Source organism: Sphingobium sp. SJ10-10 (assembly GCF_036038995.2).
Taxonomy (GTDB): Bacteria; Pseudomonadota; Alphaproteobacteria; order Sphingomonadales; family Sphingomonadaceae; genus Sphingobium.
This window is the reverse complement of record NZ_CP158132.1, coordinates 2,424,738-2,481,351: the sequence shown is the minus strand read 5'-3', so window position 1 is coordinate 2,481,351 and position 56,614 is coordinate 2,424,738. Positions and strand designations below refer to the sequence as shown.

Here is a 56,614-nt window from a genome sequence, read left to right as displayed (position 1 = left end):
ACATCCTGGTTGATATGATCGACATGGCTGCAATGCGGCACGATGGCGGAGATCGCGCCGCCCTTGGCGGTCGACGGCGTCGTGAAGATCGACAGGAACGCGTTGCGCGCAAAGTCCCCAGACCCGCCAATGCCGTTCTGAATCCGCGACCCCATCAGATGCGTCGAATTGACGTTGCCGTAAATGTCCGCCTCGATCAGTCCGTTCATCGCGATGCAGCCCAGCCGCCGCACCAGCTCGGGATGGTTGCTGATCTCCTGCGGCCGCAGGATCATCCGGTCCAGATAGCGCCCCATATCCGCATTCAGCCGGGCCGCTGCCTCCGGGCTCAGCGACAGGGACGTCGCGCTCGCCATGCGCAGCTTGCCCGTATCGAGCAGGTCCAGCATGCCGTCCTGGATTACTTCGGTAAAGGCGACCATATCCTCGAACGGCGCGTCGATCAGGCCGGTCAGCACCGCATTGGCGATATTGCCGACGCCCGATTGCAGAGGCAGCAGCGAGGCGGGCAGGCGGTCCTTCTTCACCTCATGGCTCAGGAATTCGAGCAAATGGCCGGCGATCGCCCGCGCCTTGTCGTCGGGTGGGGTAAAGGGGGCGTTGCGGTCCGGCGCGTCCGTCTCGACCACCGCGATCACCTTGTCCGGATCGCAGCGGAAGGTGGGCTGGCCGATGCGCTGGTCGGCGCGCACCAGCGGGATGGGCTGGCGATGCGGCGGCAGCGCCGTGCCGTAATAAATGTCGTGCATCCCTTCCAGCGCGGGGTTCTGCCAGCGATTGACCTCCAGGATCACGCCCTTGGCCCGGTCGATCCACGTCTTGTTGTTGCCGACCGAGGCGGAGGGGATCAGCTCGCCCTCGGCCGTGATTCCCGTCACCTCGATCACGGCGACGTCCAGATCGCCCAGAAAGCCCTGCCACGCCATCGGCGCCACCTGGCTCAGATGCATGTCGAAATATTGCATATGCCCGCTGTTGATCCGCTCACGGGCAATAGGATCGCTGTTGTAGGGCAGGCGGAACTCGATGCCGTCGGCCTGCGCCAGCGCGCCGTCCAGCTCCGGCCCGGTGGACGCGCCGGTCCATACCTTCACCCGGAAAGGCTCGCCCGCAGCATGGGCGGCGGTCATCCGCGCGGCGAGCGCCAGCGGCACCGCCTTGGGATAGCCCGAGCCGGTAAAGCCGCTCATCCCGACGGTCATGCCGTTATGGATCAGTGCGGCGGCTTCCTCGGCCGTCCGGCATTTGGCGGCCAGCCCCGCATGGGCGATGCGATCGGTCATGGGCATCCTCTTCCTGCTTTCCTGCGCGATGGCTTCTGGCTTTTCGGCTCTGCTGACAATAAGGATAAGCCGCACAATATCTGTGCGAGTAGCGTTCAAATGTCCGATCTGTTGATCGCCATGCGGACATTCGTCCGACTATGCGAAAAACCCAATTTCTCCCGCGTAGCCGAAGAAATGCATGCGAGCCACACCACCATCGCGCGACGGCTCGATCAGGTGGAGGCGCATTTCGGCACGATCCTGTTCCATCGCACCACGCGCAGGCTGATCGCTACTCCGGAGGCGGACCGCCTGCTGGTTCACGCCCGCGCGATGCTGGATGCGCTGGACGTGGCGGAGCAGGATTTCGGCCCGGTCCGCAACCAGCCGAGCGGCCTCGTGCGCATCGGCTTCACCACCGCGCTCGGCCTTTATTATGTCGAGCGGCTGGGCGAGCTGACCGCCTGCTATCCCGCGCTTCAGCTCGATTGCGCGATGACCGACTGGCAGCGCGATGTGGTGGAGGATCGCCTCGATCTTGCGTTGCGCGTGGGTCCGGTGGGCGATGAAAGCCTGGTCGTCCATCCGCTGGGCATGCTGCCGCGCCTGTTGGTCGCGCATCCCGCTTATCTGGCCGATCATGGCGCCCCGGCCACCGCCGAGGATCTTTCCGGCCATATCTGCATCGCCTATGCCTATGGCGATGTGCCCGCCCGCTGGACGATCGACGGGCGGGAGAGGGTGGTCGGCGGCACCTTCCGCAGCGACAGCAGCGAAGCCGTCCACCGCGCGGCCTTGAGTGGCCTTGGCATCGCGCTGCTCCCCGCGATCCGGGTAAAGGGCGACATCGAAGCGGGGCGGCTGGTTCCCGTCCTTCCCGACAGCAACATCGCCCCGCTCGACATATGGGCCGTCCACCCCTCGCACAAACGCCTGCCGCCAAGAGCCCGCGTGGTGCTGGACTTCCTCAAGGCCAATTTCCCGGGCGAACGACCCTGACTTTCATTCGTTTCGGGGGAAATCGGGAAATATTCGGCGCTACCGCTCCACCCCCTTGGCCTTCCCCCAGGCCCGCGCCGCCGTATATCCGAGATAGCCTGTGCCGAAGAGCGCATAGAGCGGCTCCGGCAATGCGTTGAAGTAAGCCCGCATCGCCCGGATGATCCCCGCCGCCATATCTGGCCGCACGCCGCCGATCAGCCCCAGCGGCACCGACCAGAGCAGCAAGCCGTACATCACATAGAGAAAGGCCGGCCGCGCCCGCAGCGTCCACCGGTCTTCCGCAATTCGCCTCGTCATGGGAGTTTCCCCTACCCGATCCGGTTTGCCAGCCAGCCATAGAGAAAGGCTTCATTGGCCGGCCGCTTTTCCGCCAGCGCCATATAGCGCTCCCCCTGCAGGGCTTCGAGCGCCACGATCAGCACCCGCTCCCCGGCCTTGCCGCGAAGCTTCAGAAACGCTCCCAGCGCCGCGAGGGTCTTGGCGCCGACCGACTGATCGACCTTCAGGTCGGGATAGTCCGCTTCATTGCGGTTGAGCGCGTTCAACGCGCGCTGGAGGAAGCCGCCGGCCGTCCCCGGCCCCATGTTCACCGCCGTATCGAACAGTTCCGCGGCGACTTTGGGCGCCAGTTCCGCGACAAAGGCGAAACCCGGCTTCTCCCAATAAAGCCGCCGATAGATCGCCTCCGCCACGCCGCGGGGGAAGGTGCGCATATCGCCCATAAACCCATTGGCCCGCGCCACCGCCTGGGTGATCCCGAATTTGGTAGGCCCGCCGCGATCAGCCGGATGGTTGCCATACCCCCCCTCCCGCGCGATCACCTCATCGATCAGAGTCGAAATATCCATGAAACCCGCCCTCCTGTTGCAGAAAGGCGGATTATTTATCCCATTTGGTTCGTTGTAGGACAGCAAAAAAGCGCCGGCCGGCGCAAACGGGAATTTAAGATGGAGGAGGTTGGCAAGGCGCCTGACGCCTTAATCGTCTATTTGGTCGGGACGAGAGGATTCGAACCTCCGACCCCCACACCCCCAGCCGCTTTTTTTGGGGGTTCATGGTGCAACGCAATTGCTCCGATAATTCTTGATTTTCCCTAAGAAATCAGCCACTTTTTGATAACTTAGGGCGTTGCGCGCGGTGCCATTTTGATGCGCCTTGTTTCACCAAGTTGCACCACCAGCGCACCACCAGAATGATTCGCGGACCAAGCAAAGGCGGTAGACGATGCGTGTGGCACTTACCCAAATGGCAATCGACAAGTTGCCCGTTCCGGCTTCCAAAGTCGAGCATCGCGACACGAGGCTAAAGGGGTTGGTGCTGCGAGTGATGCCATCGGGCGTAAAATCTTGGTATTGCGAATACGGGCGTGGGAAGCGGGTCTTCCTCGGACGGGCAGATGTGCTCGGCGTTGCCGATGCGCGTGAGAGCGCCCGCACGATCCTTGCTGATGTTTATCGCGGGATTGACCCTATAGAAGCACGCAAGCCAAAGCCGGGCGTCCCGACCTTTCAAGACTTCCTTGATGGCGACTATAAAATCTGGGCGAAGGCCAATCAGCGGGCGCACGCGCAGAACCTCAAGCGGCTGGCGACGGCTTTCAAGTCCTTGCTGAATAAGCGGCTGGATGAAATCACAGGGCTGGATGTCGAGAAGTGGCGCGCCAGTGAGATTGAGCGAGGCCTCAGTTTGGAAACCATCAACCGCGATATTTCGTCGATCAAGGCAGCGCTCAATCGCGCTGTCGATTGGGAACTGATTTCGGCCAATCCTCTCGCCAAGGTCAAGAAGTCGAAAACGGACGACTGCCTCAAGGTCCGGTTCCTCAACGACAATGAAGAGAAGAGGCTTCGCGCTGCGATGGATGCGCGTGAGGAGCGCCGTCGCGCCGAACGCGATTCTGCCAATCATTGGCGGCGTGAACGCGGCTATGTTCTGCTCCCCAGCCTGCGAACGGTAATGTTCACCGATCATGTGAAGCCGCTCATCCTGCTGTCAATCAACACTGGCTGCCGTCGCGGTGAATTGTTCGATCTCACATGGTCCAACGTCGATCTCGACCGGCGCATTCTGACCGTGACAGGAGCTACCGCCAAATCCAAGCGGACGCGCCATATTCCGCTAAACCGGGAGGCAACTCTGGTCCTGCAGGGTTGGCGTGCACAGGCAGAAGAAGCGGACGGGTTGGTGTTCCTCAATGAAGCGGGGGAGCGGTTTGATCGCGTGAACTTCTCTTGGCGTCGTTTGCTCAAGGATGCCGACATTGCCGCATTCCGTTGGCATGACATGCGCCATCACTTTGCATCGCGGTTGGTGATGGGGGGTGTCGATCTGAATACCGTTCGCGAGCTGCTCGGCCATAGCGACTATGCCATGACGTTGCGCTATGCCCATCTCGCTCCCGAACATAAGCTGAAGGCGGTTGAGGTGCTTGATCGCCGAACGTCCCTTGCAGCGGCGGCATGACGGTTATCGTAGATTGACTTTGTTGGCAGATATGACTACATATGACGAAATCGCGTAACACCCTTCGCACAATCTCTTGGATTAAGGCGGCGCGGAAGGATTTTGAGGCGTTTCCCGACCGGGCCATGAATCGGGCGTTTGATGCCCTGACTGTCGTGGCAGATGGTGGGACACCGGAAATCGCCAAGCCGCTCGCCGGACTTGGGGCAGGTGTGTGGGAACTGGCGATCAAGGAGCGCGGCGACGCCTATCGCGTCGTTTACGCGCTGCAAGTGGGCGACGACATCTGGGTGGTTCATGCCTTCCAGAAGAAATCGACCAAGGGAATTTCGACGCCGCGCCACGAAATCGACCTCGTGCGCGAGCGTATCAAGCGGTTGAAGGAGATGCTCGATGGCTGACCATGATGACGATTTCGAGCTGGTCCGTGGTTCCGGCAACGTCTTTGCCGATTTCGATGTGCCCGACGCGAACCTTCGTCAGTTTCGCGCTATCCTTGCCGCTGAAATCGTCAAAACGCTCGATAGCGAGGGACTGACGGTGCGCGATGCCGAGGCGCGCACCGGCATCGCGGCTGCGGATTTCTCGCGCATCCGCCAGGTCAAACTCGACCGTTTCACCATTGACCGGCTGATGCGTATTCTCGACCGGCTCAACCGGGATGTCCGCGTGAGGATTTCGGTCGCACCTCGTGCGCGTCCGGCGAAGGGGCAGATGGCATCGCCGCTTGCTGCGTGAAGTCCGAGGCCCGACATTGGCGAAGGGCGTGAATGCTGCGGGTGTTGTAGGCGATTTGAACGGTTACGCTGCTTCGCGGAGTTGCACGATCCGCTGGAACTCGGCCAACAGTTCGGGGTGACAGCGGGCAAGGTGGTGAACCACGCGCACGTTTTCCGTCATGCGGGCCAGATAGCCGGTCGCCAAAACCAAATCGAGATGGTCGGTTCCGTAACTTTGCTCGATCATGCGGAACTCGCGGTCGATGTTTGTCGCTTCCCGTTCCATGTGCTCGATCTGCTCATCGCTGAGACCCCGCACGGTCTTGCGTTTTTCGCTGGTCAACAGATGCTGCGGCGTGGCGGCAACAAGCGACTTGGCATAGGGCCATGAAAACCTGTTCATCGCGATCATGGTTTCGGCGACTTCGATCTGCCGCATGGGGCGCAGCTTTTTCATCTCGCGAAATGTGTTGAGAGGCACCATCCGGTCTTGCAACAGCTTTGCTACCTCGTCGCAAATTCCGTCCAGCAAGCGTCGTTTGCTGCGAATACTCGAAATGTTGACGTTGAGCGCCCGCGCAAGGCGCTCCTCTGAAACGCCCTTCTCAAGAGCCTTCAGGATCATTTTATGTTCCTGAACGATAGCCATGCGGCTGATGCGCTTATTGTAGGTGATGGCCTCGTCGTCGGTCGCCACTAGGCATACAACATCCTTGTCCCCGCGCGCCTTCAGAATGTCGATGCGGATATGCCCGTCTAGCAGCCGGTATCGCTCGTCCTTCCCCGGCACGCGAACGACGACGGGCGGCTCGATAATGCCGACTTCGGTGATTGATGCCGCGATCTGGCCGTATTTGGGCGATTTCCGGGTCGATTCTGGCATCGCGCGTAGAAGCTCGATCTCGCCAAGCTGAATCCGCAAACTGGTCTGTTCAAAGGCCAGCTTGATTTTTCGCTGCCGATTGCTCCGGGTCACTGGACGCTGATCCTGACTTTGTGAATCCGATCCGCAAGCCGGGCCGGAATCGTTGCAAGCCCTTCATCTTCAAGGATCGCAACGAAAGTTTCGTCGTTCGATAGCTGGCTCAGCGCTTCGACGATGAAGACGAGGCGATTGCGGGTCGCCTCTGTCTTGCGGATCATCATGCGCTTTCGTTCGGTGTCCTCCTGAAAGGCCTTCACCAGCCCCTCGGGTGTTGTCGCTGCATCTTTGCCTACCAGCTTGGTGAGTTTGGCGGCCTTGCCAGACCGCTTTCGCACGTCCACCAAACGGCGTGCGGCGATCAGCGCGCGGCCGCGCAGGAGATTGTCTTCATAGGCCTTGTGCAACGCGGCCTGCACACCCTGATCGTCGGCTTCGCAGATTTCGAGGGCGACGGATATGGGGAGATAGCCCGCCTCCACGGCAGCGACTAGACGCCGCTCGCCGCGTTCCAAAAGCCTTCCCACGATATAGACATAATTGGCGGAAAGCCCGGTCATGGCGGCGATTTCGTTGTCGGAATAGCCGCGCCCGCGCATCCCGAGGATGTCTTGCAACAAGTCCACGGCCTGATGCTGACGGCGGGCGCAATTCTCGACGAGGCTGGCGACGAAACAATCTTCCTGATCGGCGGTCACGATCAAGGCAGGCACTTCTAGCTGGCCAAGTTGCCGGAAGGCCTCAAGGCGGCCCTGACCGCAGACAAGATCATAGAGCGGTCCATCCTCGCCATGGCGACTAGTGACGGTGATCGGGCGTTTGAGGCCAACTTCGGCGATGTTCTCGACGATGCCCTTGAATACCTTCTTGTTGCGCAGGCGCGGATTGACGACGGTGATCCGGTCAATCGGGATCATCTCGACGCGCTGGGCGGGCAGCGCCACGGCTTATGCTGCCTGCCGAAATGGCACGCGCTTCGCCAAGGTGAACAATCCATCCAGCGCGTCGAAGCGGAATGCGTCAAACGACAGGCCGTTGTGGTCGGCCAACCGCAGCACGCTTTCCTCAAGGGTCATGCGCGGCAAGATATAGAAGTCGTGCGCGGTCATATTGTCCTCGTCCATTCTGACGCAGATTGTGAGGTCAGGGCGCAAGGTCTCGTCGAGCCTGATTTTCCAGCGGCGGAGGCCGCCGCGTGTCAGCTTGCACCGGGCGATAACGATGGAGGCGGTGATCTCGTCGTTGATTGTCAGCGTGTCATCTTCGAGATTCTGGATCGCGGTGCCGCCTGCGGCACGCACGCCCTCGATCACGTCCCTGACAATCGACGGGTGCATCCGGCGCAATTCGCGGTTGATCTCGATGTAGCGATAATCGTGGTCGGGGCTGAAGCCGATAAGTGAATAGGCGCGCAACAGGCTGCCAAAGCGGGACTGGTAGGCACTGCTGGACGGCCCATCCTCGAATTCGTCGATTATAAGGCCGGACAGGTAGCCGTTCTTTTTCAAGGCTTCTGACAGCAGCGCGAGCATGTCATCGTCGGTCAGACGCTTTGACCGCTCCTCGATGATGCGGCGGGCTTGCTCGAACAACTCCTGCGACACAATGGCCGGAAATGCTTGGTCGTGCCTGATCCAGTCCGATGGATCATTGCGAACGTGCCGGGTTTTCAGCTTGAAGGATGTGCGGCCCCAAACGTTGTGACCGGCGTATTTGTCGTTGATGAGAATTTGGTGGACCGCACCGCGCGTCCATGCACGCCCTAAGTCGGAGCGGATGCCTTGGGCATTCAGCCAATCGGCGATTTGCCGTTCCGATCTGCCGTCCTCGACGAACTGGCGGTAGATGTCGCGGACAGTCGCGATTTCTTCATCCGGCCCCCGCACCAGCACGATCCGATCCGTAGCGATGCTCTTGTGCTCGCCACGGGCCAAAATGCCCTTGTGCTGGCCACGTTCATCGACAAGCATCCGGCGCAGCCCGAAGCCAGGTGCGCCACCTTGGCGATAGCCAAGGCCGATAAGGCGGCATTGCCCCGCAAACACCTTAACCGACAATTCGCGGCTGTATTCACCGGCCATCGCCCGCTTGACGGTTTTGATGATCGACGAACCAATGGTGCCGTCGTTCTCGAACTGTTCGGCGATATAGTGAACGGTGATCCCGGCGCGTTTGCAGCGCAGCTCATAATAGGCCGCTTCATCCGGGTCTTGGAAACGCCCCCACCGGCTAACGTCATAAACGAGAACGGCCTCGAAATCGACGTTGCCGCCGTCGATGTCCGCGAGAAGCTGTTGCAGGGAATCGCGCCCGCCAATTTGAAGGCCACTTTTGCCTTCATCGGCATAGGTGCGGACAATCTCGAATCCCCGCCTCTCGGCATATGCGCGTATTGCTGTCGCCTGATTGTCAGTCGAATATTGCTGATGATCGGTGGACATACGGACATATTCAGCGGCCCGCTTTGGTGGCGAGCCGTCTGATCGGAATTCATCGTCTGTTTTCCATTCAATGACCATCGTGGTCGCGCCTTGATGTTGCCCGGATGCTTCTCCGCTGCCTGCTCTCTCCTCTCTAACAGCAAAGGGAGGGCAACATGTTTCCGAAGAAGGGAAGTTCATTTCCGGTCGGTCGCGACAGACTGACGGATGCCGAATTCGCGCAGGTGATCGCCTCGGCCTTGAAGGTCGAGTTTGGATCGACGCGCAACGGCACGAAGATGATCATGAAATGGACAGGCGTCAGTGATCGCACCGCGAAAAACTGGCTGAATGGCACCAATGCCCCAAGTGGCGTGCATTTGATTCTGTTGGCGCGGGAATCCAACGCGGTGCTGAAGGCCATGATGTTGATGGCCGAAAGGCCGGAAATGTCGCTGGGCGCAAGCCTCCTTTCGCTGAGGCGCGTGCTTGGCGAAACGATCGCCGCGCTCGATCAAATGATGTGATCTCGCAATGCTTCTCTATCGCAGGCTGCGACCGAAGGGAGCGGCCCGCTTATGGGATCGGGTGGGCGGGTCAAACGAAGTGGCCGCCCCAGACCGGGGCGGCCTCAATCATTGGCGGGCTATGCCGCCTCTTTGATCGCTTCGGGGTTCGCTAGTTGATGCAGGAAGGCGACGGCGCGTTCGGCATGAGCTGCGGCCTGCACAATGGCGCGGGTGTCGTTTTGCAAGACCTTGATCCAACTCGCGATATAGCTGGCATGATCAGGGCGCGGCTCCAGGGCAATGCCAAGGTCGGCGGCAAGGAATGCCGCGCCAAGCTCCGCGCAATATCCTGACAGTCCAGCGAAAAATGGCGGTTGAAAGGTGAAAACCATCGGTGCCTCCTGCACTGCCTAAAAACCCCATGGCTCCCCCGAGGCGGGGGTGGGCGGCGAGAACGACCGGAGAGGCCCGCGCAAGCGGGGGGCCGCACCCGGAGGGGCGAAATGCAATGGAGCAGCGCGGCGAAGCCGGGCTTGCGGCGCGCCGTGGCGGGCCTAGCAGGGAGCGCCGACCAGACCCGCATCGAGGGAGGCCCAGAAATCAGCGCCGCCGCGCCAGCGGCGTCCGCTGGTGAGCGGGCGAAGCCCGCGCATCGCCGTGCGCGACGAAGCGGCCGAGCCCGCGAGGGATCGGCCGCTCGGCTTTGGTCGCTGCTGGATCATGGCTGACGGGCGTGCATCCAGTCGGCCGCTGCCTGCGCCTTGCTCGCCGCGGTGAAGATCGCGCGGGGCTCGTCCTTGAGCAGTTGCAGCCAGGAGGCGATATAGGCCGCGTGATCGGGTCGCGGTTCGTGCGCGATCCCAAGATCGGCGAGCAGGAACGATGCGGTCAGTTCGGCGGTCGCTTCCTCCATGGCGAGCGCGTGCCTGGTCCACTTGGCGCTGAAATCCCGGTCGAGCCGGTGAGCTGCGCCACTGGCATGAGCCGCCTCGTGAATATGGGTGGCGTAGAAGCCGTGGGCATCGTGGAAGGCGCTGAAATCCGGCATGTGGATGCGGTCTTCGGCGATGTGATAATAGGCGCTGGCCGAGCCGTAGACGGTATCGATGCCGAGGGCGGCGATGAAGGCTTCGGCGGCGGCGAGGCGTTCGCTCTCGGGCAGGTCCGGCCCCGGTTCGGGCGCATAGCCATCGACCTGATCGGCGTTGAACAGGCTGAACGCCTTGGCGAAAAGCCGGCGGTGGTCGTCATCGTCGCCGGCGTCGTCATCCTTCGCGCGAAACTCCTTCCAGAGGACGCCGAGGCTGGCCTGCTCGCCCTTGCGGACCTGCGCGCCGAGCGTCTGCCACTGGCGATAGGTGCCCCAGACGCCGCTCGCATAGCCGCTGCCATAGGCGGCTGCCCAGAGCGAGACCGTATTTATGCCGCGATAGGGCTTGCCGCTGGCGACGTTCGTCGGGCGGGTGACGTCGGCGCCAGAATGATGCCATGGCATGCGCCAGGTGCCGGTGCCGGCTTCGATGGCGTCGACGATCGCTTGCGTGACGCGAGCATAGACGTCGACACGTGGTGAGGCTGACATGATCTGTTCTCCGTTCTCGCGCCGGGGACCATCCCCGGCGGCGGAGGCCCGTTCGCGCCGGGCACAGGGGGGCTCGCGCACCCGTCAGGGCCGCAGCGAAGCGAAGGACGGCGAAGCCGTTGCGCGGGCGCGCCGACCGGCGCAGGACTCCGCCAACAGCCGGGGTGGTCTACGGCGTGGGAGGATCGATCCCGGCAATCACCGCGGTCAGGCGATCAAGCTCGCGCTGGAGAGCCTGACGCTGAAGATCGGAGATGCGCCGTTCGCGTAGATGCGCCCTGGCATCGGCCGCCGCGCGTTCCCAGGCCGGCCTGTGGCGGGCGGTGATGCAGGCGTTGGGACAGCGGGTCGGCTCGCACAGGGCGGTGAGCGGCTGCGCGGGATCAGGGGTCGTCACGCGCTTGAGGCAGAGCGCGGTCGCGGGATCAAAGAAGCAATCCGCGAGCGGGCCGACATGGAAGGTGCGCGCGACGCTGGCGAGCATGACGCGCAGGCGGGCGCGATCGGCGATCATGGCGGGCAAAGGCCCTTGTCTGACGGCGGCATCGTCGAGCGTCCGCGCGATGCGCGGTCCCGCTGGGCCGCCGAGCGATGCGCCGCCCTGACGGCGGTCGAAATAGTCCAGCAGATCGTCAATCTGACCGAGCCGGCGCTGCGCTTCGACCTCGGCGCGAAACCCCGATGCGCTGGTCCCGGCATAGCCCTCGAAAGCGGCGACCGAGGCGTGCTTGTACTGGATCATGCCGGCGATGGTGCCGAACGGGCGGTTGGCGATGTGCCACGCGATCGTGCGCCGGAACTGCCGTGTCGTGATGCGCCACGGCTTGCCGTCGGGACCGCGCGGGATGACCGGCATATCGGGGTTGCCGAAGGCGGTGTTGAGGTGGTCGCGGAAGGCGTTGAGCTGGCGGACCACCTCGCTCGACAGATGCGTCTTGGAGACGGCGCTCGCGCGCAGTACCGGCCAGAGCGTATCGCTGCCGCTGGCGCGCGCCGGTCCTGCCGACAGGCGTTCGAGCACCGTGATCGCATCGGCGACCGGCTCGATCGTCACCCAGCTCGCCACTTCGCCCACCGCCGCCCGGCGCTTGTAGATGGTCGATCGGATGCGATGCCGTTCGATCAGGCCGTCCTCGCTGCGCGCGATAGAGACACACCCGCGCCGCATCGCCTGCACCTCGCAGTCGCGCATGCCGGTCAGATAGGCGCACACGATATAAGCGGCGGCCTGGAGCATCCGTTCCTCGTGTGCGAGAGTCTTCGCGTCGAAGCGCTCGCGCCATGGCCGACCGCTATCGGGATCGATCGAGATCGGCGTGTCCATGCCGCCGACCTCCACCCCCAGCTCGGCCGCCACTGCATCGATCAGCCTCGCTTCGCCGCCGGTCAGCATGAGATGTGCGTGCGGTTCCGCCTGCACGTCGATCCCGACATGGAGATGTAAGAGATGGGCGTTGATCGGTGGGGTCACGCTGCCGGTGTTGGGGTCGACGCGCAGCTTGCCGTTATGAGCGGTGGCCCAGATCGGTGCGCCGCGCCCCTCGCGGCGTCGGCGATCGAAATAGGCCTTCAGGCGGGTGCGGCGACGTTGCCGGCGATCAGGGTCCGAGAGGCCGGCGTCGGCGGTGACAAGGCGATCCCGGCGCGCTTCGAGCCGATCAAGCTCGCGGCGGGCGGCGAGAATATCGTCAGCGAAGACGGTGACGTAGCGCAACGACCAGGCGAGCAGCGCGGCGATGACCTCTTCCGGGAACCGTGGGGTGCGGTTCTCCCGGACATGGCGGTAGCCCGCAACGCGGGCGGGCGCCTGTCCGGCCCAGGGCTCGAATACAAGGCCTCCGTCAGCGAGGTGGTCACGATAGTAATAGAGATCGGAGACCACTTCGAGGAGGTGACCGACGATGACGGGTCGTCGGGCAGGATCGTCACGGAGATGACGGGCATAGGCATCGACCAATGGCTGATCGATACGGGAAACGTCGAGCCGTCCGAGCCGCTCACGGGCGAAGGCGAAGAACCGGCGGGCACGGTTGAATGCCTGGCGGATGCAGGCGGGCGGTAACTTCGTCCGATAGCCGGGGAGATCGGCGTTGAGGCGGGCGTAGAGATAGGCGCGCATCGCCGCCTGGACATCGGCATGTTCGAGCACGTCGAAATGCACGGTGACGTGGCAGCGCCGGGCGTTCTCGCGGAATACGGCGGGACCGAGATCCCAGCTCGCGTCGCCGACGCGCGACAGATCTTCGCGGGCGTGACCGGCCTTGAGCGGCGCGCTCGCCAGCACGGCGCGATCGTCGAAGGCGGGCGCCTGGACATGGGCTGGCATGGTCATGTGCGTGCCTCCGGCGGCAGATAAAGCCGTTCGCCTTCCATCTGCCGGCGCGCATCGGCGATGACGGCATCGGAGAATGCCGGCAGGACCTGGGCGGTGATGCGGGCATGGACGCGGCCGAACTTGGCCGCCCAATCGTTCGCGGGCAGGCTCAGCCTCTGCTCTTCGACGAATGCGAGGAAAGCGAGGATCGCGGGGAGCTTGCGCGCGGTGATGACGGCGTTGGGACAATCGAGGCAACCCCAGAAGGGCTGCGCGCAGGGTGATCCGGCATCGGCGAAGGGACTGCTATGGAAGCCCGCGCAGGCGGCGAGCCAGACATCCTGTTCGCCGTCGAGCAACGGACCGACGGTATCGGGCGGCATCAGCGGCGCGGCCTGATCGGGCGATTGGCGCAACGCCTTCTCGGCGGTGGGCGGCAGCACGGTCGGCGTCGCGGTGGCGACCGCTTCGCGAAAGGCGTCAGCGAGGGTCTTCTCGTGCAGGGACCGAAGCGACGGCAGATCGGCATAGTGGCGCCCCGCAACCTCGCGCGAATGACCGACTGCGAAGCGGGCCATGTGCCCCTCAGTCTTCGTGTACCACAGCGCCTTGTGGGTCTTGCGGAGCCGGGAGAGCAGCAGGTGGAGCGGCTTGCCGTCGTCATCGACAATAGCATGCTGTGCTATCCAGGCAGCGATCCGCTCCTTCGGATGAGCGATACCCGCCCGCAGGCCGCCAACGTTGTGATAAACCCAAAGACGATCATCGGTCAGATGCTCGCGGGCTGGCGCGGTGACGTCGATCAGGCGACGGATGAGGCCGCCAGGCGTGCCACCACCGCCGTCGCGGACGCGCATGCTCTTGTGCTCGGCGCCGCGGGCGCGGCGCTTGAGATAGCGCAGTTCCACCGTGCCGGCATGGGGGTTGGTGAGACAATCCACGGTCAGCGCCTTCAGGCACTCGGGCTCGAGCCCGGTATCGAGCGTGAGCAGCACGAGCAGCGCCGGCAGATCGCGCGCAAGCAGGTGATGGCGGCCATGCAGATCGTCGATGAGCGTGCTGATCGGCAATCCGCGTCGCATGCGCATGAAATAGAGGCTCTTCAGCGCGGGCTGGTCTGCGACGATAAAGCCCTGCCGCGCGATGATCGCTTCGACCTCGGCGCGCACGCTGGCGATGACCGGGTCGCCCTCATCGGTGCGGTCGTCGGCACCGAGACGGCGGAACATCGCTTCGACGTCGGTCCTCGCGGCGTCGCGCAACGCGCGGGCAACGAAGGGGCTATAAGCATCGCGCGGGGTCGAGCGGCCCGCCGACGTGGCCAGTGTGTAGCGCAGCCGCTCATGCAGGTCAGGCGCGATCCGATCGGGCCGGTCTGCCTCGATCGCGCGCAATGTGTTGACGATCTTGCCGACCGTTATGTGCCGGTGGATCGCGCCCATCCCGCGGCGGTCGAGCGCGGAGGCGAACCCATCGATATGGGCTGCGCGCAGGTCGCCGACGCCAGCCACGTTCAGCGCTTCGTCGCCAAGCCAGGCGAAGAACAGGCGGTAGGCATTTACATACTGCTTGATGACGCTCGCCGCACCGATCGGTCCTCCGAGCGCGGCCGACCGTCGCAATGCGCCAGCAAAGGCGATGGCGAGCGGACGAGGATCGAGTGCGGCCATATCGATCAGGACCGTCCCGCCATGCCGCGCCTCGATGGTGAACTTGAGGCCGAGCACGGGATCAGGCTGCACGGGCTCCGGCGTGATCGGCACGAAGGCGACGGGCCGGCCCTTGCGGGGACGACCGCTCATGCGCCCTGCGGTCCCGGCAGCAGCGCAAGCAGCTCCTCGACCGCCGCATCCACCGTATCGGCGCGGGTCGCAATATGGTCGAGGTAGATATAGGTGGTGGTGAGGCTCGCGTGGCCGAGCAGGCGTTGCACCTGTTGCAGCGGGTCCCCGAGGATCAGCCGGTAGCTCTCCATCGGCCCCGCCGGCAATGCCGCTTCGCGCAGTCGCTGCTGGATCAGCAAGGCAAGCATATGGACTGCGAACGTGTGGCGAAGCTGGTGCGGGTTGATCGACAGCGGGAAGCCGTTCTCCGCGCACCGGTTGCCAGCACGGGTGAAGATCACCTCCCACGAGTTGGGCCGAACAGGCTGCCCGACCTCGGTCAGCCACAGCGCCGCCGGCTCGCGGGGCGGTCCATCCTCGTCGCAGAGGATCAGGCGGCATCGTTCCTCCGGGGTGCAGATATCGCGCATGCGGTCGAGACCGGCGCGGGTGACAGGGATCGGTCGTTCGAGCTTGGTCGCGCCGTCTCGCGCGGCGAACTTGGCGACGCCCGCGGCGCGCTCGACGGCGACGTAGGCGGCAATCTGACGAAGCAGCCGACGCGGGAGCAGGACGCTGCGTCCCCGGTCGCCCTTGGTCAGCGGTGGCGGGAGAGGCAGCCAAAGTTGTTGTGCATCGCTGTCCTCGCGGTCGATCGCCGCGAGCTCGGCGGCGAGTAGACCCGACGCCTCTTCGAGGCGCAGGCCGGTGGTGACGAGAAGATCGGCGAACAGCGCGTTGCGCAGCCCGTTCCGGTCGCGCGCGCCGGGGCGCTCGGTGCCGTCAGGGGTAAGGCCGCGCAGGCCGACCTCGCGGAAAATGCGGTAGTCGTCCATCGTGACGAACCGCACATCCGATCGCCTGGCAACACGTTCATAAGCGTCATTGCGCGCCGCGATCATGCCGCGACGGCCACCATGCGCCGGTCGCCACACGGCGCGGCGGCTGAACGGCGCGTCAGTGATCAGCCCGTGCTGCTCACCCCATCGGTAAAGGCGATCGAGACTGGCGACGGCACGGTTCCAGCTTGCGGCCGTTATCCGGTGATCGGCCTCGTCGCGGCGTCGCTCACGATGATAGGCGTCGACATCGTCGCGGGTCGCAGCCCACACGGTCTTGCCGCAGGCATCGAGAAAGCGAAGCCAGACTACGACATCATAGGCATAGGCGCGCAGCGAATGGCGCGAGCGGACGCCCGACAACGGCAGGTCGAGAAAGAAGCGATCCAGATCGGGATCATAGAGCGCGTCGCCGCGCAGGATCAGCGGCACATGCGCATCGAGGCCCCTGGCCTCGCGGCGCTCGCAAACAGTAATGATCGACACCGGCGCGAAGCCCTCCCCCCGGACCCCCCACCCGGAAGCTGACCTTCACACCGTTGCGCACTATGGCCTGGCAGCAATCAGGCTGGCCTCCGCCAGCTCTTGGGTCAGCGCTACGGCCAGCCTGATTACTGCCTACCGTGGGCGTCCATCGCCGACCTTACTGCAAAGTTGCGAGCGGCGCAGACTGTCCAGATAATGCACACAATTCTTCTCGGGCGTATCCTTCATCACCCCATTTCTCGCGGCCAAAGCTGCGATCAAGACGGCTTTCATGGCGGGTCCAATGCACGGTTTCATGGCCCCTTGTGGCGTAATATCCATGGGCATCATGGAAAGCCGCGAAGGGCGGAAGCTGGATGCGGTCGGCTGACGGCATGTAATATGCCTTGTCGCCGCCGTGGTTTACGGTCGCGGGGATGCTGGCAAAGAACGCCTCGGCGGCTGCGATGCGCTCAGTCTCCGGTGCGGGTTCTGGCACGATTTGGAACCGTTCCGGTAAACCGTCTATCTGGGCCACGTTGAACACGGTGTAGGTTTTGAGGAAGCGGAAGCCCTGTTCCCGATCCTCGCCGGTGGTATCGTCATGCACAGTCTTGGCGCTGTCGCCGTAGTAGACCACGGTTGCACCGCGCTCGCCTTTACGCACCTGCGCACCCAAGGCTTGCGCCTGCCGGTAGGTCATCCATGACGGGCAGACAAAGCCGGACGTCTGCGCCTCGATCCACAACAGAAGGACATTGATCCCGCGATAGGGCTGGCCGGTGGCGCGCAAGGGGCGGGGCTGGCCTGATGCGGCCATATCGCCGCCGCTCCACGGCTTCAGCCATGGGCGGGTGCCTTGTTCCAGCTCGGCCAGAATGCGGTCGGTGATACGGCTATGGGGGTCTTGCTTGTTCATGGTGTTTGCTCCCTTCCAATCCGCGCAGCGGGTCATGCCGCGCATGACCCCTGCCGACCCGGCGAGGGGCGGAGAGAGTGGGGGCAAGGTCCGGTGCCGGGGGTGGTGCGGGCGCAACGCAGTGAGCCACGGCCCCAAAGCGGCACCTTGCAGGGAGAGAGAGGCAGAGCCTCTTTCTTCCTCCGGTCAGGGAAGGGGGCGCGCCGCTACGGCGCTCAATGCAAGGTGGGCTTGCCAGCACTATCTCGCGACAGGGATGGCAACCCGCATGGGCGGAGACGGCGGAGCCGGTTCCGTTGCGCTAGCGATACAGCCCGGCCTGAAAGGGGCGCCCTGAAATCTGTCAGGCAGGAGAGTCAGGCAGAAAAGGAAGCCGTGGTTGAACCCGGTCCAACCGTCGCAAGAGTCTGTGTCAGACCACAGCTACAGCATCGGGCACGTCGTATATGGCCTCCGAGAACGCGGAGGACAGCCGGTGGTCCAAGAGTGCGGTCATAATGTCGGCGCATGTCTCTGGCGTGGGTACAATTTTTCCGTTTGCATCGAAAATAATATTCAAACGGAGTTGCAGGAAGCGTTGCCGCAGCCGCAACATAAAGTCATTATCGCGGTAGTGCCCTTTCAGTTCGATTGCGCACGCTCTGCGAAGCTGGATTTTGTTCGTGCCTATGTGGGCTACAAGCGGTGCCATATCGGTGAAAATGGCGTTGAAAGCCGGCTCGGCTTGTAGCGCGATGAACTGATTTGCGTGCGCCTGTCGATAGCTGAGAACGGATTCAAAATGCCCTTTGTCCAGCATGTAGATCGTGCCATCGAAGATGAAGAAATCAACGTATGTCGACAATGAAAATGCAGGCGCAGGTTCAAGCGTCAAAGTTTCATCACGGAAGAGAGCGTCAATTGCTTTTGCTCTTTTTTTGGTATGCCATGATGAATCCGCTTTCCGAACCGCATAGAGCGTGACCCCACCACTAACCAATTTAATCACATAGAAGTCTGTGTTTTGAATATGGCGAAGAGTTGTTGCTCGCCGCTGTGGTAAGGGATCGGCTGTGGCGGCAACTATCCTATCGGCGTAGGTCTCATTCGCACCAATTGATAACGCGCTCGCTTCATTGTTTTGAGCCAACAGGCCGTAGGGATTGACCTCTTCGATTGCGACGCGCCGTTGCTGCACCGCTGCTTTGACAGCCGCCTCCAAAGCGGGGTCCGTCGCAACCCAGTGCCCCGAAAAGGTTGGTGCGGCTCCTCCCGCCCCACCGGACTTTTTGAACGCCCACACGGTCATCGCCGCGCCTGCAATATCGAATGCTGCAAAGTCGGCGGGTATGGGCATTTAGTTCCTCACGGCTTAATGATCTGAATGGCTTGCACCAGAGACTGCTTAAATGGACCAGCGGTCAAATGTCCATGTGCAAGAGCTTTACCGGAATGCTTGGCGTCGCTTCCGGGGAACTTGTATTCAACCTCATACATCCTCCATGACAGCGCGATGAGAACGGGATTGAGGATAATTTGCCCGGAACGATGACTGATCCAAAATATCCAAAGCAAAAACACCACAAACCCTACAAATTTCCCGGTATCTGAGTATTCTATGCTCATAAAAGAAACAATGTAAGGAAGGGTGTAGTTCATCAAATCTGTCGGAATATACTTAGCCGAAAACACCTCAATATCTTGCGCTGGCTTTATGATTTTGAGAGAAAATATTGTAACTATCAGGCATAAAAGGGTCAAAGCGACCATACTAATCGAGAATATCGGCGCACCCAGAGGGATTTCGCACGCCCCCTGTCGCAATGGCCAGCAAAATTGCCGACTGAGCATGGGATACTGAAAATTCTGCGCGAATAGGATGAGGCTCAGAGGGAAATATGATCCCAGAAATACTATCGCAGCCGTGCCTAACCTGAATTCCATAGCAGCCTCTTTCAGCCTTCTTTCGCCACGACCGTGTCGTAAAGGCCGTAGTGGGTAAGCCCCTGATGGCTATCGATCCCCGTATATCGCAGCGAGGCTTCTTCATATCGGCGGAACGCAAACACCGCCGCGTTCATACGCTCGGTGTTGAACACATTAAGTCGGACGAGAAGATGAAAATCCTCGATGGTCAGACCGGTCACGGTCATAAACAGCTCCGGTTCAAGCTTCCGGATAATGTCTTGCAGATTGTTTTCGCGATAATCAGTGAGATACATGAATGCCGGTATGCGGGTGGCAAATTTTATGAGTTTTTTCTGTACCTCCTTGCGGAGCGATTTGTATTCGCGCTCCTCGTCGCTCAATTCCTTCTTTTCCTTTTCGGTCTGCCCGCCATCCTTGGCCTTGTTTTTGAGGTCTTTGACCTTCTCGGCCTTGTTGATGATCGTCTCGATCACGTTGTCGCCCAGTTCGCGCCAACCTTCGATCCGCCCCACTGCCGCCATCGCTTCTTCGTTTGAAAGCACCCGGCGCAGCGTGTCGTTGTCCACGTTCACCAGCATGGCAGATTCCCACTTGCGCGCGAGCAGCGTGCCAGTGGTCCCCGACATTGCGTAATCCAAGATTTCGCCTGCATCCAACTGCTTCAAGATCGCGCCGTCATGTGCGAGCACTGGAAGGAAGGACACCAGATCGCGCACCGCGTTTTCAGGGTTCGGCTCGCCGGGCGACAGGCCGATGCCATAATCTGAAAGCTGACGCAGCGCGCGTGTGGGTGCGAAATCGAAGACGAAACAGACGGGTTTCAGCACATCTTCCCGGCTTGGATCGTCGCCATCGGGATTCTTGATCGACCAAGGGGACTGCACTCGGAAAGCTGCCTGAAAATAGGTTTCAGGCGATTTCAGGTTCCGCAGCATCAGGATGGAAGACCATTGCGGAACAGTCACCCCGGTGGCGAGTTTGCCACACGAAAGCGTGATCGACTTGCTCTCAAAGCCGCTGCCGATAGCATCCTTGACCGGCTTTAGCGCAGCCAATCCCATCCCGGCTCCACCACCAGCGGCCATGATGACTTTGTATTCATGCCAAAAAACGTTCTGCTTCTCTTCAAGCAGGTTTGCCATGGCCTGACATGACGCGACATTGGGAAGAAACCAGAAGGCATGTTGGAGATAGGGCAGCAGCCGCGCATTTTCGTATGGAAATGGCGCTTTTGTGCCTGTTTTCAGGTTCTCGACTGTTTGCGGGTTATATGACCCGCGAATGATGTTCAGCCATTTTTGCACGTCATCCTTGTGCTTGAAGGTCGCGAGGACACCGCTCCCACTGGCTGAAAAAAATTCGTTCAGGTCGAATTCGTCAAACTCACCCGCGCTTGCGATTGCGGTCAGCTCTTCGGGCATCTGGTAGGTGAACAAGCTGAGCATCGGCAGCGCGCCATACGGATTGCGCTCTCCGGGATGCGCGGCGGCAAAATTGGCCTTGGCGCGCTGTTCGTCGGTATAGGTCCAGTTAAAAATCTGCTCTTCGATAAACTCGCCTGTAGCCAGCGCCTTGAATGGTGTGCCGGACAGATAGAGATAGGCCCGCGCCCTGATCGGCAAGAATTCCGATTCCGCCTCCAACGGCTGCTGCAAATCAGCGGCCTTGGCATTGAGCCGCTCGATTTCCTTTTCGGTTCTGGCCGAAAGCAGGGCCTCTTCGCGAGCAATGGCGTCCTCTTCGCCCTCAAACAGTTCCTTGGCACTATCCCGCCACGCGCCAAAATGATATTCGTCGAAAACCACCAAGTCCCAGTTTACCGAGTGAATCCACTCGTTCTTGAGCTTGATGTTGCCCAAGGCATCGCGGCCTAGAAGGTCTTGGAAGGAGCCGAAATATACCAGCGGTTGGTCGGCATCATATTCGACCGATCCGTTTCTAGCGTTCTGCGAACGATACTGCCATCCATCAAAATCGACATGGCTCTCCAGGTCAGATTGCCATGCATCTTCGACGGCTGGCTTGAAGGTGACGACCAACACCCGCTTTGCCGCCATTTGCTTGGCAAGCTGATAGCTGGTGAAGGTTTTGCCAAAGCGCATCTTGGCGTTCCACAGAAAGCGCGGCGCGGCCTTGGGGTTCTCGGTCCAGATTGAATTGAAATAGGCCATGGTTTTTTCCACGGCATCGGCTTGCTCGGCGCGCAGCGGAAAGTCTTCGTGATGCGTGCCGGATAGCCGCAGGCCCTTTTGCAACTCGGCAATGGCTGTTTTCACATCATCGGGCGAACACCGCATCCATTCTCGCGATGCGCCGATAACGACATTCTCGAACTTCTTGTCGATCAGCCGCTGGCGCACATCGTTGTCGCGAAACAAGGTGCCATCGTCTCGTTCCGCCAGCGCGTCTACATGCAGCGTATAAGCCTGCTGCATCTGGCCCTGAGACTGCCGAATCCTGTCGTTGACGTCAGCCCGCGTCGTCTGCCCAACTTTGACTAACCCCGCATAGGCGGAAGGCGCATCATTGGGTGTCCATGCATAAATTCGTAACCGGGCCTCGGGCTTGGGGGCAAGGATCTCATCAATTGACCTACTCATCGAACAGGTCACCGTCCATCGGGCGTATCATGCTTTCAATGTAGGCTATTTCGTCTTCGGCCAATCCATATTTTTTGTATAGAACCGCGTCGTTCCAATTTGCATCCCACGACTGCTGAGGAACCCAAGTATAGGTTGATCGGAGCGCGTGCTGGGTAATTTTTCTCAAAGAAACCAGAAATCTGAACAAACGCGTGCGATAGTAACTCGTAAAGCTACGTGCCTCTGTTTCAGAGGCAAAAGGACCAGCCACAAGGTATGTCTGAGTGCATACTGAATTTGGCACGGCTATAATCGGAGGGCCGAGGACCATTGCGGGAATGGCTCCACGCTCACCGTATGCTTCAGGTAACAACACCTTCCAATTTGGTATCAGTTGGCGATTTTTTCTGATGATTGAATCGTCCACCCAGCCGGTCGTGCGCCGCCCTTTCACAGTCAGATAAATTGAAAGCGCGCCGGGATTGCTTTTCGTTGAATAGTCTGTGAAATTTGTAGCCAAGCCAAATGGCGTATCGCCACTCACGACCGATTCCAGCGTCGCCTCACGTTTGGCAAGAACCTTTTCAAGAATGGAGAGCGCGCGGGTATCGCGCACGAAAATGTCATGCTGGTCAAGCTTCCGCTCGACGGTTGGCAGCTCTTCCTCCCCTTGGAAGAGGGTGTACCGGCATGAACCAGTGGTTTCTCTGTCCCATAGAAAATAGCCGACTCCGCCTTCGAAATCGACGCCGGGAAAAGCGGTGCTCATTTTCGTGTAGTCAATTAACTCGCGAATATGCCCATCGGTAAACATCCGCTTCCTGAAAGAACCCATGTCTCGACCGCCTGCCAGCCAGCGGGATGGAATAACCATGGACAGGAATCGAGGCTCCAAGTCCATCGCCTGCTCGACAAAAAGGTGGTAGATTGAGGAGTCATTCGATCCTCCACCCCCGCCTTTTAACTGATACGGGGGGTTTCCGATGATTACGTCAAACTGCATGTCGCCTCCGAAAAGCTCGGCAACGCGGGCTTTGATGTCGTTGGTGTGTATGAAAGCATAGGCGTGGTTTTCCAGCTCTGGGCCACGATCAAAGATAGCGCGCGGTGCCCCGCAAAACGCGCATTTGCCGTCCTTGCCTTCGGCAAACTTCTTGACCGTGTTGCCCTGCTTGTCGGTAACATTGGTCCATTTGCTGCTGCCGACCCACGAATGATCGGTGTGCTGAAACCAGATGTTCCCATCATCATTCTCGAACGAACTGGTAATGGAATATTTGCCCGTGGCGTGCTTGGAACAATAGAGGCTGCGGCGCGCCAGCAGGCTGGTCAGCCGCGTAATGCCGATGCCGAAGATTTGCTGCGTAAGGATGTGATCTACGCGCGTTTGAAGGTCGGGAATCTCCGCTTCAAGCCCTGCGATCAGGCGCTTTGCAATCTCGCGCAGGAACACGCCCGATTTTGTGAATGGGTCCAGAAACCTGACCGAACTATTCGCCCAAATGTCCGCACCGGCATGGCTCTCCGTCCAAGCCTGCGTCAGCGTGTCCAGCATCCGATTGGCAAATTCGGGCGGTGTGAAAACCTCATCGTTCGACAGGTTGGCAATGCAGGTCAGCACATCGGGATTGCGCCCGCGCAGGGCAAAGCTGGCCGGTTCGATCATGCTGCCGCCCCCAAGTCATCAAATGCCACCGCCAGATCGGGAATGGTCATCGGCGGATAGCTCTTTGCCGGGGTAAAAATCTCATGCTTGCCAAGCCCGGCGAAAAGCGAACCTTCGGCGCTGAAACTCGCCATGCCGGTCAGCACATCAAGCCGGAAATCGCGGCGCTGGAACTTGCCCTTGCCCAGATAGCCCCACTCCACAACGGTGATCGGATTGCCGTCAACGCCGCGCATTGTCATCGCATCCCCATGGACAAGGTTGAGCGAAAGCACATGGCTAGCGGCGCGATAAAGGTCGTCGGCTTCGTCCAAGCCCAGATAATCCGCAAAAATGTCCAGCATGTTGGCCCGGCATTCCGCGATGTTATCCTCCAGCAGTTCCACTCCATAGGCGCACATCAAGCCATAAAGCGCATAATGCCGCTTCTCGAAGTCTGACTTGCCGAACTTCAATTCCACAGCCGCCAATTTGCGTTGCAGGATCGGCACGAGGAAATTACCGCTGCCGCAAGCCGGTTCAAGAAAGCGCGCGTCGATCCGCTCCGCTTCGCCTTTTACAAGGTCAAGCATCTGCTCGACTAACCAAGGCGGCGTGAACACCTCCCCATGATCGGCAACGCGCTTTTTTGATTTGATCAGGTTCATTTACAATACTTTGGAATAAACATCGCGTCAGTGTCGCTCCTGGGCGCTGACGATAGACTGAACTGCGATTGTTCTCAACGCATTGCTTACCCGATTCCTGCACTTGCCGCCTTCGACGCCGATGGTCCCGGCATAGCGGCCTGTGCGATGGCGGTTTGCACTTGCCCTGCCCGCTCATTGATCGCGGAAACCAGCTTGCCGCGATCATTGGTGTAGATCGCGACGGACTCCTTCGCGCGGGATATGCCGACATAGAATGACTTCTGATCGACAAGGTTGGTGGCCTTGCTGTCGGCGTGGATCATCACATGATCGGCGGTGCGGCCTTGGGCGGCGAACGCGGTTTCAACATAGGCATGAGCAATGTGCTGGTCGCGGGCAGCATCAAGGCGCAAGGTCTGGGTTTGGCCGCGCGGATTTCGGATTTCCGCCGTGCGAGCCTGCGCGTCAATCGCGGTCACTTCGCCGCGCGCGCCATTGATCCGTCCCGCCTCCCGGTCGTTGCGGGTGAACCGGATGCTGTCGCCGGTTTTGAGTTCGAGCGATTGGGCGGCGAATGTCTGGCTGTTGCCTGCGCCCCATTGCCGCAAACGCCAATCGACCTCCCGCCCGTCTTCTGATTTGAGCGCAATGGAGGCTTTGGCCGGGTCTATGCTCTCCACCCTATACGCTTCCCCGCGCGCCACGCCCTTGTCGGCATAGTCGCGGGTGAAGCGGACAACATCGCCCTTGTCATAACTCATCGGGTCGCGAGCCTCGGCGCGGGTCAGCCCTTTGTTGGCAAGGCTTTGCATGGTGACGACGGGTCCGGTCAGCGCACCCGTTTTGGCAAGCTCCGCGCGTATGTCGGCGGTCAGCGTATCACGGCCCTCGCGTGATGGCTCGATAACAAGGGTGCGGGCGCGGCTGGCCTTGTCCAGCTTGGCATATTGCTCGGCGATGGCGGTAAACCGTTCGGCACGGTCGGCATTCTCCACGATCCTGCCGCCGCCACGGTCCAGCGCGGCGAGAGCCTTCTTGGCGTCCCCCTCGATGGATGCCAGCACTGCGTCCTTGGTCGCGGTATTGGTCTGCCGGACGATCTCGCTCAGCTTGGCAACCTCCATGCCCGCGCCCTGCAACTGCGCGAAAGCCGCGCCTGCTTCGACCGATCCGAGCTGCTTTACATCGCCCACGAGGATGACGCGGGCGTTCTGCTTCTTCGCCAGGTCGAACAGCTTGGCAGTATCGCGGGCGGACAACAGCGATGCCTCGTCCACGATCCATGCTGCGGGCTGTCCCTGACTTGGGCGCTCGGGTGATAGCAGGTGCCGGGCAACGGTATCGCTGCGCACGCCAAGCGCCTCGCCCAAGACCATCGCTGCCGACGCGGTGGGCGCAAGCGTGACAACGGGAACGCCCCGCGCCTCGGCCTCGCGGGCAAAGGTTGCCAGAACGGTGGTGGTCTTTGCCGTGCCAGCATAGCCCTGCAACGCGGTTATGCGGTTGCGGCTGGTCAATAGCTGCTCGGTCGCGGCGCGCTGGTCGGCATTCCAGCCAAAGCCCGCGCGTTCACCCTGCGCCGATGCGGTTGCCACGGCCATGGCGGCGACAAGCGGTGTGGCGATAGGGGACAGCGCGCCGCGCCCCTCCGCCTCGATCCGCAACAACTTGGCCTCGGTTTCGACATTGGCGCGGGTGGTAAATCCCGCAAATTCCGCGCCGCGCCGGTCGATGTGGGGATGCTCGATCAAGTCGCCCTGTTTGGTGGTGGTTGCAATGGCCTCGGTGATTTGGGCATAGCTGACCTTGCCCAGTCCGACGCGCCCGGCCTCCTCGCGCAATGCAGCGACCGAAAACACTGACTGGCGTTCGCCCAGCTTGTCGGCGGCATGAGCGACGGCGCGGCTTGCGGCGCTGTCGCCCTGCATGTCCATAGTGGCGCGATGGTCCTTGCTGACGGCGATGCCCTCGGCCTCTTTGACCATCGCCAGCCTTGCCTCCGGCCCGAACCCGGCTGCGCTGGCGGTATCGCGCCAATCTGCGACAAGCGCCGCAGGATCGGCGGAAACTTTGGCCTGCCGGGTATCGAGTGCCGCAACCTGCTTCTCGGCGGCGGAGGCATCGTCGCGGGACGTGCCACGTTCGCCAAGTGCGGCCTCGATCTCGGCGCTACGGGTGCTGAATGCGGCCATGACCTCGGGCGAAACGCCCTTGATCTCGAACATGGAGCCTTTGCCCACTTCGATCTCATAACCCAACTCACGCACCTTCAAGGCCAGCTCCTGCCGGTAAATCGCACCAATCTGCTTTTGCAGTTGGTAGATCGCGCGCGGTTCAAGGCTACGCCATGTGCCATCCTCGCCCTTGGTGGCATTGAGAATGACATTGTGGGTGTGAAGCTGCGGGTCTTGGGCGCGGCTCGTGCCGTGCTGAAAGCTGGCGACGACAAGATTGCCGGTAGCCTCACGGTTTACCGCGCCGCCGTCACGGATGCGGGTTGCCGCCATATGGCTCTCGACATGGGCAAGTGCGGTTTTCACCGCTGCCCCGTGCGCCGCGATCAATCGCCGGTCGCCCGCCACCTCGGCCATGATCGACACGGACTTTGGCGCGCTCAAGGTCACATCCCAGCCGGGGCGGTGTTCCAGCTTGCCGTCGCGCGTGGTTCCCAACTGCTGGTCGGCAACTTTGCCATCCAGCAACTCGCGAAACTGGTCGCGGTCAACATCGCCGGACAAGCCCAACTCCTCCGCGCCTTTGCCCTGCCATTCCGATGGGGACTGGCCCCCGTCGGCATAATATTCGCCAGCGGATTCATAATAGCTGGCGGCCTGACCCGAACTGGTCAGCGCGGACACGGATGCAACCATCAGACTGGCCCCTTGCTGGTGGGCGATGGCGTCGGCGGCGGCACAGCCTTTGGCGCGGTCGCCTCTGGCTGCTTCCAGTGGGTGGCCTTAACATCGCCGGGCACAAATCCTGGCTGACGGGCACCCCCGCGCCGCGCGATATGATCGGCGGTCAGCCTGATCCGCGCCACCGGCAAGCCGTCCGGGAACAGCAAGTAGCCCTCGAACTTGGGCAGGCGCAGTTCGCTTTCCAGAATAGCCGGGCGCATCTTGCGGATTTTGCTCAGCGTGGTCCGGGGCTTGTCGTCGCCGTCTGCCAGCGCGTCGGTCATGGTCTGAATCTCGACCTCGCATTCGCCGATGGTCTGGCTGGCCCAGACGCGCGTCTCGCTGTCGATGGTTTGCAGGAACAGCTTGGTGTTGCAGCAGCCCAGCATGGCTTCGGCGATCTTCGGGCCGTAGCGATGCTGCATCTGGCCCAGCGCCTGAAAGGTCAGCACCACTGCGGCACCGAACTTGCGGCCCTCGGGTAGCAGCCGCGCCAGATTATCGACGCGGGGTAAATCGGCCAGCTCGTCCAGCACGAACCAGATGCGCCGGTCGGGCGATGGGGGAAGGCCCAGCACGGCGCTGGCCGCGCATTCCAGCCAGCAGGCGAGCAAGGGCTTCGACGCCTCGAAATAGTCCTCCTTGCGCGGCACGAATATCCACGGTTTCGCGCCCTTGCGCTTGTCCAGCCCGTGTATGAAATCCCGGAATGCGAAGGGTGTCCCGCCGCTGCCATCAACTCTCAGAAACTGGATAAGATCGGCGGCCTTCGCGAGCATGAACAGCACGCTGCCTGTCGCCCGGTCGGCATCATCGGCAAAGGTCCGCGCCGATGAACTGCCTGCCAGCCACGTTTTCAGGTCATCCTTGGTCCGGTCCTGCAAGGCGTGCAGCAAAGCGGGCAAGGTGGCGTTGCCTTCGCGCCAGAGCGCTCGGATCATGTTAGCGACAAGGATGCGGCTGGTGTCGAGCCACACGTCGCTGTCATGTTGCCCTGTCTCGGTAATGAGCTGGCGGGCAATGCGGTCGGCGTCGGCGGGGTGGGCAATCTCGGCGAAGGGCGACCAGTAGGCGCACCGGGCATCGAACGGGTTCAGGATCACGTCGCCGCGTTCGGGCTGGTAGTAATGCGCGACGAACTCGCCGCTGGTGTCATAGACCAAGGCGGCTTCGCCCCGCGCTTCGATCCCGTCGAGCATCTGGCGCAAGGCGGTGGTCTTGCCGCTGCCGGTCGTGCCGATCATCGCCACGTGCCGGGTTTCGAGCCTGCCGGGAATGGGAACGGTGCCAACGTGCAAGGCATTGGGCTGCGCCTCGGTGCTGGTCAACGTCGCCAGTCCTGCCTCGCTCATCACCAGCGTTCCGGCGATAACTCGGTCACGCAACGCGCGTTCGCGCTGCCGGGCGATGGCTCCGCGCAACAGGATCAGGCTCACCAGCCATCCGCCAAAGCCCAGCGAGCATCCCCAAATCCCGTATGCAAAGACATCGTGCGCCGCATTGCCGTAATAGGGATGCGCGGCAACCGCGCGGGCCGGAACGGCATAGGCTTGGCCGTCCTGGCTGATCGTTATGGCTGGATCGACCACCGTGCCTTGGGCGAACCACAGTTTTGCCTTGGCGGCGGCGTATGTGCCCGCTGCCTGCATCGCCTGCTGGTCCAACGCCACATAAGGTGTTGCGACTGCGCCCATAGCGATGGACGCAAGCATGATACCTGCCTGCCGCCGGAAGCGCGCGGCCTGATTGTTGCGGTTGTGGCGGCGCAAGGCGTCGGCATGGGCGCGCCGGTCGTGAGACTGGTTCATTCCCGGCCCTCCTGCGCGCGCCGCCGCTGGCGGTCATAGGCCGCGTTGATCTCGGCGGTGACGGCCTCATCGGTCGTGTGAGCACCCAGCGCCGCATGGCGGGCATAGCAATAGGCCGCGCAAGCGGTGAACAATGCCCGGTCCAGCATCCGCTCGACATCGACTATGCGGGTGCTGACCGACGCCAGTTCGCTGACGATCTCGCGGTTGTCGATCTGGTTGCCTGCCCCGCGAACGAGGGCGGCAAGGCCCGCGTCTACGACGCGGGCGAGCATCGCATATTCGCTTAATCCATAGCTCTTGGCGAACCCGGCAAGGGCGCGATGACGGGCGGGGGTTAGCCGCACGGTCTGGGCGCGGGCGCTCATCGTGCCGCACCCGATGAGATGCTATTTGCCATCGCGGAAAATGGCAGAATTACGCCGTTCTCGCGGTCTGACCTTTGGCGAGAGGCTATTAGCATCCCGCCAAACCCGCAGAATTGCGCCATGCACCCGTGCGTGAGGTGTGTATCTGAATTGCTGGCTCGATGCGTAGCATCGCAGCCCCCCAACATTGCCTTTTGGCGGTTCGGTTCAAGCATGACCCAGCCCCTTCCGGCATACGGCGCAAAGCGCGGGAACGGGTTCGCCAGATGCAGTTTTGGCCGTGGCAGCGGGCGGCTTTGTCGAAGCATCTGCCTGCCGGTCGCCGCCAGCCAAAGCCGCGATCAGCGCCTTGGCTTTCCGGTCAGCCCTGCACCTGTCGAAATGCTCCGGGACCGGTGGCAGTGCGGTTAGATCGTGATCTTCGACCCACGTTCGAATGACGGCCTCAATCGCCTGCTGCATCTTTTCGTGAAGTGCCTGCGCCTCGAACGGATCAAGATGGGCAGTAACGCCGGGTGACAAGATCAAGCCGCCAAGCGGAACCCAGTCCCGCCCAGCTTCCTGCCAAGGCCCGTCGATCCTGCACCGGGATGTGTCACCCTGATAGGATGCAAGCGGTGGCCGCTCGGCCTCGTGCCACGGGACAAGCGCGGCTCGGTATGTGTCACCGTCCTCGCCCTCGGCGAGCAGCTTGTTGATCAGCGGCACGACGTAGCAGGCAGTCCGATATTCAGCGGTGAAGCGCAGATTGACCTTGCGGCCAATCCAGATGGAATCGGCGAGCCGATCCATGACGCGTTGGAAAATCGACATGGGGCATCCTTTCGTGAAATCACGATTGCAAGTGTTCGTGGGGGTGAGGGCAGGTGCGCCCGCCAAGCAATTAAGCTGGGCCGGTTCGGCGGTGGGGCAGGTCAGTAGCGACGGGTCTGGAGGCTGCTCAGCCAGTCCTCGATGTCGCCCGAGCGCCAACGGATTTTGCCCGCGCCTATATGGCAGGGGCACGGAAATGCGCCGCTGCGTGCGCGGCGATACAGTGTGGTGCGGGATTTGAAGCCGGTGACGTTGAGCACGTCAGTTACGGTCAGGAGCTGGTCCCGGTTCGGAGGCATTGCGTGGTCCTTTCATTCGCTGGAATGCAGGAGGTCGCAAATCGGGGCGTCAGGGTGAATTCAGTTCCACATTCACGGAAATTCATGCATCGGCAAATTGCGGAGAAAGCCATTGAATGGCGGGTAGATGCCTGCGTGAATTTTCTCCATTCTGCTATCAGCCGTTCCTTCGTCGCGCAGCTTTTCTTTCTTCTGTTCGAATGTCTTGCCTTCGAACTCCGGGCGTCGCAGTGCGACGATGATCTGGATCGCTTCGCGAAATCCCTTGGCTTTTGAACCCGCTTTGTCGGCATGTGACAGAAGCCAGTTGATGCGCTTATCGAACAATTCGCGATCTGGGGTTTCAAGCAAGGTGCGCGATGTCACGAAGACGGGCGCAACTCGCCCGCCAAGTCTGACCCATAAGGCGCTCATCGGAATTGGCCTGTGCGGGGTGCATTGCCAAAGCGATTGATCGCGGCTGAGGACAAAGAGGGAGCCATGGTCCGCGAGGAAGGCAGCACGTGCTTTCTGTGACAGCGGCTTGACCGTTCCATCCGGCAGCCGCTCGTCGCAAATGATGTCGCCGTTCGCGATCAGATGCTTGTAATCTTCCAGCGCTCTCAGATTGCGTTGGAGCACGACATTCGGCTCGGTGACCAGCTCGTCGATTTCTGGCTCGAAGCGAATCTTGCTCTTGTTGTGCGCCCAAACGAAAGTCACCCCACTGGCCAGCAGGACCGCAACTCCGACGGCCATTGGCTCCCTGAACACGGCAAGAGCTGCGCCAACCGCAACAGCCACTATGGAGATGCCGCGCAGGACATCGAGGACCTGTTGACGCCTGCGGCCCCGGCGCGCAGCCAATGCCATCGCGTCGAGAACATCCTTCGGAATAATCAGCTCGATGGGTGTCCCAGCCGGTTGCTTGAGAAACGCAATGAAGCCGTCCCGGATTTTGACGAACTCGGCAGGGCTGAGGGGCAATTGCTCCTGCATCCGTCCAGTCGGATTAGGGGGAATCGGCCCGGCGTTCAATTCGGAAAAGGGGGCTGGCGATGTTCATTTTCGATGCTCAGCGATGCATCACGATGAGAACATACTGGCAATATCTGCACCACCAGCGCACCACCAGAGCAAAGCTGGGGTGGTGTGTTGTTGAGAAATCGCCGCTAAGTTATTGAAATATTGGTCGGGACGAGAGGATTCGAACCTCCGACCCCCACACCCCCAGTGTGATGCGCTACCAGGCTGCGCTACGTCCCGACCGGAGCGGCGCAATTAGAAGCAGTTTGGGGAATATGCAAGGGATTCGATGAAGGCTTTTTGCCCTTTCGTCGGAAACCCTAATCATGTTGCCTCAGCCGCCCTATCTGTGTTAGCCGCGCGCCCTTGATCTGTGGGCGTTTATCCTGCGTCCGCAACTGGACAAGACAATAAGGCGAAAGTCCCAAGCATGTTTATATCTCCAGCCTTTGCCCAGACTGCGGGCGGGGAATCGTCCGGCGCCTCCATGCTGGTTCAGATGGCCCCGCTGCTCCTGATCTTCGTCGTCTTCTATTTCCTGCTGATCCGTCCGCAGCAGAAGAAGATGAAGGACCATAAGGCCAAGATCGACGCCGTGAAGAAGGGCGATCAGGTCGTGACCGGCGGCGGTCTGGTCGGCAAGGTGGCCCGCGTCGACGAATTTTACGTCGATGTCGAACTGGCGCCGAACATGAAGGTCAAGGCGGTCAAGTCCACCCTGACCGACGTGATCGACCCCGCCACCGCCAAGCCTGCGAACGACTGAGCGGCCCGATGCTGAATTTCCCTCGCTGGGCGGTAGCCGCGATTCTGCTGCCCTTGGCCATTGGCATAGCCTGCGCCGTGCCGAGCTTCCTGCCCGATTCCGCGGTCGCGCACCTGCCCAAATTCATGCAGACCCGCGTGAATCTGGGCCTCGACCTGTCGGGCGGCAGCCATTTGCTGCTGGAAGCCTCGACCCAGGATGTCGCCAAGCAGCGCATCGCCAATATGGAGGAGCAGGTCCGCACGGAACTGCGCCGGGGCGATACCAAGATCGCGATTGGCGATATTTCCAGCCGCGACGGGAAATTGAGCTTCATGGTCCGCAACCCCTCGCAGGTCGATGCCGCTGTCGAGCGCATCCGGCCGTTGACGCAGGGGGCAGGCCTGACCGGCCAGCGCGACTTCAATGTCGAGGTGGTGAACAGTTCCACCATCACCATCACGCCGACCCAGGCGGGCATCGACAATGCGGTGAAGGGCGCGATGGAAGTCGCGACCGAGGTCATCCGCAAGCGCATCGACGAAATGGGCACGCGCGAGCCGACCATTCAGCAGCAGGGCGACAACCGCATCGTCGTGCAGGTGCCGGGCCTTCAAAATCCCAAGGCGCTGAAGGACTTGCTGGGCCAGACCGCCAAGCTTGAGTTCAAGCTGGTCGACGTCAACGCCAACCCCGCCGAAGTCGCGCAGGGCCGTGCGCCGGTGGGCAGCGAAGTCCTGCCCTATCCGGCCAATCCGTCCGGGTCGCCGGTGATCGCGGTCCATCGCCAAGTCATGGTGTCGGGCGAGGATCTGACCGACGCGCAGCAGGGTTTCAGCCCGCAGGGCAATGAGCCGATCGTCAACATCCGCTTCAACGGCGCGGGTGGGCGGAAATTCGGCCAGGTGACGTCGCAGAATGTCAACCGGCCCTTCGCCATCATCCTCGACGGCAAGGTGTTGTCGGCGCCGAACATCAACGAACCGATTCTGGGCGGCAGCGCGCAGATCAGCGGCAGCTTCACCGTGGAAAGCGCCAACCAGCTCGCCATCGCGCTGCGTTCGGGCAAGCTGCCCGTCGCGCTGACCGTGGTGGAAGAACGCACCGTCGGCCCGCAGCTCGGCGCGGACTCGATCAAGGCGGGTCTGCTCGCCTCGGTGATCGCGGTCGCGGCGGTCGCCATGTTCATGTTCGCCAGCTATGGCCGCTTCGGCATGTATGCGAACCTCGCCGTCGCCATCAACGTGCTGGTGATCCTGGGCGTGATGGGGATACTCGGCGCGACGCTGACGTTGCCGGGCATCGCCGGTTTCGTGCTGACCATCGGTACGGCGGTCGACGCCAACGTGCTGATCTACGAGCGTATCCGCGAGGAGCGTCGCCGTGGCCGGAACGTCGTGCAAGCGATCGAACATGGCTATAAGGAAGCCAGCCGCACCATTTTCGAGGCGAACGTGACCCACGCCATTGCTGGCGGCATCATGCTCGCTCTGGGCTCGGGTCCGGTGAAGGGCTTCGCGATCGTGCTGCTGATCGGCATCGCGACCAGCGTGTTCACTGCCGTCACCTTCACCCGCTGGATGGTGTCGCTCTGGGTCCGGGCCAAGCGCCCGACCGAGATCCACATCTGACGGGGCGAGAGAAACAATATGAAACTGCTTAAACTCGTCCCTGACAACACCAATATCGGCTTCGTGAAGCTGCGCCACTGGGCCTTTGGCCTGACGGCGCTGCTGACGGTGCTGGCGGTCGGCGCCACCTTCTACAAGGGTCTCAACCTCGGCGTCGATTTCGTGGGCGGCCTGATGATCGAGGCGAAGTTCCAGCAGCCGCCGCAGACCGACAAGGTGCGTGGGGTGATCGACCGTCTGGGCGTGGGCGATGGCTCGCTCCAGCAATTTGGCGATCCCAGGACGGTGCAAATCCGCCTGCCGCTCCCCGAACAGGGCGGCGCGGGAGCGGCCAACGCCATCGTCGAAAAGGCGCGCAAGGCGATGACGGCGGAATTTCCCGGCGTCACCTTCTCCCGCTACGACACGGTGTCGGGCAAGGTGTCGGGCGAACTGATCCAGAACGGCGTGCTGGCGGTGATGCTGGCGGTGATCGGCATCGCGATCTTCTCCTGGTTCCGCTATGAATGGCAGTTCGGCATCTCGACCTTCGTCGCGATCATGCACGACGTGCTGATGACGCTGGGCTTCTTCGCCATCACGCAACTGGAATTCGACCTCAACATCGTCGCCGCCGTGCTGACGATCGTGGGTTATTCGATCAACGACAAGATGGTGATCGACGACCGCATCCGCGAAAATATGCGCAAATATCGCAAGATGGACATGAAGGCGCTGATCGACCTGTCCGTCAACGAGACGCTGCCGCGCACCGTCATGACCTCCGTTACCGTTCTGCTGGCACTCGGGGCGCTGCTGCTGCTGGGCGGCCATGTGCTGCGCGGCTTCACGGCGGCCATGATGCTGGGCATCATCGTCGGCACCTATTCGTCGGTCTATGTGTCCTCTTCGCTGCTGATCACTCTCGGTCTGTCGCCCGCGACGGCCGAGAAGAAGGCGAGCAAGACCAATATCGCGGCGCAGGCCGAGCGCATGGGACCGCGTGACGATGGAGCGCGGCCCTGAACGGCGACGCATCGGGAAAGGGGCGCACGGGGATCGAACTGCGCCGCGATGAGGCGGGGCAGGGGCCGATCGTCACCGGCTTTCAGGGGCGGGGCTTTCGGGTCAGGGACGATGTCTTTCCCGATGGCCTGCTGCTTTCGCCGGTGCGTGCCCTGGCCTGGCAGGAGGCGCCGCGCGTCGAGGCTCTGACCGTGCCGGATCTGGGCGACCTGTTCGACCTTGATCCGCTGCCGGAATTTCTGCTGATCGGCACGGGCGCCAGCCTGCGCCAGCCGCCGCGCCCCTTCGTCCGGGAACTGGAAGCCAAGGGCATCGGGGTCGAGGTGATGGACAGCCGCGCCGCCGCCCGCGCCTGGGGCGTGTTGCGCGCCGAGGAACGCTGGATCGTCGCGGCCCTGCTGCCGCTGATCTAGGGGCATTTGCGCTTTATCGAAGGGGCTTTCCGGGGCCGCCTTGCGCTTTTTTCTTCATCCGCTTACTCTTGGGGCAAGTTCCGGCGCCTTTCGGCGTTGGCGAAGAAGAAAAGAGATACGGCCATGGTGCAGCAAAGCCGCCCATCGCCGCAGAGTTCCGGCCCAGCCGGCGGAGTTTCGGGCACAGGGGTCCGTTCCGGTCAGGGCAATGGGAGCAAGGCTGCGGCCCTCACTCCCCCGTCGAAATCGCGGGGCCTTTTGCCTCATCCGCTGCGCGGACGCCGCTCCTATGCGGCCATCGACCTGGGCACCAATAATTGCCGTTTGCTGATCGCCAAGCCCTCGGCCGACGGCTTCATCGTCGTCGACGCCTTTTCCCGAATCGTGCGTCTGGGGGAGGGGCTGGCGGCTTCGGGGCGGATCAGCGACGAAGCCATTGAGCGCGCCATTGCGGCATTGTCGGTCTGTGCGGACAAGCTGCGCCGCCGCCATGTCACCTTGGCCCGATCGGTCGCGACGGAGGCCTGCCGACGCGCCTCGAACGGCGCCGATTTCATCCAGCGCGTCTACCGCGAAACCGGCATCGCGCTCGATATCATTACCGCGCAGGAAGAGGCGCGGTTGGCGGTGCTGGGCTGTCACGCGCTGCTGGAGCCGGGCGATGGTCCGGCGCTGATCTTCGACATTGGCGGTGGGTCGACCGAACTGGTTCTGGTCAACTCCCGCCGGGAGGGCGCGCCGCATATCGTCGATTGGGTGAGCGCGCCCTGGGGCGTCGTGTCGCTGACCGAGAGCGAGCCCTTCGATCATGCCGATCCCATGGATCGTCTGGCGGCTTATGGCCGGATGCGCGCGCGCGTGGCCGATGCTTTCTCGCCGCTGGCCCGCCGCCTGCCCACTCCGCAGCCCGATATCCGCTTGCTCGGGACATCGGGGACAGTGACGACGCTGGCCAGCCTGCATCTTGACCTGCCGCGCTATGACCGGCAGGCGATTGACGGGCTGATCGTGCCGTCGACGTCGATGCGGGCGATTTCCGCGCGCCTGTCCTCCATGGCTCTGGCGGAGCGGCAGAAGCTGCCCTGCATCGGGACGGAGCGGGCCGATCTGGTGGTGGCGGGTTGCGCCATATTGGAATCTATCCTCGACATCTGGCCTGCCCAGAGATTGGGCGTGGCGGATCGCGGCATTCGCGAAGGCATATTGCGCGGCCTGATGGACCGCGACGGAGTAAAGATGTGAGAGGCGAGCTTTGAGAGGCACTGGCGCCGGCAAGGTGCGGGTCAAGACGGCGAAGGGGCGGACGGCGCAGTCCACCCGCTGGCTCGAACGGCAGTTGAACGACCCCTATGTCCGCCGCGCCAAGGCGGAAGGGTGGCGCAGCCGCGCCGCCTTCAAGCTGATCGAGCTGGACGAGAAGTTCCACTTCGTGAAGGGATCGCGGGCTGTCGTCGATCTGGGCGTGGCGCCGGGCGGCTGGGCGCAGGTGGTGCGCAAGCTCTGCCCCAAGGCGAAGGTGGTGGGCATAGACCTGCTGCCGACCGATCCCATTCCCGGCGTGACGCTGTTCCAGATGGACTTCATGGACGACAAGGCGCCCGCCTTGTTGGCGGAGGCTTTGGGCGATGCGCCGGATCTGGTGATTTCCGACATGGCGGCCAATACGGTCGGGCATGTGGCGACGGACCATCTGCGCACCATGGGGCTGGTGGAGGCGGCGGCGATGTTCGCGGTGGAAAATCTGCGCAAGGGCGGCACCTTCGTCGCCAAGGTGTTCGCGGGCGGCACGGACGCCGATCTGCTGGCCATCCTCAAGAAGCATTTCACCACGATCAAACATGCCAAGCCGCCCGCCAGCCGGAAGGGCAGCGTCGAATGGTATGTCGTGGCGCAAGGGTTCAAGGGGCGGCCTGAAGCCGAAAGCTGAACCGGCCGACGGGCGCGGGATCGCGCCTGCGATCAAGCCAAGACATTGAAATAACCTTGTGTTCCTGCGAAGGCGGGAACATGGCGGGGCAGGCCGAATGGCGCGCAGGGGGTTTTCGCATTGGTTTCGACGGTATCGACGGTCGCCTATCTGGGGCTGGAGGCGCGTGGCGTGGAGGTGCAGTGCCAGCTTGTGCCCGGCCTGCCCAATTTCATCGTCGTTGGCTTGCCCGACAAGGCCGTGGCGGAGAGCAGGGAGCGGGTGCGCAACGCCATTGCCGCCATCGGGCTTTCGCTGCCGCCCAAGCGGATCACCGTCAACCTGTCGCCCGCCGATCTGCCCAAGGAGGGATCGCATTTCGATCTGCCGATAGCCCTGGCCCTGCTAGGGGCGATGGGGGTGATCGATGCCGAGACGCTGGCGGGCTATGTCGTCGTCGGGGAGTTGGGGCTGGATGGCCGCATCGCGCCGACGCCGGGGGTGCTGCTCGCCGCGTTGCATGCCGGTGAGCGGGAATTGGGGCTGGTCTGTCCGGTGGCGCAGGGCGCCGAGGCGGCCTGGGCCGGGCAGGTCGAGGTGATCGCCGCGCCGGACCTGTTGACGATCCTCAACCATTTCAAGGGGACCGCCGCTTTGTCGCCACCCCAGCCGGGCGAAGTGGAACCGCCGGTGCGGACCGCCGACCTGCGCCAGGTGAAGGGGCAGGAGACGGCCAAGCGGGCGCTGGAGATCGCGGCGGCGGGCGGTCACAATCTGCTGATGATCGGGCCACCGGGTGCGGGCAAGTCGCTGATGGCGAGCTGCCTGCCGGGGATATTGCCGGAACTGACGCCGGGCGAGGCGCTTGAAACCTCCATGGTGGCGAGCGTCGCCGGGACGCTGGAGGGGGGGCGGATCAGCCGGGCGCGGCCCTTCCGCAATCCGCATCATAGCGCGTCGATGGCGGCGTTGGTTGGCGGCGGACAGAAGGCGCGGCCGGGCGAAGTCAGCATGGCGCATCTGGGCGTGCTGTTTCTCGACGAATTGCCGGAGTTTCAACGGACCGTGCTGGATTCCCTGCGGCAGCCGCTGGAGTCGGGCGAGGTCACGGTGGCGCGGGCCAATGCGCATGTGACCTTTCCGGCGCGGGTGCAGTTGGTGGCAGCGATGAATCCGTGCCGTTGCGGGCATCTGGGCGATCCGGCGCTGGCTTGCTCAAGGGCGCCGCGCTGTGCGGCGGATTATCAGGCCAAGGTGTCGGGTCCGCTGCTCGACCGCATCGACCTGCATGTGGAGGTTCAGGCGGTGACGGCCGCGGATCTGGTCTTGCCGCCGCCCGCCGAAGGATCGGTCGAGGTCGCGGCGCGGGTCGCGGCGGCGCGCAATGTGCAGACGCGGCGTTATGAGGGGACGCGCGTGCGGACCAATGCCGAGGTGGATGGCGAGCGTTTGGAGGATGTCGCCGGGCCGGACCAGGCGGGGCGCGAACTGCTGGCGCAAGCCGCGGCGGCGATGAAGCTGTCGGCGCGGGGCTATACGCGGGTGCTGCGGGTGGCGCGGACGATCGCTGACCTCGCCGGGGCCGATCAGGTCGGACGCGTGCATGTCGCGGAGGCGCTGAGTTATCGAAGAAGGGCGCCGGTGAATTGATCGGGCGGGATAGGGTGGTTAGCGGACATTGATGTTGGTCTGCGCGATACGGCCATTCACCCCTTGATCCGCCCCACCATCGCCTGCCCCACCACCCTCTGACGCACATAGCGCCGCTTCAACAGCACGCTCGTCACCAGCAGCGGCACGCCAACGATTATGCAGATCGCCCCCAGCATCGGCGGCCAAAGCCCGAACAGGCTATGCACATTCAGCGCGGAAGGCGTCAGCAACAGCAGGAAGCCCGCCGTCAGCAGCCACAGCCCCCAACGGCGCGGTCTGACCGCCACCATGCGCATCTCATGCCGGTGCGCCTTGCGCCCTTCTTTGGTGGACAGATCGGGATGCTTCATCGCGGGCCACTAAAGCGGAAAAGCCCACCAACTGTCCAGCGCCACAACAGGGCTTCCGTTCGCGCGCCGCATCGGCTATCCAAGCGCCATCCCCGGGGGACCGTCCACAGACGGTTGAGAGGCGGCTGACGTGGCCGCGACCCGCTGAACCTGATCCGGATAAGACCGGCGTAGGGAGGGAACGGCTTGTTCGCTTGCAGCAGCCCGCGCCCATCCTCCGCCCCAGAGCGCAAAAAGAGGACGGCACGCCCATGAACACCATTTCCGTTCTGACCCTGCGTCTGGCCGAAGCCATAGGCCTTTACATGATCGTCATCGGCATGGGCGGCCTCACCGCCCCGCAACGCTGGCGGGCGATGATGGACGATCTGGAGCGCTCGCCGGGTCTGGTCATGGCGTTGGGCTTCCCGGTCTTCGCGGTCGGGGCGGCGCTGGTGCTGATCCACAGCATCTGGCGCGATCCGCTCTCCATCATCGTCTCGGCCATCGGTTATGCCGCCCTGATCGAAGGCGCGCTGCTGCTCGCCGTCCCCGGTCCGCTGATCAGGATTGGCCGCTGGTCGCTCAACTTCACCCGCGCCTGGGCGATCGTCTCGATCGTACTGGGCATCCTCCTGTTTCTCGCTGGCCTCACCGGCCGCGCCACCGTCATCGCCTGAAAGGAAAGCATATGGCCGACGTTGATTCGAAGATTGAACTGGCTTCCGATGGAAGCCAGCGGCCAGCCCGCACAGAGATGCGCGTCACCACCGGCCCCATCCGGGGCAGTCGCAAGATCCATGTCGGCCCCTTGAAGGTCGCGATGCGCGAGATCGACCTGGAACCGGGCAGCGGCGAGCCGCCCGTCCGCGTCTATGACACTTCCGGCCCCTATACCGATCCGAATGCGCGCATCGACATCATGGCGGGCCTCCCGCAACTGCGCCGCGACTGGATCATCGCCCGCGGCGATGTCGAGGAATATGACGCCCGGGCGATCAAGCCTGAAGACAATGGTCTCAAAGGCCCCGACCGCAGCGGCGGCGTCCAGCCCTTCCCGAACCTCGTCAAGCGCCCCCTGCGCGCCAAGGCTGGCGCCAACGTCTCCCAGATGCATTATGCCCGCCGTGGCATCATCACGCCGGAGATGGAATATGTGGCCGAGCGCGAAAATCTCGGCCGTGCCCGCCTCGCCGAATATGTGCGCGACGGCCATGACTGGGGCGCGGAAATCCCCGACTATGTGACGCCGGAGTTCGTCCGCGATGAGGTCGCGCGCGGCCGCGCCATCATCCCCAACAATATCAACCACCCGGAATCGGAACCGATGGCGATCGGCCGCAATTTCCTGGTGAAGATCAACGCCAATATCGGCAACAGCGCCGTCGCTTCGGACGTGGCGAGCGAAGTCGACAAGCTGGTCTGGTCGATCCGCTGGGGCGCCGACACGGTGATGGACCTGTCGACCGGCCGCAACATCCATGACACCCGCGAATGGATCATGCGCAACTCGCCGGTCCCGATCGGCACCGTGCCGATCTATCAGGCGCTGGAGAAGGTGGGCGGCATTGCCGAAGAACTGACCTGGGAAATCTTCCGCGACACGCTGATCGAGCAGGCCGAGCAGGGCGTCGACTATTTCACCATCCATGCGGGCGTGCGCCTGCCCTATATCCCGATGACCGCCAAGCGCGTCACCGGCATCGTCTCGCGCGGCGGGTCGATCATGGCGAAATGGTGCCTCGCCCATCACAAGGAAAGCTTCCTCTACGAGCATTTCGACGAGATCACGCAGATCATGAAGGCCTATGACATCGCCTATTCGCTGGGCGATGGCCTGCGTCCCGGTTCGATCGCGGACGCCAATGACGAGGCACAGTTTGCCGAGCTCTACACGCTGGGCGAACTCACCAAGCGCGCCTGGGAACAGGATGTGCAGGTGATGATCGAAGGCCCCGGCCATGTGCCGATGCACAAGATCAAGCAGAATATGGACAAGCAGCTTGAGGCCTGCGGCGAGGCGCCCTTCTACACGCTTGGGCCGCTCACCACCGACATCGCGCCGGGCTATGACCATATCACCAGCGGCATCGGTGCCGCGATGATCGGCTGGTACGGCACGGCGATGCTCTGCTATGTCACGCCCAAGGAGCATCTGGGCCTGCCCGACCGCGACGATGTGAAGGTCGGTGTCGTCACCTACAAGCTCGCCGCCCACGCCGCTGATCTGGCGAAGGGACACCCCGCCGCCAAGGTCCGCGACGATGCGCTTTCCCGCGCCCGTTTCGAATTCCGCTGGCGTGACCAGTTCAACCTGTCGCTCGACCCGGATACGGCGGAAAAATATCACGATCAGACGCTCCCGGCCGAAGGCGCCAAGAGCGCGCATTTCTGCTCCATGTGCGGCCCCAAATTCTGCTCGATGAAGATCACGCAGGAGGTGAGGGATTTCGCCGCGAAGCAGAACCAGCCCGCTGACAGCTTCCTCGCGGCGGAGGATGCCGAGAAGGGCATGGCCGAAATGAGCGAAATCTTCCGGCAGACAGGCAGCGAGCTTTATATGGGCGCCGGCGACCGGGAGCATGATTGAGGGGGCGGTCGTCTCGCGCTGGTTTGGCGTGAGTCGAATGGTGCTTTGGGCGGCCTTGACTCTGGTGTCAGCCGCCCCCGCTTTGGCGGCGCCCCGGCTGCCTGCCGAGGCAGGGGCGAAGCCTGACTTCTCCACCGTTCAAACGGCCGCTGCGGCCAAGGCGCTGGTTGCCAAGGGCAAGCTCGTGCCCATCCTTCTCTTCCCTGCTGAATTCGGGGGCGAAGCGATCCCGGAAAACATGATCTATATAACGCCCGAGGCGGCCGCAGCGCGAGAATTGCTGATCGGCACACTGACCCGGCTGATCAAGGAAGGAAGCATCGACAAGATGGAGGTGGAGCCCAGCTACAAAGGCCGCAGCTTCATCCCGACCGCGATCAGGATGAAAGCTTGGCACAGCAGCAAGCCCGGGAGCTTCGAACCGACCATCAGGGTCTGGTGATTGCGGGTGGATGGGGTCTTGCTTTGAGGCAAGCCATGGTCTCGCTAGAGCATCGTGCGGAAAAGTGGGAACCGACTTTCCGCTTAAAACGATGCGACAACAAGGAATTAGAGCACGCGCCCTGCGTCTGATTTAGCGCAGCGCGCTCTAGAGGATGTCCTATGGGGATGGTGGCAATGTGAGAAAGGGCAAGATTCGGCCTTCGTGGTAGATGGGTTGTAGATGAGCGTGGTAGATTTTGCCTCATGGCGATGCGCGAAAAGAGCGCCGTTGGCGAGGCGATTGTCTGTTCGCGCAGACCCGTGCTCATCGCCGGCGCGGAAAGCATCGCCGCTACCTGAAAGCGGGTCGCCCGTATCTATGATTGAGATTTGCGTGCAAAAGCCTGTTGTCGCACTGCAATCGCGCCGGAACATCACTGCGTCGTGCTGACCTTCAGGAGATGCCGGGACTAATACGAACCCGGATCACAGCCCCCAATTATGCCTTGGATAGCAAATCTCCGAAATATGGTTCCGGTCCAGCTGCGCCGCGGCCTCAGACGAACGGTCGACTTTCTGGAATGGTTTTCCGAACCCGTCCACCAGAGGGCGCCCGGTGTCTCGCTTCAGCCACAGGCGCAACAGGTGACGCTTGCGTTCGGGTTGCGGGAAATCGACATAACTGGTGCGGGAATGCAGCGCTGCATAGTTCAGCAGCCACTGGACGTCGCCGGGCCGGAAATCCATGGTGACCGGCAGGCCCGGGACCAGGAAAATCTCGTCGAGAAGGTCCAGCAATTCATATTGCTGCGGCGTCATGCGGGGCACTTCGGGATAATCCTGGGCTGACCGGATCACGTTCGACCCGGCATACATACTGAAGACGCCGTCGATGAAGGACACCATGGGCGACGAATAATAGCGCGCCGGAGCATCATGGTCCTGCCGGTACCAGTCATAGTGCCAGACATCGTACATCAGCGGGGCCAGGTCCGGACGCCGCCGGACGATCTCATTGTAGATGGTGACGCCGCTAATCAGGATGGACGCGCCGCCTTCGCGCGCGCCGCGCAGGCACATCAGGCCGACGACGTCGCTGCTGTCCGAATGGAAGTTCAGGCGGTCGCGCGTCCGGCTGGGCAAGGCGGATGGATCGTCCATGGTCTTGTTGCTGGTCGCCACGACATGGTCGAACAGGTCACCCAGGTTATTCTGCTCCATCGGTTTGCCCAGATGCAGGCCAAGGAGGTAGAAGATCGCCGCGCTCAGCGCATCGGAATATAGTTCCGAACGTAACCCCCGGACCAGGACGAAGCCACGCCCATTGTCCATGTCCGCGGCCCAGCTGGCCAGGCCCCTTGCCGTGACGGGCAGGGGATAGCGGTCAGCTGTTATGGTACGAAGGTCGGGATCGTCCATCAGGAATTGCGCGCCGACCTTTTCGATCTCGGCGATCTCCTCTGCGCTCAGCATGTAGAGCCAATCGGTCGAATCATTGATTTCATCGCCCGTCCATGCGGCCGGGGAAGTAATGATGTTTGCCTTTTCGAATGTCTTCGTTGTCAACCGGCGCGCAAAGTTGACCCCCTATCGGCGCCCAACATTGACCCCCTTTTCGTGAGTTCCGGCGGTTATCCCGGTAGTCCATAGGAGGGACCCGCGGACGCCGCCGCGCGCCGTCAGGAGCGCTGGCGGCGGCGTCCGCGGGAGGTACCTGTGGACCCACCGGGGTAACCGCCGGGGATGGGGGTCCGGGGGAAGGGGTTTTTCCTCGTCTCAGCTTCGGTTTTTGAACCGCCAGCTATCGTTGCCGGTCTCGATAATGTCGCAGTGGTGGGTGACGCGGTCCAGCAGCGCCGTTGTCATTTTGGCATCCTGGAAGACGCTCGGCCATTCGCCGAAGGCGAGATTGGTGGTGATGATCACCGAGGTCTTTTCGTAGAGTTTGCTGATCAGATGGAACAGCATCTGCCCTCCTGAACGGGCGAACGGCAGATACCCGAGTTCGTCCAGCACCACGACGTCCAGGCGGGCCATCTGGGCGGCCAGGTTGCCAGCCTTGGCCTGCCGGGTTTCCTCCTCCAGACGATTGACCAGGTCGACAGTATTGAAGAACCGTCCTCTCGACCCGGCACGAACCACGGCAGCGGCGATGGCAAGCGCGAGATGTGTCTTGCCGGTGCCGGTGCCACCAACCAGTACGATATTGCGCCTTTCCGGCAGGAATGAACCGGCATGGAGTGAACGCACCAGGCTTTCGTTGATCGGTGTATCGGCGAACACAAAGCCGTCGAGATCCTTGATGGCCGGCAGCCTGGCCGCAGTCATGCGGTATCGGATCGAAGCGGCTTCTCGATGCGCGCCTTCAGCGCGGAGCAGGTCGCCGAGCATCTCCATGGCGGTCCGGTCACGACGGACGCCGTTGGTAACGGCATCGTCGAACGCGGCGATCATGCCCTTTAGGCCCAGCCTCTTCAGGGCTGCCAACATCTCATGCCGCTGCATCGAGGCCTCGCACCATGTCATAACGCGCGCAGTCGGCGATGGGCGGATGCTTGAGCTTCAGATCGACCAGGACGCTGATGGCCTGGGTGGGCTGGGGTTCGCGTCGGCGCGACAGGATGTTGAGGATCACTTCGTCATTGGCCGTACCCGCCATCATAGCTTCGCGGACGGCAGCTTCGACCGCCTCCAGCCCATCTTCGGGCACTGCTGCCAGCACCCGGACGAAGCGCCGATCTGCGTCATCGCTTTTGCCCAGCTTGCGGCGCAGTTGGGCCAGGGCCGGCGGAAGATCCCAGTCCTGGAAGGGAGCGCCGTTGCGCAATGCTCCCGGCTTGCGGATCAGGACCGGCAGATAATGCCAAGGGTTGAACGCCGTCTGGTTGCGGCCGAACACGCGAGCATGCTCGGCAACCGCTTGGCCTGCACAACGGATGACGATCCTGTCGGCATAGGCGCGCAGTTGCACCGCCTCCCGGGCCGCACTCGCCATGACCGAGTATCGGTTGCGATCGAAGCTCACCAGGCAGGTTGCGCTCGCCACATGTTCGCTCTCGAAGAAGCCGTCAAAGGGCGTGGCCAATGACTGCAGCGAGGATCGTTCCATCTCCAGCGCCTGCGCAATGGTCATGTCTTCCAGATCTGGATGGGCATAACGCTCGGCCCACCGTCGGCACTCGGCCTCCAGCCAGGCGTTCAGCTCTTCGAGGCTGGCAAAGCGCAACCGGGGCTTGAACAGCCGCTCCCGGCTGGTCTGGACCTGGTTCTCGACCTGTCCCTTCTCCCAGCCTGCCGCCGGGCTGCAAGCCACAGGCTCGACGCCATAATGATCCGTCATGATCAGGAAGCGCCGGTTGAACACCCGCTCCTTGCCGGTGAACACGCTCGTCACCGCGGTCTTCATGTTGTCGTAAATGCCGCGCGTCGGCACCCCGCCAAAAAAGGCAAAGCCCCGGGCATGCGCGTCAAAGAGCATCTCCTGGGTCTCGCGCGGATAGGCCCGCACATACGGCGCCCGCGACCAGCACAACCGCATATGAGCCACCTTCACCCGCATCGGCTTGCCAGCGATCTCCACGTCCTCGTGGCTCCAGTCGAACTGATAGGCCTCGCCTGGCCGGAACATGAGCGGGATGAACACCTTGCTCATATCGCCGCCGTCGGTCCGGCGTTCGCGCTTCCAGCGTGCCGCATAGCGCCGAACCGCATCGTAAGAGCCGGTGAAACCCTCACGCTCCAGAAGATCGTGTATCCGTGTCAGCCGTAGCCGATCACGCCGGGGCCGTTCCTCGTTCTGCACCAACAACTCGTCCAGCCGTTCGCGAAATGGCCCGGTCTGCGGTCGAGGCTGCTCCTTGCGTTCGTAGCTGAAATCCGCCTCCGGCGCACGGATCGCCTTGCGCACCGTGTTGCGCGACAACCGTAAATCACGCGCGATCTCTTTGATCGGCTTACCTTCCCTGTGCTCCCTGCGAATCTTGGCAATAGTCTCCACAATCAACATCCCCATCCTCGCCGCCTGGAAGTCCAAGCCGCGACGCCTCACACTCTGGAATGATGGGGGTCAATTTTAGACGCCGATCACCCCGCTAAGGGGGTCAATTTTGCACGCCGCTCCACAGCCCCGCCACGCTGCGCAGAAAACCGCCATTTTTTTTGGGCCGTCACGCGGCGATACCCTCCCCGATACCTTTATACTTTTGTCGAGGTGGTTCGAGTCCTTCAAAGGAGTTTCAGGCCGAAAGCTGTCCGATCAGAAAGATGATTCGGGTGGCTCGCTTCCCCTCGCTCGGCACGAAAACCTAATTTTCGCACGACACAAAAATCTAAAAATCGAGCGGCCTAAACCAACCCGTCTCGTCACCATACCGTCGCCTGAATAAGCCCGTGCAGTTGGAAGCTGCATTAAGCCGCTTGCCAATGTCGGACGGCGGATCAGTTCCGCCAGGACCGGACCAGTCGGTCCGGCTGGAAAAGGAACTGATCGATGAACATGCACATATCCATTGCCACCTAAGCGAATCGCACGGCCCGTAGCGCTTGGGAAGAGGCGCTGGCAAACCGCAACGCCGCCAAGCGCGCATACGATCATTATCATACCACTGTCTGGCTACCGCTTGCCGATGAGTTAGACCGCATTTCTCCTCGCCCTGACCTGAGCTTCGAGATCGAGGCGCGAAGCGGCCAAGTAGCGCGCTATCTGGTCCCAGCAAACGACCTTCATTCCTGGGATGACCATTGGTCACCTGTTTTCCGGGAGAAGGCCGCAGCCATTCGCGAAGCGTGGTTGGCTTACCGGGTCGATTGTGAGCGCCTCGGCTGGGATGCGGCCTGCGATGAAAGCGAACGCCTATGAATATCCTGTGCGCGCTGGAAAGCACCTTGATCCTGATGTCGGCGCCAGACCAGACCGCGTTGATGTGGAAGCTGGCCGGCGTCGAAGCGATCGTCACGGATGCGGAGCGGGAAAGGGCGGCGAGCGACGAGCAACTGCTGATCGAAGTCGCCAAGGTTCTCGCGAACGACAATCAGGATGCCGAGCGACTGCGCGCCTTGCTGAAGCTGTTCGCCGCCTGATAATGGCCGTCCTCGTTGGGACGGCGTCGAGCTGTCAAGCCCCCACGTGTAAACTCCTGTGTTTATCTCACAAGAATTTTATTAAAGTTATGGCTTTATCAAATAGCTTGTGATATCAAGTCTCAGCTTGATGGATTGACAAGGATTGTAAAGGCAGGACCTTATGAAACCTGCAATTCGAAACCGAGCCCGAGAGCGGCTCGACAGCAAACTGGCCTCGATCAAGCCGATCGAGCGCTTTGCCATGCCCCCCAAAGGGTGGGTGCGCGCGATCCGCGATGCGATCGGCATGACCGGGGCGCAGCTGGCTCGAAGGCTCGGCATGACGGCGCAAGGCATCGTCAGCCTCGAGCGCTCGGAAGCAAGTGGCAAGATCCAGCTCAACACGCTGCGCCGGGCGGCCGAAGCGATGGACTGTATCCTGGTCTATGCCCTGGTGCCCAAAACGAGCCTTACAGAGATGGTGGACCACCGGGCGCGTGACATTGCCCTGCGGGCGCTGCGGCGCGTCTCTCACTCGATGGCGCTCGAGGATCAGCAGGTCGACCGCGATCTGGAGAAGCGAGTCCAGACCTATATCGACACGGCCCTGCGCGATCGTGACCTTTGGGAGTCGCTGTGACCGATCTGTTCGCGCAGCCCGATGACGCGACACCTCTCGACGCCGAAGAGCGCGAGAGACTGCTGCAGACCTGGATCACGACCCGCGCGGATCTGAACGAAGCCGAACAGGCCAATATTGATGGCGCGGTTGCCTGGACCGAACGACGCCGCGACGCCGACATCCTGACCGAAGGGTTTGTATTCGAGCTGCACAAGCGGATGTTCGGTGACGTCTGGTCGTGGGCGGGTTCGACCCGGAAAACGGGTAAGAATATCGGCATCGATCCCGTGCAGATCCACATTCAGCTTGGGGGTTTGCTGCGAGACGCGCGTTACTGGGTGGACAATGGGTCCTTCCCGCCGGACGAAATCGTGGTCCGGCTGCACCACGGGCTGGTCGCGATCCACCCCTTCCCTAACGGTAACGGCCGACACGCTCGGCTGGTGGCGGATTTGCTCATCGTCCAGCTCGGCGGCGCGCCCTTCAGCTGGGGCGGCGGGACGCTGCGCGACATCGGCACTTTGCGGGCCGAATATATCGCTGCGCTCCGCGCGGCCGACCAGCACGACTTCGCGCCGCTGCTGGCATTTGCGAGAAGCTGATGGCGAGCGCTTCACTCCCGGCCGGCGACGCCAGCTTCCGGCAGCTGCTGAGCTTCGTGCGCCTCCATTCCAAAGCGAAACCTCGATCTCGTCCGACACCGTCCACTCCGCTCAAAGAGCGGCAATCATCCCGGCGAATGGGCGCTGTGCAAGGCGGCCGTCAGACCCCGCTTCCTTCTGCTTGGCGGCCGGGAGATCGCTGGGCCTTTGTGACGACGTCCTGGCACAGGGCCTGGGCGGCCACGGGGTCGGTTTCGCGGTAGAGCATGGGGGCGAGCTTTTCGAGCATGTGGTGCTCGACATAATAGGCCAGCATGCAGAGCAGGACGTGGGCCTTTCCTCAGCGCGATCCTGCGTTGAAGGGCGGCGCGTTTACCGCGCCGCGGCGCACCACGCAAACGAAGGATGTCCTACCGCTCCATTTCGGTGGAATCTCCTCGTAGTGCAGCCCCTAAACCTGGCTGGCCGGCCAGTGGATCATATCGAACAATAGGTCGATTTCTGGCGCATGAAGCTTTTCCTCCTGTGGATCGGCGCCGAAGCGTAACCCTGGCTCTGCGCAGCGCAACTATCCGAAGTCACTTGCGAAGAAGAGATATTGCTGGGGTTCCAACAGGCGCCGATCGAGACCCCAGCGCCGTAGTATTTTTCATTCACTTCCAGCGACTTGGCCGAAATCTAAGCGGGTCCCGTCTCCGAGCCGATCCACAAGCGCGGATTTCAGAAATCAGCCTCGAAGACGTAAACGGCAGTTCTGTCGGCGTTTTAATCGCCTACATCGGCCAACCAAGCTGGCATGTCCCGCTTGGCATGAAGCACGCGCCAGACATCCACATGGGTCTCCAATTCAAGGTAGAAAACAAGCCAAGGAAATCCTTTCAGCCCTATGGTCCTCAACCCGGGTAAGTTCAGCTCATGAGACCATCGCGGAGATCCTGCCGCCGGCATTTCCCCTATAAAGGTATAGGCCTGTTCAAGCGCATCAATGAAACTGAAAGCCACATCCGCGCCAGCTTCGGCCGCGTAATGCTCGACCGCAAGGTCGACATCCGCCCGCGCTTTGGCGCGCGGTATGACCGGTTTTCCAGTCACGACCTCGTGCGTTGCGTCACACGGTCACGAAGGCCTTGGAAATATCCGGCGTCGGCTGGCGCTGTGGCTGCAGAACTGGCGCCGTCCAGGAGCATTTCGCGAAGGCGCTGAATGTCCTGATCCTTGCGGATTAATTCCCGCACATACTCGCTGCTCGTGCCGTAACCACGCACGTTAACCTGCTGATCCACAAACGCCTTGAGCGCATCCGGAAGCGAGATGTTCATCGTCGACATGGACTGTGATATAACGGATTTGGCAAAATTTGGCAAGATGTCACGGGGGGCAAATCGCCGTACACGGCACCGTTCCGATATCCTCCGATCGGCCAATTCTGGCCATCGGAGAACTATCATGGGACATTCGGACCTCGACCCCGCCATACACGATCTGCGCCCTTGGAATGCAGGGCAGAATATAGGGCCGAAGCGCCCATTCAAGCCGAGAGATATCTGGGCAAAGGGGAGAGAGCACCGTCGTCGCCCCAACACAAACCTGCCCTTTTCTTCCGCGCTTTTCTGCCTTCCAGCCGCATAGCCATGACATTATAAAATGTCAGATATGACAAACTGAGATGCAGTGTTTACCAAATATGGAAATTAAAGACAAAGCGCTATGCCTGCTTCGTCGTGAACGAAGGCTGGTTCGTAATGCTTGGCGAGCGCGCCGGTGATGCCTGTCGCGCGGAGTGCGTCGCGCCACGTGGCGGCTATCCGCTGCGCCATGTCGCGGATGAGTGCGCGCGCGTCCGCGTCGGCGATCTCGAAGAATTCCGCAGCTTCGAGCGCTCGCAGGATGGACCGTTCGTGACCGCCGCCTTCGAAGATTGCTGTTTCGAGGTGCGGATTGCGATCGGGCGCGGGATTGACGTCGAACATGGGGGAGAGGCGCCATTTGTCCGCGCCGACGTAGAGGAAACCGTGGTTCTTGAGATGGTCGTCCTTGTTGGAGACCAGGATGGTGAAGATGAGGCGCCGGTAGATTTCGAGGAAGTCTTCGACCGGATTGGGCCCGGCTTGCCGGATGAAGTCGGCGATTTCGGTATAGGAGCCAAGCTCGACTCCGGTTTTGCCAAGGGCCGTGCGCGCGGAGATATAGGGGATGCGGCCCGCACCCTGCCGGTCGAACCGCTTGATGAGAGCGACTGGGAAGGGCGTATCAACGAGTTCGAGGCGGACGTCGGGCACGCGGATGCCGCAGGAAGCGGCGAGGCGGAGCGTTGCGACCTCGACCCGCTCGACGGGCTGCTGGTCGTGGACGGAGGTGAACTTGGCGAGCCAAAGCGTGCCATCGTCGATGACATTGGCTTTCGGGCGGGCGCCGCCCGAGCCGCCAGCGCCCACAAGGGCCTGCATATCGGCCGCGGAGACCTCCTTGCCCTGCTCATAAGCGCGGGCGATGCCCGTAATTGCCTCGAGATCGACAAGGCGCGGGACCGCGTTGGGCGCGCCGCCCTGAATGACGGTGCCCTGATCGTCGACGAAGCGCAGCGCGCCCTGCCGGCAACTGTCGTCGGAAAGAGTGAGATATTCGAATTCCGAAAGGCCCGCGCCATAGGTCCGCTCGAGCAGCGTTCGCCCCCATGTGTCGGGCGCGGCGTCAGCGAAGACGCCGGCAAGCGCGTCGCGGACATTGCCGGACTGGCTCGAGGCATGGAAAGGGCCGCCTTCGAGCGGGAGGTCGGGCTGCAGCGCGAAGGCCGCCGCGCTCGCCGCCCAGGCCGGATCATAGGAAAAGACCGAGAACTGGCGCGGACCCGTGCGGGTGTAGCGCAGCTCTCCGACCTGGATCAGCTTCTCGCCGAGCGCGACCTTCGCGAACCAGTCGGCCATCAGAAGGCGACGCCGTCAGGATTAACCTCGGCCCCGCCGGACGCGGACTTCGTCTCGCCCTTCTTCTTTTGGCGGCGAAGGGTCGAGGCAAAGGTGCGGCCGCGCTGCGGCAGCTTCTCGGCGGCCAGCGCGAGGCCAAGCTCGTCGTGACGGACATCGACAAGATCGGCGAGACGATCGATCAGGCCCAGCGCGACGAGGACATCGGCAAGCGTGCCGATGCCTACGCCCGGATCACCGCTTTCCAGCCTCACGATCGTGCTCGCCGAGGTGCCCGCGCGCACCGCAAGGTCCGCGCGCGCGATATTGCGGCGCAGGCGCGCTGCGCGCATATCCCGGCCGAGCCTTGCGAGCGCGGATTTCGACTTGGGCGAGCTCATCTCAATTATCCATATATGACCGCTGACACCGCTTAGTGCGTCATATATGATAAATTAAGGTCAATTTCAATCCGAACCCGATGTAACACGTCCAGCATGTGGATCGGCGCCGATGCGTAACCCTGCCCTTGCGCAGCGCAACTATCTGAAATAACGTGCGAAATTGAGATAGTGCTGGGGTTCGAACCGGCGCCGATCGGGACCCCGGCGCCGTAGCATTTTTAGTTCACTTCCAGCGGCTTGGCCGAAATCTAAGCGGGTTCCGTCTCCAGGCCGATCCACATCTGCGGCCGTTCGCCGGCAATCAGCGCCCGTATGATATCGGGGATCAGTCGATCCTCGGCCCAGTCGCCGCCGCCGATCACATTCCCCGCCCGGGCCGATGCGATCTTTGGCCCGCCGGGGTAGGAGCGCCGATAGGCCGCGATGGCAAGTTCCGCCGCCCCCTTGCTGCTGCTGTACGGATCATAGCCGCCCATCGGATCATTTTCGCGATACGGCCAAACCCACTCGCGATTCTCGTAACATTTGTCGGTCGTGACGCAAACTGCCGCCCGAACGCTATCGATTGTGCGACAGGCCTCAAGCACATGAACCGTGCCCATGACGTTGGTCGCATAGGTTTCGACGGGGTTATCGTAAGAATAGCGTACCAGGGGCTGCGCAGCGAGATGAAACACTATCTCCGGTCGTGCGGCTTCGATGACCCTTGATACGGTCTGCAAGTCCCGCACGTCACCCTGCACATGATGCAGGATATCGCCAAGACGCGTCTGTTCGAAGAAGCTCGGCTCGGTCGGGGCAGGCAGCGACAGGCCAGTGACGTGGGCGCCCAGCCGATGCAACCACAGCGAAAGCCACCCGCCTTTGAAGCCGGTATGGCCAGTGACCAGCACGCGCCGGCCCTTCCAGGTCTTCACCAGGATTTCCAAGGCGCTCCCTGCTCCCAGAGGTTTTCAAGGTACAGCTTGTCGCGAAGCGTATCCATTGGATGCCAGAAGCCGTCGTGGCGATAGGCTACCAGTTCTCCTGTGGCGGCGAGATGTTCGAGCGGCTTCTGCTCCCAGATCGTGTCCGGTCCGTCGATAAGGTCGATCACCGATCGATCCACGACAAAGAAACCGCCGTTGATGAGGCCACCGTCTCCGGCGGGCTTTTCCCGGAAGCTGCGAACGAACTCGCCGTCGAACTCAATGGCGCCAAATCGGCCAGGCGGCGCAACCGCGGTGATCGTCGCACTCTTTCCGTGATTGCGGTGGAAGGCGATGAGTTCGGCAATGTCGATATCGGCCACGCCGTCGCCATAGGTGAAGCAGAAGGGCTGATCCTTGGCGATATGATTTGCGACCGCCTTGAGCCGGCCGCCTGTCTGAGCGTCAGCGCCAGTGTCGACCAGCGTAATCCGCCAAGGTTCACTCCGGTTCTGATGAACTTCGATATTATTGTTTTTCAGGTCGATCGTTACGTCAGCGGTATGAAGGAAGTAATTGGCGAAATACTCCTTGATCATGTAGCCTTTATAACCAAGACAGACGATGAAATCGTTCACGCCCGCTGCCGAATAGATTTTCATGATGTGCCAGATGATCGGCATTCCGCCGATTTCGACCATGGGCTTTGGTCGGACGGACGTTTCCTCGCCCAGCCGCGTACCTAATCCACCGGCAAGAATGACTGCCTGCATCAACTTACCCCCAGCGATGCCGCTCTTTCCTTTGGCGATCGCCCTCCTAGTTCGTATCTTCCGGACCTCTCCCGAACGGTCCATTCCCTTACCGCTCTTCATCCTAACGCTGCGTTAAGGTTGCTGCCATTGAAATCTGAACGGGTTGATGAGGGATGCATGCCAGCACGGTGACAGAACCCAATCCGAAATTCCGGCACGTCCACCTTTTGTCCTGTGAGAGCCGGGGAGGATGCAGCAGCGCGCTCGTATTTGGTACGCCCCTGTCATAGGCCCATATAATGGCGGTATCCGATCGCCCCTTTGTTAGCGCTAGCACCGTCGGATAGGGATCGGCGTTTAAGGCATAGCGTGGAATTAGGACTTCGACGGGTCGGCCGCTACGGCGAAAAAAGAACCCACCGACGTCGGCCAGCTTGTCCGGCTTGCCCATCAGAGCGGTGGGATTATCCCAGAGATAGACCAGCCGATGTGCGTCACTGTTTTGCATGATCCACTCCGAGGGCTGCTCGAAATTGAACCCATAGCGGTGATCATCCAGGGGATCGGTAATACGCTTTATAAGCGGCGGCAGCGACGAACCGATCAATAGCAAGATGATAGCCATCGGTGCCGCCGGAACCAGCTGTTTGACATCGCGAAGAACGATGGGAATCAGCAGGGAAACTGCTCCCACATAAGGAAGCAGGTATCGCATCGAGTAGCTTGGCCGGACAAAGCCCATCGCGACAACACAAGCCGCCGACAGTAGCCCGGTGCAGATGAGTACCATTTCGGGCGAGAAGCGGGGGGAAACTGGTTCCGTCGATCGGGCTTTACCAAAGCGAGCATAGGCCCATACAGGCAGCATGAACCCCAGTGCGATCAGCGTGGCTACAGACCCGCACAGGAACAGAGGCGCAAACAGTGCCTCTTTCCAGCTCAAGAGCTGATACCAGCTATATCCCGAACCGGCAAAATCCAGCACGACATGCAGGTGCCAGCTCATCCAAGCCGCCATGGGCACCAGTATGAACGCTGCTGGCCAGGTACGGAGCGCGACCCGCTGCCAGATCATCAGATAAGCGATGCCTTGGATGCCGGCGATCACGGCGGCATGATAGTGTGTCAGGACTGCCAGGGCGGACACGCCAGCCCAAAGGCCGGCGCGCGCGGTGGTCGGGGCTTGCATGAGGCGTAGGAAGCAGACCGCCTGCACGCATCCCAGAAATAGCATCAGGGAATAAGGGCGAGCCTCGGTCGCGATGCTGAAGCCCGGTTGCCACAGGGCGATACTAAGTGCCCATAAATATCGGATCGTCCGATCTTCATGCCCTTTCCAGAGAAGGAAAGCAGGCGCGGCCATGGAGAAAAACAGGGCGGGAATTCTCAATGCCGCGTTGCTGTCGCCCGCTACCTTTTCCCACGTCCAAAGGACGGAATAATAAAGCGGACCGCTCAATTCGTTGAGGCACCAGTCGATCAAGCCCCTGAGGTTCGGCTGCGCCGCGATCGTGGCGCTGAAATTCTCATCCAGCCAAAGTGGCGTGAAGAGTCCGGATGCAAAGATATTGGCAAGGAACAACAAAAACGCCGTGATCAGCACAGCACGCGGAATATCACCCGAAAACAAGGATGGTGACGCTGTCCGATCCAGCGCGATTGATGCCATAATAGAGCCTCTTTTGCCTGCCCGGGTCCCGACCCTGCGCTTAAATTTTATAAAAACATCGCCAATATATATGGCTATCATTTACTGTTCATCGACTGATAACTCTTCACGCTTCAATCGAAGTCCTGGTAATGGAACGGGGCGTGAGGTTGCCCAAGATTCGATGAAATAATAGGAGATTGCCCCTGCGAGCAACGATATTCCCAAAAGGAAGAGGGCGCCCGAATTCGGCAGCAGCCACAAAAGCGGGATGTGCCACAAATAGGTTCCATAGGAGATTTTTCCGAGCCATCGAAGCATTGGGTTCATCAAGATCGCGGGTGGGTTAGCAATCACTAAAACCGTTGCTACCTCTGCGACTGCTACCGTGTATGCGAAGGTCAGAGTTGCCTTGCCCCCGATGAAGAGCGCCACGAGTACCCCGAGAGCGATGCGGCCGCGATTAGTGCGCAGAGGCCTGAGCGCCAGCGCGGCGCCTAGTAGCAAGCCGGTCGCATGGAACGGGATGAGATAGTAGGGAGCTGGATCCGGCGGCAGGAATGCCGTCATGGCACAACGGGCGATCGTTACAATTACCCAGACCGACAGAAGGCCGTGAACAGCGCGGTCCCTTGGTAGCCTAACCAGCCAAAGCATAATCGGTGGCCAGAGCAGATAGAATTGCTCTTCAATACTGAGCGACCATGTATGCGACAGCGGAGACTCTCTGGCGCCTGCCTGAATCCAAAAATTGGGAGTGTAGGTAGCTGCAGCGGCTATATCCTGCGTCATAGTTGCAGGATTGGGCCAGAAATATGGCCCGGCAGCGGCACAGAAGGCCAGCATGGCGAGGAGTGCCGGTCCCAAACGACGAATACGCCGCAAGAGGAAAGCACGATATTCGATCTTACCCGTTTCTTGATGCTCTGTGGCCAGCAACATCGTAATGAGGTAGCCGGAAAGGACGAAAAAGACGTCCACTCCCAGAGCGCCGCCGTTCATCACATTCCGCTGAAAATGGAATGCCATTACCGAAAGCAACGCGAGCCCGCGTAGGCCGTCAAGCGATGGCTGATACTTTAGACGCACCGATAGTCCCCCTGCGGGACATTATGCAGGTAAAAACAGTCCAATCAATAACTTGAGGCAACACGAGAAAACGGCGCGATCGTCGTCGGTCAGCGCCTCATGAAGACTGCCGACCAGCCGGTCGAGCGTTGCCTGATGATCGTTGTAGCTGAACGGCTCGAACGGCATACCTTCGAATTGCGAGCGCAAAGTCGCGCGCTGGTCTCTGCGCTGTGTATCGATCAGTTCAGCGATCGGGCGACCGTGGCTGACCAGCGCGGCGACCATGCCGAGCCGGACTTCATCGGTCATGCGTGAACCGACGATCGAGCAATTCCAGACCGGCGCAATAGGTCTCATTTAAGGCGCCGCTACAGCTGTTCGAACCTACCGGCTGTGCTGGCGGAACCAGTCAGCCATTTCTTCTTCTGACAGTTCGCCGCTCGCGAGTGCGACAAAAGCTACCACCAATTCGGCATCCGTTGCGGCCAGTTCGTATCCGTTGAGCATGAGGAATGTTTCGCTCACCACCGCTGCCGTTCTTTTGTTGCCGTCAACAAAGGGATGGTTCCGCGCAATGCCGAACGCATAGGCTGCCGCCAAATCTGCGGTATCGGGTTCGCCATAGCCAGCAAGGTTCAGCGGACGCGCCATAGCGCTATCAAGCAGGCCTTTGTCGCGTATTCCGTCATCCCCGCCATGCTCTGCCACTTGCTCGGCATGCGCTGCCA

Annotated in this window: 56 protein-coding genes, 1 tRNA gene and 1 riboswitch (2 of these 58 only partly in view); of the genes, 19 read left to right on the top strand and 38 right to left on the bottom strand. The window is 61.7% G+C overall.

Annotated elements, in window-relative coordinates; genetic code table 11:
• A protein-coding gene (locus VVT58_RS12035; RefSeq protein WP_087574286.1) for an acetyl-CoA hydrolase/transferase family protein crosses the window boundary here: on the bottom strand, positions 1-1,283 show its 5' portion. It extends 229 nt beyond the left edge of the window; only the first 1,283 of its 1,512 coding nucleotides appear in the window; its start codon is at positions 1,281-1,283; the stop codon falls past the left edge of the window.
• 99 nt (positions 1,284-1,382) lie between these two features.
• Here VVT58_RS12035 and VVT58_RS12030 point away from each other — a divergent pair, with 99 nt between their 5' ends.
• Complete coding sequence (locus VVT58_RS12030; RefSeq protein WP_087574285.1) at positions 1,383-2,264, top strand: LysR family transcriptional regulator; 882 nt, start codon at positions 1,383-1,385, stop codon at positions 2,262-2,264.
• A gap of 39 nt (positions 2,265-2,303) precedes the next feature.
• Here the strand turns inward: VVT58_RS12030 and VVT58_RS12025 are convergent, their stop codons facing one another.
• Both VVT58_RS12025 and VVT58_RS12020 read right to left on the bottom strand, forming a co-directional pair.
• A complete protein-coding gene (locus VVT58_RS12025; protein ID WP_066553349.1) occupies positions 2,304-2,564 on the bottom strand; it encodes a 3TM-type holin in 261 nt (86 codons plus the stop codon).
• A gap of 11 nt (positions 2,565-2,575) precedes the next feature.
• On the bottom strand, positions 2,576-3,115 hold the full coding sequence (locus tag VVT58_RS12020; RefSeq protein ID WP_087574284.1) for a glycoside hydrolase family 108 protein: 540 nt from the start codon (positions 3,113-3,115) through the stop codon (positions 2,576-2,578).
• A gap of 397 nt (positions 3,116-3,512) precedes the next feature.
• Here VVT58_RS12020 and VVT58_RS12015 point away from each other — a divergent pair, with 397 nt between their 5' ends.
• From VVT58_RS12015 to VVT58_RS12005, 3 genes are read left to right on the top strand one after another with little or no spacing between them, the layout of a single operon-like run.
• A complete protein-coding gene (locus tag VVT58_RS12015; RefSeq protein ID WP_295531121.1) occupies positions 3,513-4,730 on the top strand; it encodes a tyrosine-type recombinase/integrase in 1,218 nt (405 codons plus the stop codon).
• A 41-nt stretch (positions 4,731-4,771) separates the two neighbouring features.
• Positions 4,772-5,131: a type II toxin-antitoxin system RelE/ParE family toxin gene (locus tag VVT58_RS12010; RefSeq protein ID WP_257543382.1), complete on the top strand. Its 360-nt coding sequence runs from the start codon at positions 4,772-4,774 to the stop codon at positions 5,129-5,131.
• On the top strand, positions 5,124-5,468 hold the full coding sequence (locus VVT58_RS12005) for a helix-turn-helix transcriptional regulator (RefSeq protein WP_327752829.1): 345 nt from the start codon (positions 5,124-5,126) through the stop codon (positions 5,466-5,468). The genes VVT58_RS12010 and VVT58_RS12005 overlap by 8 nt, the downstream gene beginning before the upstream one ends.
• A 63-nt stretch (positions 5,469-5,531) precedes the next feature.
• On the opposite strand, the gene VVT58_RS12000 is transcribed toward VVT58_RS12005, so the two are convergent.
• Genes VVT58_RS12000 through VVT58_RS11990 form a run of 3 tightly spaced genes read right to left on the bottom strand, consistent with a single transcriptional unit; the run spans position 5,532 to position 8,890 of the window.
• Positions 5,532-6,425, bottom strand: coding sequence for a plasmid partitioning protein RepB C-terminal domain-containing protein (locus tag VVT58_RS12000; RefSeq protein ID WP_257543377.1), 894 nt, complete (start codon positions 6,423-6,425; stop codon positions 5,532-5,534).
• On the bottom strand, positions 6,422-7,315 hold the full coding sequence (locus VVT58_RS11995) for a plasmid partitioning protein RepB C-terminal domain-containing protein (protein WP_257543375.1): 894 nt from the start codon (positions 7,313-7,315) through the stop codon (positions 6,422-6,424). The genes VVT58_RS12000 and VVT58_RS11995 overlap by 4 nt, the downstream gene beginning before the upstream one ends.
• A 3-nt stretch (positions 7,316-7,318) precedes the next feature.
• The gene (locus tag VVT58_RS11990; protein WP_327752830.1) at positions 7,319-8,890 is read right to left on the bottom strand and encodes a recombinase family protein; all 1,572 of its coding nucleotides are present in this window, start codon (positions 8,888-8,890) and stop codon (positions 7,319-7,321) included.
• A gap of 146 nt (positions 8,891-9,036) precedes the next feature.
• Between VVT58_RS11990 and VVT58_RS11985 the strand changes: the two genes are divergently transcribed.
• A complete protein-coding gene (locus VVT58_RS11985) occupies positions 9,037-9,318 on the top strand; it encodes a hypothetical protein (protein ID WP_327752831.1) in 282 nt (93 codons plus the stop codon).
• Positions 9,319-9,437: 119 nt separating this feature from the next.
• On the opposite strand, the gene VVT58_RS11980 is transcribed toward VVT58_RS11985, so the two are convergent.
• Complete coding sequence (locus tag VVT58_RS11980; RefSeq protein WP_327752832.1) at positions 9,438-9,707, bottom strand: zincin-like metallopeptidase domain-containing protein; 270 nt, start codon at positions 9,705-9,707, stop codon at positions 9,438-9,440.
• A 96-nt stretch (positions 9,708-9,803) separates the two neighbouring features.
• On the opposite strand from VVT58_RS11980, the gene VVT58_RS11975 reads away from it, so the two are divergent.
• On the top strand, positions 9,804-10,028 hold the full coding sequence (locus VVT58_RS11975) for a hypothetical protein (protein ID WP_062118092.1): 225 nt from the start codon (positions 9,804-9,806) through the stop codon (positions 10,026-10,028).
• Here the strand turns inward: VVT58_RS11975 and VVT58_RS11970 are convergent.
• From VVT58_RS11970 to VVT58_RS11890, 17 genes are all read right to left on the bottom strand, one after another.
• Entirely contained in the window at positions 10,019-10,882 is an 864-nt protein-coding gene (locus tag VVT58_RS11970; protein ID WP_020818728.1) for an ArdC family protein, read from the bottom strand. The two genes, VVT58_RS11975 and VVT58_RS11970, sit on opposite strands and share 10 nt — an antisense overlap.
• A gap of 169 nt (positions 10,883-11,051) precedes the next feature.
• Positions 11,052-13,214 (bottom strand): integrase, encoded by a 2,163-nt coding sequence (locus tag VVT58_RS11965; RefSeq protein ID WP_327754312.1) that lies wholly within the window; start codon positions 13,212-13,214, stop codon positions 11,052-11,054.
• Entirely contained in the window at positions 13,211-14,998 is a 1,788-nt protein-coding gene (locus tag VVT58_RS11960) for a hypothetical protein (RefSeq protein ID WP_020818726.1), read from the bottom strand. Before VVT58_RS11960 ends, VVT58_RS11965 begins: the two co-directional genes overlap by 4 nt.
• The gene (locus VVT58_RS11955; RefSeq protein ID WP_020818725.1) at positions 14,995-16,344 is read right to left on the bottom strand and encodes a site-specific integrase; all 1,350 of its coding nucleotides are present in this window, start codon (positions 16,342-16,344) and stop codon (positions 14,995-14,997) included. Before VVT58_RS11955 ends, VVT58_RS11960 begins: the two co-directional genes overlap by 4 nt.
• A 157-nt stretch (positions 16,345-16,501) precedes the next feature.
• Complete coding sequence (locus VVT58_RS11950) at positions 16,502-17,242, bottom strand: ArdC-like ssDNA-binding domain-containing protein (protein WP_327754332.1); 741 nt, start codon at positions 17,240-17,242, stop codon at positions 16,502-16,504.
• Positions 17,243-17,654: 412 nt separating this feature from the next.
• The gene (locus VVT58_RS11945; RefSeq protein ID WP_327754333.1) at positions 17,655-18,578 is read right to left on the bottom strand and encodes a Kiwa anti-phage protein KwaB-like domain-containing protein; all 924 of its coding nucleotides are present in this window, start codon (positions 18,576-18,578) and stop codon (positions 17,655-17,657) included.
• 8 nt (positions 18,579-18,586) lie between these two features.
• Positions 18,587-19,165, bottom strand: coding sequence for a hypothetical protein (locus VVT58_RS11940; protein ID WP_327754334.1), 579 nt, complete (start codon positions 19,163-19,165; stop codon positions 18,587-18,589).
• Between the two features lie 11 nt (positions 19,166-19,176).
• Complete coding sequence (locus VVT58_RS11935; protein ID WP_327754335.1) at positions 19,177-21,750, bottom strand: DEAD/DEAH box helicase family protein; 2,574 nt, start codon at positions 21,748-21,750, stop codon at positions 19,177-19,179.
• Positions 21,743-23,398, bottom strand: a complete 1,656-nt coding sequence (locus tag VVT58_RS11930) for an Eco57I restriction-modification methylase domain-containing protein (RefSeq protein WP_327754336.1) — start codon at positions 23,396-23,398, stop codon at positions 21,743-21,745. Before VVT58_RS11930 ends, VVT58_RS11935 begins: the two co-directional genes overlap by 8 nt.
• Entirely contained in the window at positions 23,395-24,045 is a 651-nt protein-coding gene (locus VVT58_RS11925) for an N-6 DNA methylase (protein ID WP_327754337.1), read from the bottom strand. The genes VVT58_RS11930 and VVT58_RS11925 overlap by 4 nt, the downstream gene beginning before the upstream one ends.
• Positions 24,046-24,131: 86 nt before the next feature.
• On the bottom strand, positions 24,132-26,897 hold the full coding sequence (mobF, locus tag VVT58_RS11920) for a MobF family relaxase (protein WP_327754338.1): 2,766 nt from the start codon (positions 26,895-26,897) through the stop codon (positions 24,132-24,134).
• A complete protein-coding gene (locus VVT58_RS11915) occupies positions 26,897-28,732 on the bottom strand; it encodes a type IV secretion system DNA-binding domain-containing protein (protein ID WP_327754339.1) in 1,836 nt (611 codons plus the stop codon). Before VVT58_RS11915 ends, mobF begins: the two co-directional genes overlap by 1 nt.
• Complete coding sequence (locus VVT58_RS11910; protein WP_327754340.1) at positions 28,729-29,100, bottom strand: hypothetical protein; 372 nt, start codon at positions 29,098-29,100, stop codon at positions 28,729-28,731. The genes VVT58_RS11915 and VVT58_RS11910 overlap by 4 nt, the downstream gene beginning before the upstream one ends.
• Positions 29,101-29,307: 207 nt before the next feature.
• Positions 29,308-29,913, bottom strand: a complete 606-nt coding sequence (locus VVT58_RS11905) for a hypothetical protein (RefSeq protein ID WP_327754341.1) — start codon at positions 29,911-29,913, stop codon at positions 29,308-29,310.
• Between the two features lie 101 nt (positions 29,914-30,014).
• The gene (locus VVT58_RS11900) at positions 30,015-30,212 is read right to left on the bottom strand and encodes an AlpA family transcriptional regulator (protein WP_058457431.1); all 198 of its coding nucleotides are present in this window, start codon (positions 30,210-30,212) and stop codon (positions 30,015-30,017) included.
• Between the two features lie 72 nt (positions 30,213-30,284).
• Entirely contained in the window at positions 30,285-31,190 is a 906-nt protein-coding gene (locus VVT58_RS11895; protein ID WP_058800390.1) for a hypothetical protein, read from the bottom strand.
• A gap of 190 nt (positions 31,191-31,380) precedes the next feature.
• Positions 31,381-31,457, bottom strand: a tRNA-Pro gene (locus VVT58_RS11890).
• 190 nt (positions 31,458-31,647) lie between these two features.
• Here VVT58_RS11890 and yajC point away from each other — a divergent pair.
• The 7 genes from yajC (at position 31,648) to VVT58_RS11855 (ending at position 38,567) form a co-directional block, all read left to right on the top strand.
• Positions 31,648-31,983: a preprotein translocase subunit YajC gene (yajC, locus tag VVT58_RS11885; RefSeq protein WP_066553354.1), complete on the top strand. Its 336-nt coding sequence runs from the start codon at positions 31,648-31,650 to the stop codon at positions 31,981-31,983.
• An 8-nt stretch (positions 31,984-31,991) separates the two neighbouring features.
• Entirely contained in the window at positions 31,992-33,593 is a 1,602-nt protein-coding gene (gene secD, locus VVT58_RS11880; protein ID WP_066553356.1) for a protein translocase subunit SecD, read from the top strand.
• 18 nt (positions 33,594-33,611) lie between these two features.
• Positions 33,612-34,598 (top strand): protein translocase subunit SecF, encoded by a 987-nt coding sequence (secF, locus tag VVT58_RS11875; protein ID WP_066553359.1) that lies wholly within the window; start codon positions 33,612-33,614, stop codon positions 34,596-34,598.
• A gap of 68 nt (positions 34,599-34,666) precedes the next feature.
• Complete coding sequence (locus VVT58_RS11870; RefSeq protein WP_082748367.1) at positions 34,667-35,011, top strand: Mth938-like domain-containing protein; 345 nt, start codon at positions 34,667-34,669, stop codon at positions 35,009-35,011.
• Between the two features lie 123 nt (positions 35,012-35,134).
• Positions 35,135-36,253, top strand: a complete 1,119-nt coding sequence (locus tag VVT58_RS11865) for a Ppx/GppA phosphatase family protein (RefSeq protein WP_066553365.1) — start codon at positions 35,135-35,137, stop codon at positions 36,251-36,253.
• A gap of 10 nt (positions 36,254-36,263) precedes the next feature.
• A complete protein-coding gene (locus VVT58_RS11860) occupies positions 36,264-36,938 on the top strand; it encodes an RlmE family RNA methyltransferase (protein ID WP_327754342.1) in 675 nt (224 codons plus the stop codon).
• Positions 36,939-37,058: 120 nt separating this feature from the next.
• On the top strand, positions 37,059-38,567 hold the full coding sequence (locus VVT58_RS11855) for a YifB family Mg chelatase-like AAA ATPase (RefSeq protein ID WP_087574283.1): 1,509 nt from the start codon (positions 37,059-37,061) through the stop codon (positions 38,565-38,567).
• A 56-nt stretch (positions 38,568-38,623) separates the two neighbouring features.
• Here the strand turns inward: VVT58_RS11855 and VVT58_RS11850 are convergent, their stop codons facing one another.
• The gene (locus VVT58_RS11850; RefSeq protein WP_066553371.1) at positions 38,624-38,920 is read right to left on the bottom strand and encodes a hypothetical protein; all 297 of its coding nucleotides are present in this window, start codon (positions 38,918-38,920) and stop codon (positions 38,624-38,626) included.
• A gap of 83 nt (positions 38,921-39,003) precedes the next feature.
• Positions 39,004-39,114, top strand: a riboswitch (TPP riboswitch).
• 57 nt (positions 39,115-39,171) lie between these two features.
• Between VVT58_RS11850 and VVT58_RS11845 the strand changes: the two genes are divergently transcribed.
• Genes VVT58_RS11845 through VVT58_RS11835 form a run of 3 tightly spaced genes read left to right on the top strand, consistent with a single transcriptional unit; the run spans position 39,172 to position 41,931 of the window.
• Positions 39,172-39,579 (top strand): DUF2065 family protein, encoded by a 408-nt coding sequence (locus VVT58_RS11845; protein ID WP_087574295.1) that lies wholly within the window; start codon positions 39,172-39,174, stop codon positions 39,577-39,579.
• 11 nt (positions 39,580-39,590) lie between these two features.
• Positions 39,591-41,489, top strand: coding sequence for a phosphomethylpyrimidine synthase ThiC (gene thiC / locus VVT58_RS11840; protein WP_327754343.1), 1,899 nt, complete (start codon positions 39,591-39,593; stop codon positions 41,487-41,489).
• Complete coding sequence (locus tag VVT58_RS11835; RefSeq protein WP_327754344.1) at positions 41,482-41,931, top strand: hypothetical protein; 450 nt, start codon at positions 41,482-41,484, stop codon at positions 41,929-41,931. The genes thiC and VVT58_RS11835 overlap by 8 nt, the downstream gene beginning before the upstream one ends.
• Positions 41,932-42,398: 467 nt before the next feature.
• On the opposite strand, the gene VVT58_RS11830 is transcribed toward VVT58_RS11835, so the two are convergent.
• From VVT58_RS11830 to istA, 3 genes are all read right to left on the bottom strand, one after another.
• Complete coding sequence (locus VVT58_RS11830; protein WP_327754345.1) at positions 42,399-43,478, bottom strand: TauD/TfdA family dioxygenase; 1,080 nt, start codon at positions 43,476-43,478, stop codon at positions 42,399-42,401.
• A 210-nt stretch (positions 43,479-43,688) separates the two neighbouring features.
• On the bottom strand, positions 43,689-44,417 hold the full coding sequence (istB, locus tag VVT58_RS11825; protein WP_327754306.1) for an IS21-like element helper ATPase IstB: 729 nt from the start codon (positions 44,415-44,417) through the stop codon (positions 43,689-43,691).
• Positions 44,404-45,918: an IS21 family transposase gene (gene istA, locus VVT58_RS11820; RefSeq protein WP_176597709.1), complete on the bottom strand. Its 1,515-nt coding sequence runs from the start codon at positions 45,916-45,918 to the stop codon at positions 44,404-44,406. Before istA ends, istB begins: the two co-directional genes overlap by 14 nt.
• A gap of 848 nt (positions 45,919-46,766) precedes the next feature.
• On the opposite strand from istA, the gene VVT58_RS11815 reads away from it, so the two are divergent.
• The 3 genes from VVT58_RS11815 to VVT58_RS11805 all read left to right on the top strand — a co-directional run bounded on the left by VVT58_RS11815 (position 46,767) and on the right by VVT58_RS11805 (position 48,197).
• A complete protein-coding gene (locus VVT58_RS11815) occupies positions 46,767-46,991 on the top strand; it encodes a hypothetical protein (protein WP_066553482.1) in 225 nt (74 codons plus the stop codon).
• 163 nt (positions 46,992-47,154) lie between these two features.
• Positions 47,155-47,613: a mobile mystery protein A gene (locus tag VVT58_RS11810; protein ID WP_066553499.1), complete on the top strand. Its 459-nt coding sequence runs from the start codon at positions 47,155-47,157 to the stop codon at positions 47,611-47,613.
• Complete coding sequence (locus VVT58_RS11805; protein ID WP_327753144.1) at positions 47,610-48,197, top strand: mobile mystery protein B; 588 nt, start codon at positions 47,610-47,612, stop codon at positions 48,195-48,197. The genes VVT58_RS11810 and VVT58_RS11805 overlap by 4 nt, the downstream gene beginning before the upstream one ends.
• Positions 48,198-48,962: 765 nt before the next feature.
• Here the strand turns inward: VVT58_RS11805 and VVT58_RS11800 are convergent.
• The 10 genes from VVT58_RS11800 to VVT58_RS11755 all read right to left on the bottom strand — a co-directional run.
• Positions 48,963-49,289 (bottom strand): type II toxin-antitoxin system RelE/ParE family toxin, encoded by a 327-nt coding sequence (locus VVT58_RS11800; protein WP_176597169.1) that lies wholly within the window; start codon positions 49,287-49,289, stop codon positions 48,963-48,965.
• Positions 49,286-49,525 carry a type II toxin-antitoxin system ParD family antitoxin gene (locus VVT58_RS11795; protein ID WP_066553442.1) on the bottom strand — a complete coding sequence of 80 codons (240 nt, stop codon included), beginning with the start codon at positions 49,523-49,525 and terminating at the stop codon, positions 49,286-49,288. Before VVT58_RS11795 ends, VVT58_RS11800 begins: the two co-directional genes overlap by 4 nt.
• A gap of 363 nt (positions 49,526-49,888) precedes the next feature.
• Positions 49,889-51,121 (bottom strand): HipA domain-containing protein, encoded by a 1,233-nt coding sequence (locus VVT58_RS11790; protein WP_327753143.1) that lies wholly within the window; start codon positions 51,119-51,121, stop codon positions 49,889-49,891.
• A complete protein-coding gene (locus tag VVT58_RS11785; protein ID WP_066553506.1) occupies positions 51,121-51,501 on the bottom strand; it encodes a helix-turn-helix domain-containing protein in 381 nt (126 codons plus the stop codon). Before VVT58_RS11785 ends, VVT58_RS11790 begins: the two co-directional genes overlap by 1 nt.
• Positions 51,502-51,752: 251 nt before the next feature.
• Positions 51,753-52,421, bottom strand: coding sequence for a CDP-glucose 4,6-dehydratase (gene rfbG, locus VVT58_RS11780; RefSeq protein WP_327753142.1), 669 nt, complete (start codon positions 52,419-52,421; stop codon positions 51,753-51,755).
• Complete coding sequence (gene rfbF, locus VVT58_RS11775; RefSeq protein ID WP_327753141.1) at positions 52,418-53,185, bottom strand: glucose-1-phosphate cytidylyltransferase; 768 nt, start codon at positions 53,183-53,185, stop codon at positions 52,418-52,420. The genes rfbG and rfbF overlap by 4 nt, the downstream gene beginning before the upstream one ends.
• Before the next feature lie 103 nt (positions 53,186-53,288).
• Positions 53,289-54,836, bottom strand: coding sequence for a hypothetical protein (locus tag VVT58_RS11770; RefSeq protein ID WP_327753140.1), 1,548 nt, complete (start codon positions 54,834-54,836; stop codon positions 53,289-53,291).
• An 81-nt stretch (positions 54,837-54,917) separates the two neighbouring features.
• On the bottom strand, positions 54,918-55,904 hold the full coding sequence (locus VVT58_RS11765; RefSeq protein WP_327753139.1) for an acyltransferase: 987 nt from the start codon (positions 55,902-55,904) through the stop codon (positions 54,918-54,920).
• A 21-nt stretch (positions 55,905-55,925) separates the two neighbouring features.
• Entirely contained in the window at positions 55,926-56,195 is a 270-nt protein-coding gene (locus VVT58_RS11760; RefSeq protein WP_327753138.1) for a hypothetical protein, read from the bottom strand.
• A gap of 75 nt (positions 56,196-56,270) precedes the next feature.
• Positions 56,271-56,614, bottom strand: partial view of a type II toxin-antitoxin system death-on-curing family toxin gene (locus tag VVT58_RS11755; protein WP_327753146.1) — the 3' portion only. 37 nt of this gene lie beyond the right edge of the window; only the last 344 of its 381 coding nucleotides appear in the window; its start codon lies off the right edge, out of view; it ends in the stop codon at positions 56,271-56,273.

Excerpts from the sequence above, each read along its gene's own strand:
- VVT58_RS12030 (WP_087574285.1), top strand. The coding sequence starts at position 1,383 with ATGTCCGATCTGTTGATCGCCATGCGGACATTCGTCCGACTATGCGAA.
- VVT58_RS12025 (WP_066553349.1), bottom strand. The coding sequence starts at position 2,564 with ATGACGAGGCGAATTGCGGAAGACCGGTGGACGCTGCGGGCGCGGCCG.
- VVT58_RS12020 (WP_087574284.1), bottom strand. The coding sequence starts at position 3,115 with ATGGATATTTCGACTCTGATCGATGAGGTGATCGCGCGGGAGGGGGGG.
- VVT58_RS12015 (WP_295531121.1), top strand. The coding sequence starts at position 3,513 with ATGGCAATCGACAAGTTGCCCGTTCCGGCTTCCAAAGTCGAGCATCGC.
- VVT58_RS12010 (WP_257543382.1), top strand. The coding sequence starts at position 4,772 with ATGACGAAATCGCGTAACACCCTTCGCACAATCTCTTGGATTAAGGCG.
- VVT58_RS12005 (WP_327752829.1), top strand. The coding sequence starts at position 5,124 with ATGGCTGACCATGATGACGATTTCGAGCTGGTCCGTGGTTCCGGCAAC.
- VVT58_RS11990 (WP_327752830.1), bottom strand. The coding sequence starts at position 8,890 with ATGGTCATTGAATGGAAAACAGACGATGAATTCCGATCAGACGGCTCG.
- VVT58_RS11975 (WP_062118092.1), top strand. The coding sequence starts at position 9,804 with ATGCAATGGAGCAGCGCGGCGAAGCCGGGCTTGCGGCGCGCCGTGGCG.
- VVT58_RS11970 (WP_020818728.1), bottom strand. The coding sequence starts at position 10,882 with ATGTCAGCCTCACCACGTGTCGACGTCTATGCTCGCGTCACGCAAGCG.
- VVT58_RS11965 (WP_327754312.1), bottom strand. The coding sequence starts at position 13,214 with ATGACCATGCCAGCCCATGTCCAGGCGCCCGCCTTCGACGATCGCGCC.
- VVT58_RS11960 (WP_020818726.1), bottom strand. The coding sequence starts at position 14,998 with ATGAGCGGTCGTCCCCGCAAGGGCCGGCCCGTCGCCTTCGTGCCGATC.
- VVT58_RS11950 (WP_327754332.1), bottom strand. The coding sequence starts at position 17,242 with ATGAACAAGCAAGACCCCCATAGCCGTATCACCGACCGCATTCTGGCC.
- VVT58_RS11945 (WP_327754333.1), bottom strand. The coding sequence starts at position 18,578 with ATGCCCATACCCGCCGACTTTGCAGCATTCGATATTGCAGGCGCGGCG.
- VVT58_RS11940 (WP_327754334.1), bottom strand. The coding sequence starts at position 19,165 with ATGGAATTCAGGTTAGGCACGGCTGCGATAGTATTTCTGGGATCATAT.
- VVT58_RS11935 (WP_327754335.1), bottom strand. The coding sequence starts at position 21,750 with ATGAGTAGGTCAATTGATGAGATCCTTGCCCCCAAGCCCGAGGCCCGG.
- VVT58_RS11930 (WP_327754336.1), bottom strand. The coding sequence starts at position 23,398 with ATGATCGAACCGGCCAGCTTTGCCCTGCGCGGGCGCAATCCCGATGTG.
- VVT58_RS11925 (WP_327754337.1), bottom strand. The coding sequence starts at position 24,045 with ATGAACCTGATCAAATCAAAAAAGCGCGTTGCCGATCATGGGGAGGTG.
- mobF (WP_327754338.1), bottom strand. The coding sequence starts at position 26,897 with ATGGTTGCATCCGTGTCCGCGCTGACCAGTTCGGGTCAGGCCGCCAGC.
- VVT58_RS11915 (WP_327754339.1), bottom strand. The coding sequence starts at position 28,732 with ATGAACCAGTCTCACGACCGGCGCGCCCATGCCGACGCCTTGCGCCGC.
- VVT58_RS11910 (WP_327754340.1), bottom strand. The coding sequence starts at position 29,100 with ATGAGCGCCCGCGCCCAGACCGTGCGGCTAACCCCCGCCCGTCATCGC.
- VVT58_RS11905 (WP_327754341.1), bottom strand. The coding sequence starts at position 29,913 with ATGTCGATTTTCCAACGCGTCATGGATCGGCTCGCCGATTCCATCTGG.
- VVT58_RS11900 (WP_058457431.1), bottom strand. The coding sequence starts at position 30,212 with ATGCCTCCGAACCGGGACCAGCTCCTGACCGTAACTGACGTGCTCAAC.
- VVT58_RS11895 (WP_058800390.1), bottom strand. The coding sequence starts at position 31,190 with ATGCAGGAGCAATTGCCCCTCAGCCCTGCCGAGTTCGTCAAAATCCGG.
- yajC (WP_066553354.1), top strand. The coding sequence starts at position 31,648 with ATGTTTATATCTCCAGCCTTTGCCCAGACTGCGGGCGGGGAATCGTCC.
- secD (WP_066553356.1), top strand. The coding sequence starts at position 31,992 with ATGCTGAATTTCCCTCGCTGGGCGGTAGCCGCGATTCTGCTGCCCTTG.
- secF (WP_066553359.1), top strand. The coding sequence starts at position 33,612 with ATGAAACTGCTTAAACTCGTCCCTGACAACACCAATATCGGCTTCGTG.
- VVT58_RS11865 (WP_066553365.1), top strand. The coding sequence starts at position 35,135 with ATGGTGCAGCAAAGCCGCCCATCGCCGCAGAGTTCCGGCCCAGCCGGC.
- VVT58_RS11850 (WP_066553371.1), bottom strand. The coding sequence starts at position 38,920 with ATGAAGCATCCCGATCTGTCCACCAAAGAAGGGCGCAAGGCGCACCGG.
- VVT58_RS11845 (WP_087574295.1), top strand. The coding sequence starts at position 39,172 with ATGAACACCATTTCCGTTCTGACCCTGCGTCTGGCCGAAGCCATAGGC.
- thiC (WP_327754343.1), top strand. The coding sequence starts at position 39,591 with ATGGCCGACGTTGATTCGAAGATTGAACTGGCTTCCGATGGAAGCCAG.
- VVT58_RS11835 (WP_327754344.1), top strand. The coding sequence starts at position 41,482 with ATGATTGAGGGGGCGGTCGTCTCGCGCTGGTTTGGCGTGAGTCGAATG.
- istB (WP_327754306.1), bottom strand. The coding sequence starts at position 44,417 with ATGCAGCGGCATGAGATGTTGGCAGCCCTGAAGAGGCTGGGCCTAAAG.
- istA (WP_176597709.1), bottom strand. The coding sequence starts at position 45,918 with ATGTTGATTGTGGAGACTATTGCCAAGATTCGCAGGGAGCACAGGGAA.
- VVT58_RS11815 (WP_066553482.1), top strand. The coding sequence starts at position 46,767 with ATGAATATCCTGTGCGCGCTGGAAAGCACCTTGATCCTGATGTCGGCG.
- VVT58_RS11810 (WP_066553499.1), top strand. The coding sequence starts at position 47,155 with ATGAAACCTGCAATTCGAAACCGAGCCCGAGAGCGGCTCGACAGCAAA.
- VVT58_RS11795 (WP_066553442.1), bottom strand. The coding sequence starts at position 49,525 with ATGTCGACGATGAACATCTCGCTTCCGGATGCGCTCAAGGCGTTTGTG.
- VVT58_RS11790 (WP_327753143.1), bottom strand. The coding sequence starts at position 51,121 with ATGGCCGACTGGTTCGCGAAGGTCGCGCTCGGCGAGAAGCTGATCCAG.
- VVT58_RS11785 (WP_066553506.1), bottom strand. The coding sequence starts at position 51,501 with ATGAGCTCGCCCAAGTCGAAATCCGCGCTCGCAAGGCTCGGCCGGGAT.
- rfbF (WP_327753141.1), bottom strand. The coding sequence starts at position 53,185 with ATGCAGGCAGTCATTCTTGCCGGTGGATTAGGTACGCGGCTGGGCGAG.
- VVT58_RS11770 (WP_327753140.1), bottom strand. The coding sequence starts at position 54,836 with ATGGCATCAATCGCGCTGGATCGGACAGCGTCACCATCCTTGTTTTCG.
- VVT58_RS11760 (WP_327753138.1), bottom strand. The coding sequence starts at position 56,195 with ATGACCGATGAAGTCCGGCTCGGCATGGTCGCCGCGCTGGTCAGCCAC.